Source organism: Streptomyces kurssanovii (assembly GCF_040677245.1).
Lineage (GTDB): Bacteria > Actinomycetota > Actinomycetes > Streptomycetales > Streptomycetaceae > Streptomyces > Streptomyces kurssanovii.
Genome location: NZ_JBFAQK010000026.1, coordinates 1 through 53,891, shown reverse-complemented (window position 1 = coordinate 53,891; position 53,891 = coordinate 1). Strand labels below are relative to the sequence as shown.

Below are 53,891 nucleotides of genomic sequence, written 5' to 3'. Positions count from 1 at the left end.
CCGCGGAGCAGCTCGTCGCCTGGACTGCTTCCGTGGAAAGGCGCACCGGCCGCCCCGTCGAGGAGTGGAGCGTCGAACCGAAGCTCGACGGCCTCGCCGTCGCCGCGCGCTACGAACGAGGAAATCTGACCAGGCTGATCACCCGGGGGGACGGCACGGCGGGCGAGGACGTGTCGCACGCCATCGGCACGATCGTCGGCCTGCCGCGCACGCTCACCGAGCCCGCCACCCTCGAGATCCGCGGCGAGGTCCTCATGACGGAGGAACAGTTCGAGCGGGCGAACACCGTGCGCGTCGAGCACGGTGGCGCTCCGTTCGCCAACCCGCGCAACGGCGCGGCGGGCACCCTGCGGGCCAAGGACCGCGCGTACACGGTGGAGATGACCTTCTTCGGGTACGGGGCACTGGCGGTGCCCGCGTCCGGAGCGGAGCTCACCGGCCGGCTCGGCGAGTGGGGGCACAGCCGCATCATGCGCTACGTCGTGGACCTCGGCGTGCACACCGCCGACAGCACCCCCGTCGCCCCTCGCACCCTGACCACGACCGAGGCGATCCGGGCCCGTATCGACGAGATCGCCGCCGCCCGCCCCGGCCTCCCGTTCGGGATAGACGGGATCGTCATCAAGGCGGACAGCGCGGCGGACCAGGCAGCGGCCGGCTGCGGCTCCCGGGCGCCCCGCTGGGCCGTCGCGTACAAGCTGCCCGCCGTGGAGAAGGTCACCACCCTGCTCGGCGTCGAGTGGAACGTGGGCCGCACCGGGATCATCGCCCCGCGCGCCGTGCTCGAGCCGGTGGAGATCGACGGCTCCACCGTCACCTACGCGACACTCCACAACCCCGCCGACATCACCCGCCGCGATCTGCGCACGGGCGACAAGGTGATGGTCTACAAGGCCGGGGACATCATCCCGCGGGTCGAGGCGCCGGTGGCCCATCTGCGGACCGGCGAGGAGCAGCCCGTCGTCTTCCCCGAGGTCTGCCCCCAGTGCGGCTCGGACATCGACACCTCCGAGCAGCGCTGGCGCTGTGTGCGAGGCCGCGACTGCCATGTCGTCGCCTCCGTCTCGTACGCGGCCGGGCGCGACCAGCTCGACATCGAAGGGCTCGGCGCCACCCGTGTCGTCCAGCTCGTCGACGCCGGACTGGTCCGCGACCTGGCCGACCTGTTCACCCTCACCCGTGAGCAGTTGCTCGCTCTGGAGCGCATGGGAGAGACGAGCACCGACAATCTTCTCGCCGCCATCGACACGGCGAGGACCCGTCCGCTCTCCAGGGTGTTCTGCGCCCTCGGTGTCCGGGGCACCGGCCGTTCCATGTCCCGCAGGATCGCCCGGCACTTCGCGGCCATGGAGCACATACGCGCCGCCGACGCGGAGGCCCTGCAGCAGGTCGACGGCATCGGCGGGGAGAAGGCGAGGACGGTCGTGGCCGAACTCGAGGAGCTGGCCCCGCTGATCGACCGGCTGGTGGCCGCGGGCGTCAACATGAGCGAACCCGGTGCGACGCCGCCCGTCGCGAGGGTGGTGGAGGGGACCGGAGCCGAAGACGGGGACACCGGGGCGGGGGCGGGGACCGCCGCGGGCGCCGGCCCTCTCTCCGGCATGACCGTCGTCGTCACCGGGGCGATGACCGGCGCGCTGGAGAAGCTGAGCCGCAACCAGACGAACGAGCTCATCGAGCGCGCCGGCGGCAAGTCGTCCTCCAGCGTGTCCAAGCGCACCTCGCTCCTCGTCGCCGGGGAGAACGCCGGATCCAAGAGGGACAAGGCCGAGCAGCTCGGCACCCGGATCGCCACGCCGGACGAGTTCGCCGCGATCGTCGCCGATTTCCTCGATACGGCGGTCTGACGCGGAGCGGCGGCCGGTCCCGGGGGAGCGGCCGCCGCTCGTGCCTCACCGGGCCGCGAGGCCCCGTTCGAAGGTCTCGCGCTCGAGGAAGGCCAGCCGGGCCCGCTTCTCCGGCTTGTCGATCTCGGGCCCGAGCACGAACCCGGACCGGACCATCCGGCTGATGGCCTTCTCGTTGCGCGCGTCCGGTTCGACCACGAGCCGCAGATGGGCCGGGTCGGTGAACGCGTAGGCCGTGAGGACGCCGACGAGCACGCCCGTGAAACCGGGACGCGCACCCTCGCGCGCGGGCGCGATCAGCAGATGCAGTCCGAAGTCCCCGGGCCGCACGTCGTAGCACTCGCCCACCGGGTCGGCGTCCGGGTCATACGTCTGGAACAGCGCGACCGGCTCCTCGTCCAGCACGGCGAGGAACGCGTGGTGCGTGGTGAGGGAGTCGACGAACTCGTAGGTCTCCCGGACCTGTTCACAGCTCTGCCCCAGCATGCCCCAGAACCGCGCGCGCTCCTCGCTGACCCACCCGTGGATCAGCGGGGCGTCGGCGGCGGGGTCCACCGGCACGAGCCGCACCGTCCCGAACCCGGCGGCGGTGTGCTCGTACACGGCCGCTCGGCGGTGCGCGGTGGTCTCAGTGGTCATCTCTCTCCTCGGTAAGGCTGTCCCAGTCGGTGATCACGGGGACGAGTTCGCCGGCCAGCCACAGCGGCAGCTGGTCGCGCTGGTGGGCGTGCCCGGGCACTCCGGAAGCGCCGAGCGGCACCACCCACAGGCTGTTCTCGCGCCGCGCCAGGTCCCACACGTAACGGGCGGCCGGGCCCCGGGCGCTGCGGTCGGTGATGCCGGGCACGCTCGCCGTCGACAGCACGCAGTCGTGGTCGCCCGACACCGCGGGCCACTCCTCGGGCGTCGATGCGGGCAGCGCCTGCCATGGGGCGAGCCGGTGCGTGTCCCCCCAGACGCCGGACGGCGCGCCCGCCGCCACCTCCTCAACGGCCTCCCGAACCGCCGCTTCCGCGTCGAGGCCGGGCAGCGCACCCGGCGACAGCAGCCGCTCGAGCGCGAACGCGACGCGGGGCACCAGGGCCAGCCAGGGAAGGAACACCTCGGGAAGGCGGGGGAGTTCGGCCAGGCCGGCCAGCGCGGGGCTCGCCGACAGCTTGAGCACCACCGCGGAACGCAGCGCCGCGTACACCGCCGCGTCCGTGCTGCCGGCGTCCATACGGCGGTCCCAGCGGGCCAGCCGGTCGCGCAGCGCGGCGGCTTCCGGGCCGAGTCCCTCCAGCCGGGCCAGCAGGCCCAGCAGCGGTGCGGCGGACGCCAGGTGGGTGTCCATGTGGATGCGCGGCATGTCCCCGGCGGACCAGGACGCCGCCTCGTCCAGCAACTGCCGGATGCGGTCGGCGCGGTGAGGGGGCGCGAACTCGATGCCGAGCGGAGCGGCCAGGCCCCGTGCGTTCGCCATCACGGCGAAGCCGTCGACCGCCGCGCGGGGAGTGGGCTCGTACGTGTCGTCCTGCCAGGCGTACCGGGACTCCCAGGCGGGCACCACGCGCAGCCGGTTGGCCCTCTCGCGCCGCGGTACCCGGCCCGCCACGCGGTGCAGCAGTCCGCCGTCGGTGTCCGCGGCCTGGACGACGTTGACCGGCTCCACCCACTGCTCGACGGCACGGTCGACGTCGTCGACGGTCCGGGCCCGCAGCAGCGCCGGCAGCGCGCCGAAGCCGATGCCTGCCCCCGCGCGTACGGGGCAGCGCAGGCTGACGCCCTCCGAACCGTCGCCGGTCGTGATGATCACCGGCCCGCGCTCCGTCTCGATCACCTCTACCTCGACGGGAGCGGCGCCCGCCACCGCGATCGACTCGGTGTGCCTGTGCGCGGGGCGCCAGCCGTCGGGGCCGAGCGCCTCGACGGTGTCCCCGTGTCTTCGGAGCCGCTCGCGGTAGAGGTCCTGGTAGTCGGCCATGGCGTTGGTGATGGCCCAGGCGACGGTGCCGGTGTGGCCGAAGTGGGCGATGCCGGGGACGCCGGGAACGGCGAGTCCGACCACGTCGAATTCGGGGCACGCCAGCCGGATCTGCTGGTATATGCCAGGGTCCTCGATGAACCGGTGCGGGTCACCGGCGATGAGCGCGGCGCCCGTGGTGGTGCGGTCGCCGCCGACGAGCCACCCGTTGCTTCCCGAGGTGCCCGGCCCGTCGGTCGCGAAGAGCTCGGCCGACTCGTCGCCGAGCGCCCTGGCGACCTCCTCCCGCCACAGCTTGGTGGGGAATCCGGCGAACAGGATGTGGGTCGCCAGCCAGATGCCGAGCGGCGTCCACGGCTGCCAGCGGCCGGGTGCGAGGGACACGGCCGTGAAACGGGGGTCCCGTGCGGCGCCGGCCTCCAGGCCGTCGTTGACGCCGTCCACGTAGCGGCCGATCCACGCGGCCGTCTCCTCGTCGAGCGCTTCGAAGCACCGCTGAGCGGTGTCGTCGAGGCGAGCCATGCGGGCGAACATGTCCCAGGCGAGGGACTCCTCGCCGAGGAAGGCGGCGGAGGTGCCCTGCGACCGGTGCCGGTCGACCTCGATCTGCCAGGCCCGGTCGACGGCGGCGTTGCGGCCCTGGGCGAAGGCGAGGTCGTGCGCGTCCCCCGCCCGCAGATGCGGGATTCCCCACGGGTCCCGGTAGATCGTCGTACTCACACTGATTCCCCTTTAGGTTAGGCTCGCCTAACTTAATCTACGGCCCCTTGTGAAACAATCCGGCCATGGCGGGAAGGGGTCCGGCCCCGGGTGAGCCACCGTCGCCGACCGCGCCCGTCATACTCGTCACATGACTTCGCCCCTGACATCCGCCGGCGCCGGCCGGCCCCGGACCACGGGCCCCGCGGCTCCCGGGATCCGCCGGGCGACCGCCCGGGACGCGAAGCGGCTCACCCGCCTCGTACGCGGCTCCGGCGCCTACCAGGGTCACTACGCCCCGATGGTCGCCGGATACCGGGTGGGACCGGACTACATCGAGACCCACGAGGTCTTCGCCGCCACCGGCGACGACGGCAGGGTTCTCGGCTTCTACGCCCTCGTGCTGTCGCCGCCAGGGCCGGACATCATGCCCGAACTGGACCTCATGTTCGTGGCCGACGACGCCCAGGGGCTGGGCATCGGACGGCTGCTGGTCGAGCACATGCGCGGACGCGCCCGCGCTGCGGGTCTCGACGCCGTCCGTGTCGTGGCGCATCCGCCCGCCGAGGGCTTCTATCTGAGCGTCGGCGCCCGGCGGACCGGCACCGTGCCCGCTCGCCCGCCGGCCGTCATGTGGGACCGCCCGGAACTGCTGCTCCCCGTCTAGGCCCTAGCCGTCGGCGAGGTACCGCCAGGGCTCCCGTCCGGGCTCCCCTCCGGGCGAAGGCGGCTCACGGCACATGGGTGGACCGCGCCCGGGACCCGCCCAAGTCCGGGAAGCCGTGCGGCGGTTCGAGCGTCACGTGGCAGGTCGCCCACTCCGTGATCCCGACGGTCGACGGCCGCGTTCTCATGCCGATTCCGGCGTACTGTGAAATGTGCGGGCCTCGACCCGCGGCCCGCCCCGCAGCCCGGCGGAAGGAGCGGCCATGTCGGATCTCGATACGCGGCGCACATCCCCCGACCTCGGCAAACAGGAGAGGTTCGCCGGAGAAGTGGTGGACGTGCTGAACAAGGGAGCGCTCGCGCTCCTCATCAGCGTCGGCCACCAGACCGGCCTGTTCGACACCCTCGCCGGCCTGCCGCCGTCGACCGGTGACGAGATCGCCACGTCGGCGGGGCTCGACCGGCGTTATGTGCGGGAGTGGCTGGGCGGGATGGTCGTCGGCGGCGTCGTCGAGTACGACCCGGAGCACGAGACGTACGTGCTGCCGCCCGAGCACGCCGCCTCCCTGGTCACCGCGGCAGGACCGGACAACCTGGCGGGCATGATGCAGTACATCGCGCTGATGGGCGAGGTCGAGCAGCAGGTCGTGCGCTGCTTCCGCGACGGCGGGGGAGTGCCGTACTCGGCATATCCGCGCTTCCAGGCCCTCCAGGCCGAGGAAACGGCCAGGGTCTACGACCAGGCGCTCGTCGACACCATCGTCCCCCTCGTGCCGGAGCTGCCCGAGCGGCTGCGCGCCGGGATCGACGCCCTCGACGTGGGCACCGGACAGGGCCACGCCCCCGTCGTGCTGGCGAAGGCCTTCCCCAGCAGCAGCTTCCACGGTCTCGACCTGTCGGAGGCAGGCGTGGATGCCGGCCGGGCGGAAGCGGCCCGGCTCGGGCTCGGCAACGTCCGCTACACGGTCGCTGATTCGACGGAGATCAGCGGCGAGTACGACCTGATCACGGCGTTCGACGTCATCCACGACCTCGCCAGGCCGGACGCCACGCTGGCGGCGATCGCACGGTCGCTGAAGGAGGGCGGCACCTTCCTCATGGGCGACATCGCCGCGTCCAGCAAGCTCGAGAAGAACGTGGGCCACCCCTTCGGGCCGGCTCTCTTCGGCTTCTCGGTCTTCTACTGCATGACGACGTCGCTCAGCACCGGCGGAGCCGGCCTCGGCACCGTCTGGGGCCAGGAGACGGCCGTCCGGATGCTCAAGGAGGCCGGCTTCACACGCGTCGACGTGCGGACCGTCGAAGGCGACCCGCTCAACGTCTACTACGTGGCACGCAAGGACTGACCGGAAGGCCTGCGCCCGGTGCGCGCCGCCGCGCGCACCGGGACACCGGGGGCCCGGCCCGGAACGCCGGCCGGTCAGGAGGCGGGCGGCGGCGCCGGCTGCCCCATGTGCAGCCGTACCGTGTTCCCGTCACCCGGGATGATCATGTTGATCAGCGGAGTGGCGAGCAGGCAGTGCTCGAACTTCGGGATGGTGTACGAGCCGGACAGCGTGCCGCCCTTGAGCGCGTTGAACCCTGGTTCCGACGTCAGATCGAGTACCGCCGGAACTTCCGTCCGGCACGAACTGCCCACCGGGGTCGGAATGCCCGCGACCCGAAGGTCCTTGAGCCGCAGGGTGAGTTTCGTGGTGCTGTTGACGGCACCTGTCTTGAGGTCGATCGTTCCGCTCGTCTGCTCGGTCTCTATGAACTCGGTCGTGACGCTCACGGGAATCGCGCCGATCATCTTGAACGAGCCCGGCGCGGGCGGGAGCACGGTGTCGGCCAGAAGTGTCCCCGCCTTGAGGTCCGCGGTGACCTTCAGGACCCCCGGCCCCAGCGCCAGGTCGGAGCCGGTGCCCTCGAGGTGAGTGCTGCCGGTCAGCGGATAGTCGAGACGGATCGGCACCGCATGGGCGGGTCCCGAGGTGGCCACGGCCAGCCCCAGCCCCGCGGTGAGGGCGACGGCCCCGCGGAGTGCGGCTCTTCGCCCTCGGGGCGCGGTTTTCGGACGCTTCATCACGGCTCCAGGATTCGGCGCTGCGGGCCAAGGCGCGCAGGCGCAGGGAATGAGGAAACTGGAATGGTGCGGCGATCAGTGCGGTGACTGTTACGGCGATCGGTGCGGTCGTCGTGCGTGAATCACGGCGCCGGGGAAGAGGCGCACGGAAATCGCTCGGAGAAAGTACGTGAGAGACGTGTCCGCGGCGTGTTCGCGGGAATTCCGGCCGACATCCCGCCCGGCCCCGGACCGTTGCGCGAGAGAGACGTTACGGACGGGTAACCCGGCAGGCAAGAGCGGCAATTCAAAATTCCCCGCCCCTGCCACCGACGGCCCGTTTCTTGTCGTCCGCTCAGCATCCCGCCCCGGATTCTTGTCCCCGGGTGAGCGCCCGGCGCCCCCGCCGGAGCCCCGGCCCGTCGCACGTCACATGCCGGACCGCCGGCAGGCGGTCAGAAGCCCGACCCGCCGGGAAGCTGCCCGCCGGGCAGCGGCTGTTCCGTCCAGATGACCTTGCCGTCGGCCGTGTAGCGCGTGCCCCAGCGCTCCGCGAACTGCGCGACCAGGAACAGGCCGCGGCCCCCCTCGTCCGTGATGGACGCCTGCCGCAGGTGCGGCGACGTGCTGCTGCGGTCGGACACCTCGCAGATCAGCGCGCGGTCCCGGATGAGCCGCACCTGGATCGGCCCGGCGGCGTAACGGATGGCGTTGGTGACGAGTTCGCTCAGGATCAGCTCGGTGGTGAAGGCGTCCTCCTCGAGACCCCACTCGGTGAGGCGCTCGGCCACCGCCGCCCGCACCCTGGCCACCGCCGCCGGGTCCGACGGAACCTCCCACTCCGCGACCTGGTCGGACGCCAGGACCCGCGTACGCCCTACGAGCAGGGCGATGTCGTCCCGCGGACGCTCCGGCACCAGCGCGCCCAGCACCGTCTCGCAGGTCTCCTCCGGCCCCTGGCCGGGGTGCTCGGCCAGCGTGCGGCGCAGCAGCTCGAGCCCCTCGTCGATCTCCCGTTCCCGGTCCTCGACGAGCCCGTCCGTGTAGAGGACCAGCCGGCTGTCCTTCGGCAGCCGCAGCTCCAGCGTCTCGAACGGCAGACCGCCGAGCCCCAGCGGCGGCCCTCCGGGGACGTCCGCGAACTCCGCCGTACCGTCCGGGTGGACGACGACCGGCTGGAGGTGCCCCGCCCGCGCCATGCTGCAGGTGCCCGACACCGCGTCGTAGATCGCGTAGATGCAGGTGGCGCCGGTGACCCCGGCGTCCGCGCCGTCGTCGGACTCGTCCTGGTCGATGCGGGCCACCAGCTCGTCCAGATGGAACATCAGCTCGTCGGGCGGCAGGTCGAGGCTGGAGAAGTTGTGGACGGCGGTACGCAGCCGCCCCATGGTCGCGGCGGCGTGCAGGCCGTGACCGACGACATCGCCGACGACGAGGGCGACCCGCGCACCGGGCAGCGGAATGATGTCGAACCAGTCACCTCCGACACCGCCGAGCCCGCCCAGCCCGGCCTGCGCGGGACGATAGCGATAGGCCACGTCCAGGGCGCTCTGCTCCGGCAGCACACGCGGGAGCAGGCTCCGCTGGAGCGTGACCGCCATCGTGTGCTCACGCGAATAGCGGCGGGCGTTGTCGACGCTGACGGCGGCACGCGCCACGAGCTCCTCCGCCAGGGAGAGGTCCTCCTCCTCGAACGGCTGCGGGTTGCTCCCGCGCCAGAAGATGGCCACACCGAGGATCACGCCCCGCGCCCGCAGCGGAACGGCGATCATCGAGTGGATCCCGTGCTCCAGCAGCATCCGCGCCCGGTCCGGGTCCTGTTCCTGCCATCCGGCGAGACGTGTCAGGTCCGCCTGGAGGACCGCTTCGCCCTTCCGTAGCCCGGCCCCCATCGGCGTGGTCGGCGAGAACCGGATCACATGCCCCAGCGGATACAGCGCCGTGTCCCCGGAACCGCTGAAAGCCGTGCGCCGCATGTTCGTGTCCGCGCCGGTGCCGGTCGGCTCCTCGCCGCGCAGCACGGTCTCCGCCAGGTCCACGGTCGCGAAGTCGGCGAACCGCGACGCGGCGAACTCCGCGAGCTCCTCGCACGTGCGGACGACGTCGAGCGTGGTGCCGATCTCGGTGCCCGCGTCGTAGAGCAGCTTGAGCCGCCCTCTGGCCACATCGGCGCGCCCGGTCAGGGTCTGGAGCTCCGTGGTGTCCCGCAGGGTCGCGACGCTGCCGGGCGGTCCGCCGTGCTGGTCCGTCGAACGCTGACTGACGGCCACGAGCCGGTCCCCGACCGGAATGACCTCGTCGGTCACGATCTTCCCGGACGACAGCAGTCGGGCCGCGAGCGGATCCAGTCCCAGTTCGGTCACCGAGGATCCGTCCAGGTCCATGGGCAGTCCGAGCAGCCGGCGCGCCTCGTCGTTGGCGAGCAGCAGCCGGCCGTCGCCGCCCACGATGATCACTCCCTCACGCACGGCGTGCAGCACCGCGTCGTGATGTTCGTACATCCGGGTCATCTCGGCGGGCCCGAGCCCGTGCGTCTGGCGGCGCAGACGCCTGCTCACCAGGGCCGTGCCGCCCGTGGTCAGCAGCAGCACGCCGCCCGCGGCACCGAACAGCAGCGGGAACTGCTCCTCGACGACGCCGCTCACCCGTTCGATGGTGATGCCGGCGGAGACCATGCCGATGACCTTGCCATCGCCTCCGAAGACCGGGACGACGGCCTGGACGAGCGGGCCGATGGTGCCGGTGATCTTCTCGGTGAACACCTCGCCGTTCCTGGCGTGGCTCAGATCGCCGACGAACTTCTTGCCGATGCGGTCCGGCAACGGATGCGTGTAGCGGATGCCGTCGGTGTTCAGCACGACGATGAAGTCGACACCGGAACGCTCGCGCGCCGCCTCCGCCTTGGGCTGGAGCACCGCGGTGGGATCGGGGCTCTCCAGCGCCTCTTCCATCCCGGGGGAGTTGGCGAACGTCTCCGCGACGGCGACCGACCGGTTGCGGGCCTCACGCTCGCTGCCCGCGCGGGACTGGAACACGAGCGCCGCCATGGCCGCGGCGACCAGGAGCACCACGATCGCCACCTGGAGGAGGAAGACCTGACCTGCGACAGTTCGCATCCGCAGAACCGAGCGCGGGCGGCCGGAGCGTGGTGCGGCCATAAGTCTTTCTACACCTCCGCCGTGAGCCGGGCGAACCGCGCGGAGCGGGGCGTGGACGGTCGTACGCCCCACCCTGCCGCGAGTTGCTCAAGCATGCCAACGCAGGTGGACTTACCCAAGGTCTTTGCGGAATCCGGGGAGATCCGAACGTCCTGGCGCCGCCGGAGCGATCCCGGGCAGCCCCGCGCAAGGCGCCTCCGCGCCGCACATACCTCCCGATGTCTGCCCGCGGGCTCTGCTCAACGGCTGTCGGCGTGCCCCCGCAGGATGGTGATCACCTCGTCGTCACCGACCTGGTCGAACTCCTCGTACCACTGGCCCACCGCGTAGAACGGCTGCGGCTGGTGCGGGCACAGCACCTCGTCCGCGTCGGCGGCGAGCGCGTGCGCCGCCTCCGGGGAGCCCACCGGCACAGCCAGCACGACCCGGCCCGGCTTCATCTCGCGGACGGCGCGCAGCGCGGCACGGGCGGTGACGCCGGTCGCCAGGCCGTCGTCCACGACGAGGACCGTTCTGCCCGTCACGTCGGGCGCGGGGCGACCGCCCCGGTAGAGATCTTCACGGCGCCGAAGCTCCGCACGCTCCGTGGCGACCTGCCGGCTCAGTTTGTCGGCCGTCAGGTCGAGCATGGCGAGCGTCCGCTCGTCGTAGAGCGGTGGCCCCTCGCCGGCCAGTGCGCCGACACCGACCTCCGGGTTGTACGGCGCGCCGATCTTCCGTGCCACGAGGACGTCGAGCGGGGCGCCCAGCGCCCGGGCGATCTCGTCGCCGACCGGTACCCCGCCGCGCGGCAGCGCCAGCACGAACGGGTCGGGCGGCACCCCCTCGCCGCGTTCGAGGAGCCGACGTGCGAGATCACGCCCGGCCTCCCTGCGATCGTGGAACAACATTCCTAGCTCGCTTCCGCCCTGCCGCCCGGAGCCGCACAGGGCTGCTCTTCGCGGATGCCGCCGGAGCCTGATCCGGCCGGACCGGCTCTAGCGCTCGCCCAGGTCCTCGTCGTCGGTGACATGCACCGCGGCCTCCTCCGCGGAGGCGGCACCGCCGTCGATGCCGACATCGCGGGCCACCGTGTCGCTCGGCCGCCGGGGAGCGGGGTCGTCGGCGGGCGTGAGCCGGCCGGCCCGCGGTCCGCCGGCCTCGTCGTCGACCGGCTCACCGGCGCCGTCCTCCAGGTCGCCGATGCCGTCGCCCCGTGGCGGCTCCACGTCGGGGCGCTCCTGCGCGAGACGCTGATCGAGGCTCTCGCCCTCCTGCTGCTCCTCGCCCGTGGTGCCGTACTTGCCGACGCCCAGCGGACGCTCCGGCGGCGAATAGCCCTCCGCCATCGTGTCGTCGAGACCGCGCTCGCCGATGACGTTCTGCGTGTCGAGGTCGTCGCTGGGGCGGTTCTGCACGTCCGAGTGCTCCGGCTGGTAGACGTTGTCGCCCCGGGCCTCTTCGTGCTGAGCTGCTTCGTCGGACATCGTGTCCCCTTTCTGCGACGTGGTCGAAGGCTTGCGCGGTCGCATGGTCACGGCGAGGCGTTCCGGCCGGCCGGCCGTCCCCTCAAAGGATCATGATCAGCGCGTACGCCAGGAAGAACGCTGCGAAGACCACGACCACGAGGCCGATGGCGATCATCGGGCCCTTCGCCCAGCCGCGTGACAGGTCGCCGTGCGGGCCGGTCTCGGAACCGGTGCTCCCCTCGCCGGGCGGCGTCTCGCCGGGCGGCACGGTGCCGCCGGGGCGGACGCCTGGAGTGTTTCGCGGGTCAGGATCTGGGGGCTGACTGTTCATACCGGGCGAGTGCCCGTAATCCACCGGATCAACAGTCCGGATTTCAGGTCTTCGCCACCGGCGGGACAGCCGGTCAGCCGGCCTTCAGCGGGTCGTGCCCGAGGCTCATCAGCCGGTGGCGCCGGCGGGTGTCGTCGGTGGTCCCGGCCGCCCCGTGTTCCTCCCGCTCGGACTCGACCGTGTCCACCACCTCGTACATGACCCGGACGTCCTCGTCGGTGAGGTCGGTGCGGCGCTTCTGGAGGATCGACAGGACGTGGCGGCCGGTGACGGGACCGGCCCGGTCGGGCAGCGGCTCCGTCTCCTCACCGGCGTCCTGGATCTGCAGCCAGGCGCTCAGCTCCTGCGAGGTCATGTTGACGACCCTGTGGAACTCCTCCCAGAGCGCGTCGAGTTCAAGGGCGTTCGTCATGTGCGGACCTCCCGGTACCCGGTCACGGGCTTGCATGCGTATACGCGAAGCGGCCGGCCGTCACGGGACGGCGTACCGCCGCGAGTACCGCCGGTCCGTACGGGTACCCGGCGTCCACCAGCGCGAACCTGCCGGAATGGGAGGCGAGGACGGTGTCCGTCGACGTCAACGGGGACAAGAAGGAAGCGGGACAGGGCTACGACGCCGGCCCCTTCCTTCCGCGGCGCGGCGGCCTGCCGGCGCTGCGCAAGGCCGCGGCCGGATGCGAGGGGTGCCCGCTGTTCCGCAACGCGAGCGGGACGGTGTTCGGCGCCGGCCCGTCCTCCGCGCGCATCGTCGTCGTGGGGGAGCAGCCGGGCGACCAGGAGGACCGGCAGGGGGCGCCCTTCGTCGGACCGGCGGGCAGGCTGCTGCGCGAGGCGCTCGAGGAAGTGGGCATCGAGGAGGAGTCGGCCTACTTCACCAATGCCGTCAAGCATTTCAAGTTCGAACCCGCGGCGCGGGGGAAGCGCCGCATCCACAAGGCGCCCAGTCTCCGGGAAATGTCGGCGTGCCGGCCGTGGCTGGCCGCCGAGCTGCGGGTGATCGAACCCGAACTCGTGCTGGCTCTGGGAGCCACCGCGGGCAAGGCGCTGCTCGGCGGGTCGTTCCGGATCAGCGAGCAGCGCGGCCTGCTGCTGCCGATGCCGCCCTGGGACGCCCTCGGCCGCACGGACGTGTCCGGGACCGACGGGATGCCGGCCGAGGAGGCCGCCGCGCACGGCTGCGTGGTCGGCACGATCCACCCGTCGGCGGTTCTGCGCGCGGACGACCGCCGCGCGGCCTACCGGGGCCTGGTCACCGACCTGCGGGTGGCGGCGGACGTGCTCGCCGCCTGAATGCCGGCCGGCGCGGCCCGCTCCGGTCCGTCCGGCCAGGTCCCCCGGCCTGGCCCGCTCCGGTCCCTTCGGCCTGGCCCGCTCCGGTCCGTCCGGCCAGGTCCCCCCGGCCTGGCTCGCTCCGGTCCGTCCGGCGGCTCCGGCCGCCAGGCCCCGGGACGGCTGGGCACGCTCCGGTTCGACTGCGACCCGGCAGGGCGCCTCCGGCCCGCCCTGCACGCCGGGCGGGCAGGGCGGCCAGGAGCAGATGCGGGTGACGGATACGATCATGGCCGCCGGCGCGGAAACGGTGTTGGCGGCCTCCCTCGTACCTGTGAAGGACCGACATGTCGGCCGGCGCCGCGCAGAAGACCACCGACCTTGCCCGCAAGGTCACCGACGTCCTCCAGCCCCGCAACGTCCTGCTGCTCGGAATGCTCGGGATCGGCCTCGCCGCCGCGGGCAACTGGACCGGCCTGCCCTGGGGGCTGCTCGGTGCTCTGTGCGCGGGCATCGTGCCCGCCGCGTACATCGAGCGGGAGCGCCGCCGTGGCACCTGGGGCGACAGGCATGTCGTCGACCGCCGGCAGCGCGCCCCGATCTTCTTCGTGATCCTCGGCTCCATAGGCGTGGGCGCCTTGGTCATGGTCGTCGGCGGCGCCCCCACCGGCATCCTGGTCGCGATGACCGCCCTGTGGGCGATGACCGTCGTCCTCCTCGCCGTGAACACCGTCTGGAAGATCAGCGTCGACTCGGCGGTCGCCTCCGCCGTCACCGCTCTGCTCGCCGCGGTCCACTCCCCGTGGTGGACCGCCGGGTACGTCCTCGCCGCGGCGGTGTGCTGGTCCCGCGTCGCGCTCGGCTACCACTCCGCGGCCCAGACCGCCGCAGGGGCGGGCCTGGGCGCGGCCACCGCCGCGGTGGCCGTGTTCGTGTGAGCTCGCGTCCACCTGGCCGGCGCCGTCCCGCCGGACAGGGGTGCACCCCGCGCGCTCACGTCGGAGCCCGGCGCCCCCGCGTCAGCGGGCTGCGGGAGCCTCGCGGCCGCGTTCCGCGTGCGCGAGGCCGTCCCGCCGGTAACGCTCGACGGCCCGACGGGTCTCCTGCGCGGTCAGATCCGCGTTGACGGCCGCTGCCGCGCGGACTCCCGCGGCGGCGGCGCCGATCACCTGCTCGGTCAGGTTGGTGACGTTCCCGGCCACCCACACGCCGGGGACCGCGGTCGCACCGGTCGGGTCGGCGACGACGCGCGTGCCGATCACCACGCCGTTGACCTCCTGCTCGCTCGCCTCGAGCCCCAGGCCGGCGAGGAACGCGGCCCGCGCGGTGAACCGCGGCGCGACCACGAGCGCCTGCCGGGCGATCACATGGCCGCTCTCCAGCACCACGCCGCTGAGCCGGTCGTCCGTGACCTGTACGGACGTCACCCGGCCGTCGACAACGGCGACGCCGCGGGCCGCCAGCTGTTCGTACTCCTCCTCCGACGGTTCGGGGCCGGTGTGCAGGAAGAGCGTCACGTCGTCGCTCCACTGCCGCCACATCAGGGCCTGGTGGACGGCCATGGGGCCGGTCGCCAGAATGCCGATGGCCTGGTCGCGAACCTCCCAGCCGTGGCAGTAGGGGCAGTGCAGGACCTCGCGGCCCCACCGTTCGGCCACTCCCGGCACCGGGGGAAGCTCGTCGACCAGCCCGGTGGTCACGAGCAGCCGGTCGGCCTCGACCGCCGCCCCGCCGTCGAGCACCAGACGGAACCGCCCGTCCGCGAGCCGCTCGGCGGTGGCGACGGTGCCCCGGACGAACTCGCCGCCGTAGCCGCTCACTTCGGCGCGGCCCGTGGCCAGCAGCTGCGCCGGCGCCACGCCCTCCTGCGTCAGGTACGCATGGACATGGCCGGCCGGGGCGTTGCGCGGCTGGCCCGAGTCGATGACGAGCACCGAGCGACGGGCCCGGGCCAGCGCCAGGGCTCCGCCGAGACCGGCGGCGCCGCCGCCGACGACCACGACGTCGTATCGGGGGCGGGCGGGTACATCGGCGGCGTGGCCGCCGGCAAAGGTCTGAGCTGTGGACATGTGGTGTACCTCCGTTCAAGGAGATACTGCGCCCGCCGCCCGCCATACCGCAAAGCTACTTGCCGAAACAGCAAGGAATTCGCTCCGGGATCCGGCCGGGCTCAGTCGCCGCGCGGCAGCAGGGGACCGAGCGGGCCGAGATCGATGTTCAGGTCGCCGGGCTCCAGACCGAACTTGTCCCGCAGGACGTCCATCCGGTCCTCGAGCAGCATCAGCGTCACGCCGATGCGCTCCTCCTGGTCCTCCGTGAGCTCGCCGGTGTCCACACGGCGCAGGGCCTGCCGCTCCATCAGCTGCCTGAGCAGCTCGACCACGGTCAGCACCAGCCTGGCGAGGTCACGCTCCACGGTGTCCGGATCGAGCTCCACCCGGCGGCGCGGGCTCTCGGTCCCGTTCCCTTGCGCGCTCATCGCTCCTCCTCCAGGTCCGGCCACGGCGAGGGAACCCGCGGGCCGACCGAACTGATCAGCGCCGACAGATCGATCCTCACCAGGTCCACGTCGGCGATCCGCAGGGTGAGGTCGCCGGTCAGGACCACGCCGCCGGCGAGAAGCCGGTCCAGCAGGTCCACCAGCGCCAGCTCCCGCCGGGCCGCCGGTGAGGTGTCGTCGATTTCGCCGGTCACCGTCATACCCCGGCCCGTCCCTCATGCGCCTCCTGCTCGTCCCGGCGGCCCGGCGGCGGCGCGTCCGGTTGATCGGAGAGGTCCGCGAACGAGTACGGAGCCCAAGGGCCGGTCAGTTCCACACGGACACCCGCGTCCCGCGGGGTCAGCCGCTCGACCTGCCCGACGAACGCGTCACTCTCCTCCCGGCGCACGAGAAAGGCGGCGTTGAGGACGTTCACACCGGACGCCCGCGCCAGTTGACCGCTCTGGGGCCTGTGCAGCCGCTGCCCGTCCGCGCAGCGCGAAAGCTCGGTGTGCAGCCGCCGGGCGAGCGCGTCGGCGTGCGCCCAGCTCTTCTCACGGGACTGTCGGCTGCGCAGCCGCCGGCGGAGGTAGTCGCGGCCGGGTGACGCGGCCTCTTCCCCGCCCTGCGTCTGCTGTCCCGGTGCCGGTGCCGGTGCCGTGGCGGGCGCCCTGTCCGGTTCCGGGTCGGGCTCGGCGTACAGCTTCACGCCCCACTCGACGCGTCCTTCGAGTCTGTCGAGGTTCGTCGTGAAGCGACGGTGCCCCTCGTCGAGGAGACGGCGCACCCCGCTCTCGCCGCGGCACACGGTAGCCAGCCGCAGCGGAACCACGCCCGTGACCGCGCTGACGGCGCGGACCACCGACTCGTGCGCACGGGCGGTCGCGGCCAGCCATTCGAGGTCCTCCAGGCGCTCACGCAGAGGTGCCTCCTCGAAGTCCTCGGCCCTCACGTCGCTCACCACGGCGACCAGGCCGTTGTGCTCGACCGGGCGGGCGGGCCGGCCCCCGACGCCCGTCGCGGCGGCGGGCACACCCACCTCGAAGGGCCGGGTGACGGCGTAGACGTAGAGCAGCTCGTTCATGATGCGTCCCGCTCCCGTCGATCGTGCTCGGCGGTCGCGGCCCGCCCGCCCGCCGGCTCCTGGCCGGACGGCGAAGTGAGGGCCTGCAATTCGGCCACGCGGCGCTCCAACTCGGCGTTCCTCTCCTCGAGTTCACGGCTGCGGGTGCCGGAGGAGAGCGCGGGGTCGTGCTCCCACCAGTCGATCCCCATTTCCTTGGCCTTGTCGACCGAGGCGACGATCAGCCGCAGCTTGATCGTGAGCAGCTCGATGTCCAGCAGGTTGATGCGGATGTCACCGGCGATGACGATGCCCTTGTCGAGGACCCGTTCCAGGATGTCCGCGAGGTCCGTCCCGCCGCCGGAGTCGTACGGGCTCGGATACCGGCCGGTCGCTGTCGTCACTGTGGGCCTCCCTTCGCCGCCAGCCGCTCCAGCAGCTCGTCCTCGCGCCGGTCGAACTCGGCCTCGTCCATCTCGCCCGCCTCGAACCGTTCGACGAGCTCGGCGAGTTCCCGCTGAACGGCGGCGGGGTCGTAGTACTGACGTTCCGCCTCGGCGACCACCTGCCGAAGCACCCACGACGTGCCGCGGACCGGGGCGAGGGGAAGCAGCAGCAGTTCTCCGAGCAGGCCCATCGCTCACTCCACGAAGCTGTACGGCGGCAGCGGACCGTTGACCTGGAGCCGCAACTGCGGGTTGGCCTGCTGGAACGCGGTGACCGCCGTCAGGAACTCCTCGGCGCGGTCCCGCTCCACCAGGTACGACACGTTCGCCACCCGGCCCGAACCCTCGGGCGCCGGCGCCGAGTCGACGGCAGCGCCCTCGAGTGCGCGCTGCACCTCCGCACGGTCGAGTTCCTCGCGCTGCCGCACCGCCTCCACGATCAGTTCACCCAGCCGCATCTTGTCCTGCTGGCTCCCACCACCGGCGGCCTGCTGGGCCAGTCCCATTGCGCGAAGTTCGGGATCGTCGGCGAGCACGCGGTGCAGCACCGCCTCCTCGTCGTGATCGGCCTTCACGTTGAACTCGTCCTTGCCGTCCACCGCTTGGAGCCGCTCCAGGTAGTGCTCCTCCCGCTCGGCCAGCGCGGCGGCGACCGCCTCGTCGTCGGGTGACATACCGCCGAACCGGAGGGGCAGCACGGCCCCGGCCGTGCCGGCCTCGCTGAGGACGTTCTGATGCGCGAGCAGATCGCGGCGCTTGGGCCTGAGTTCCTCGGTCACGTCACTGACCAGTGCGGCGATCCGCCCGTGGCTCAGCACACGCACCGGCCGCGGCGGGTCTCCCACACCGGGGGTGCGGGAGGCGCGTTCCAGGGCGGGGGAGTTGCGGGCGATCCCGTAGACGTACGTGCTCATTCCTGCTCCTCCTTACGGCGCGAGCTGCTCGTGCTGCGCCGTGCCCGAGGCCTGGACTCCTTCTCCTCCTCGTCGTCACGGCCGCCGCTGAAGACGTCCGAGATGCTCTGAGCGGCGCCGGCCAGGGCGCCCTTGGACTTGCCGCGGGCACCGGACTCGGTGATCTCACCGACGAGGTCGGGGAGTCCGGGATCCTTGCTGTTGCCCGATTCGAGATCGAGACGGTTGCACGCCTCCGCGAACCGCAGATAGGTGTCGACGCTCGCCACGACGACCCGCACATCGATCTTCAGGATCTCGATGCCGACCAGGGACACACGGACGAAGGCGTCGATCACGAGCCCTCGGTCGAGTATCAGTTCCAGGACGTCGTACAGGCCGGTGCTGCCACCGCGGCTGCCCGAGCTCTGCTGTGCCGGGACAACGGTCATTGCTGTTTGCCCTCCCTGTGTGAGGCCGTGCGGGAGCGCGAAGCCGTGCCCGGCGCCCGCCCGGTCGTTGGTGGGTGGAATGTCGGAGGCCGGGGCAGGTGCCCGGCCTCAGGAAGACGGACGATCGGCCCGTCCGCGCTCGTAACGCCGAGTCCGCCGGTAGGAGATCAGTTCGCCGTCACCGTCGACCTCGACCTCGTAGGAAGCGAGGAGACTCGCGGTGTCGGGGACGCGGGCGAGCTCGAGCACCTCGACGACGAGCCGCCAGCCGTCCTCCGTCCGCGAGAACGACGACACGGTCTCCGCGGTCATTCCTGTCAGCTCGGCCAGCTGGGCCCCCGCCGCGCGGAGCACCTCCACCGCCCGGAGGGGTCTGCCGCCCCGTTCCCGGTCCGAACTGCTCGTCTCCGACTTCTCCGCGCTTTCCGCGCTCTTCGTGTCCGATGTCTTCTCTGAATCCGCTGCGTTCTCTGAAGTTCGTCCCATAGTTGCCTCAGGACAGCGGGTATCCGGACCCGCCGCTCCCAAACCCCCATGGGGGTCGCCCTCCCCGGGATCGGCGGATGAGCGTCGAGCAGGGACCAGGGTCCGGCGGTCGGGGGCGGGCTCGCCAGGAGAGGCGTTTTCCATCTGCATGTGGGCGTCTGTCCGGCTTCGAGGCTTTCGCTGATTTTCATGGAGAAATATCCCAATGCAATGCCCGCGGAGGGGTACCCGCACGAACGCAAGATCCGCATCGTCTGACGCAGGAGGAGTCTTGACTGACATCGACGGCCCCGACCGCAGGGACCAGAACAAGGCCGCGGCAGCAGCGAGCGCAGTACAGGACAGGACGGCCCAGGGGGCCCAAGTGGTCAAGGAGAACGCTTCCGGCGTCGCAGGCACCGCCAAGCAGCAGGCGGCGGGGGTCGCGGGAGAGGCGCGTTCCCAGGCCAAGGACCTGGCGGGCCAGGTGCGTGGACAGCTCCGTGAGCAGGCGCAGTCCCGGACCCACAGCCTGGCCGCCGGTCTCCACCGGGTGTCCGACGACCTGATGGAGATGAGCAGGAACGCCCCCTCGGGTTCCGGCGTCGCCGGTGCGGTGCGCCAGATAGCCAAGGGCGGCGACCAGGTGGCGTCCCGGATCGAGAGCCGGGGCCCCGAGGGCCTGCTCGGCGACCTCCAGGACTTCGCCAGGCGGAAGCCCGGTGTGTTCCTCGCAGGTGCGGCGCTCGCGGGCTTCGCCGTCGCGCGCGCCGGCAAGGGGATCAGCGCCGCGGGCTCCGGCGACGGCGGCCCCGGCGGCCCGTACGGCGACGAAGGCATCAGGCCGGGCGGCGCGGACACCGACGCCCTGTCCGAGTCCTCCCGGGCCGGACTCGGCCAACCGGATCCCCTGGACACCTACGGCCAGTCACAGCCACCGCACTACACACCCGGCTACGGCTCCGGCGAGCCTCCTGGTCCGGTGGCGACCCCGCACACTCCGCCCGCGTACCCCCGCAGCCGGGACGAGGACGGGTATCCGCCGGCGCAAGGGAGTTGAGTCGTGGCCACCATCTACACGGATCAGGCGCCGCCCAAGCGCCGGACGGACACGGAACGCCGGACGGAAGGACGCCGGACGGACACGGGACGGATCGTCGAACCGGCGGCCGTCCAGCCGGGCGAGGAACCGTCGGTCGGTGAACTCGTCGGAGAGATCAGCAAGGACCTGTCACTCCTGGTCCGCGAGGAGATCGAACTCGCCAAGGCGGAGATCAAGGAGGAGACCACGAAGGCCGGCAAGGCCGCCGGCATGTTCGCCGGCGCCGGTTACGCCGGGCATCTCGTCCTCCTCCTCGGCAGTCTGACCGCGGTCTTCGCCCTCGCCAACCTCATGGACTGGGCATGGGCGGCGCTCATCGTGACCGCCGTCTGGGCCGTGGTGGGTGCGGTGCTCTTCGTCCGGGGCCGCAAGCAGATGCGGCACGTCAACCTCAAACCCGAACAGACGCTGGAAACCCTGAAGGAGGACGCCCGATGGGCACGCAACCCGACGAGCTGAGGAGCGAGGTGGAACACACGCGCGCCCACCTGGCGCGCAATGTGGACCTCCTTGCCGACAGGGTGGCACCCCGCAAGGTCGCCCGCCGGAAGGCGCATTCGGCTCAGAACCGACTCAGGGGGATCAAGGAGCACGTGATGGGCTCGGCCAAGGACACCAGGAGCAGCCTGTCCTCCACGGCGCACGACGTCGCGGGCAGCGCCGGACAGAGCGCGGGACAGGCCGGCGAGAAGGCGAAGGACACCGCCGGCAGGGCCAGGGACACGGCGGCCGGCAAGGCGAAGGACACCGCGGACCGCGCGAAGGAGAAGGCTGGCAAGGCGAAGGGCACGGCCGGTCAGCTCGGCAGCGCCGCTCAGCAGACGCCCGCCCGCATGAGGGCACAGACGCAGGGAAGCCCCCTCGCAGCCGGTGTCATCGCCTTCGGCGCGGGGATGCTGGCAGCGGCGTTCCTGCCGGCGTCCAAGGCGGAGGAACGTGTCGGCGAGCAACTGAAGGAGCACTCCGGAGAGCTCCTCGAACCGGTCAAGCAGACCGCCCACGACGTGCAGGAAGGGCTGCGAGGCCCGGCCAACGAAGCCGTCGAGGCGGTCAAGAGCGCCGCTCAGGGCGCCGCGCAGACCACAAAGGAGGACGCACGCGGCGCCGGACAGGACACGGCTCAGGGCCTCCGTGAAGCGGGTACGGAGGGAACCCAGCGACGCGAGCCGTAGTCGTACTCGTGAACCGTACCGCCGGCCAGGGCACTCGTACGGAACGGCCTGCCTCCGTCGTCGATCCGTACGGTGCCCGTCCGTCCGCCGCTGGACCACCGCAGCTGCAGGTACCACTCGCAGTCGCAGGTGACGGTCCGTCCGGTGACCAGCAGCACCTCCGGGTCCGAGGCCGAGACCCGGTACGGGAACGACACCGCGGGGATCGGCTCACCGGCGTCGTTGCCCGCCACGGAGCGCGCCACGGGCCGTGACATGTCGAGGTCGACGTCGAACATCCGGGGCGTGAGGGAACCACCGCAGCCCGAGTCCATCCGGTACACGTTGTACCGCTCCGGCGCCCGGCGCGCCGCCACACGGACCTGGAGCGACTCGAGCACCACCGCTTCGGGGCCCTTGCCCTGGACGGTGACACGAACCCCCGTCTCGCCCGCGTGCCCGGCTCCGAGCGCGCGCGACCACTGTTCGCCGTCCGCCTCGACGGGCGGCGGCGGGACGTCCGCCGGGGACCGGTCGACGAAGTACGCGTGGCCGCACCCGTGCCGCCAGACATGATCGTCCGTGACCCAGGTGAACGGTGTACCGGTGAACGGCGTGGGCGGCGACGGCGCGCCGGTACCGGTCGGCACGGCGCCAGGCCCGGACCCGTTCGACTTCCCCTGCGTGCCGGGAACCGGCGAGGCCGTTCCGGATGTCGTCGGTGACGCCGACGGGGACGGCCCGGACGGCGAGACGGGCGTGGGCCGCGAGTCCGCGGAGCGGAGGGCGACCGGCCCGCCGCCTTCGGCCCCCGCCGTGGCCGTGCGCTGCTTGCCGGGGCCGAAGGTGAATCCTCCGAACCCGAGGACGAGCGCGAGGACGACGACAGCCGCGCCGAAGGCAGCGGCGTACGCGTGGCGGCGGCTGCGTGACCGCGCGGACGGTGACGCCGTGACGACCTGCTCCTCTTCCGCTGCCGGTGACGTCCGTACCGCCGCCGGCTGTTCCTGTTCCCCTTCATGTCCTCCTTGCTCGGCGTGCTGAGGCTCGGCTTGCTGTTCCTCTTGCTCGGCGCGCTGTTCCTGGGGCGCGCCGCCCTCCGTGTCCGGTGCCGCTTTTGCCGTTCGTTCCTGACGTGTGCCGCGCGCGGCGTCGGCCAGGACCCACAGCCGGTGCAGCCCCACGAGCTCCTCGCCCTGGCACCCGCAGAGCCTCGCCAGCCGCTCGACAGGCGCGAACTCCATCGGAACCGTTCGCCCGGAGCAGTACCGGTGCAGCGTCGAAGCGCCGACTCCCACCCGGCGCGCCAGCGAACCGTAGGTCCGGCCGGAACGTTCCCGCAGTTCGCTCAGCTTCCGGGCGAACGCCTCGGTCGCCTCCGTCGCGTCGTCCATCGGGGCTTCCATCACACCCGCTCCTCCCCGTGCCCGCCGTTTCAGGAGGCGTTTCACCCCGCTCGACAAAGGCCACGTCGCCGGGGGTGGAATGGTTCCACCGTTCCCGAACGGGTCCCGGTCCTTGCAAGTGCCCTTCCCGGCGCCCAGTCTGGCGGTCGATCAGCCACAGAACGACTGGGGGAAGAACTTTCATGAACCGCATCCGCTCCGCCGCCGTCACGACGGTGGTCATGGCCATGGCCGCCGTCCCGCTCACCACGGCCGGCGCCGCGGCCGCCCCGCTGCCGGCTTTCCTCTCGGCCGCGCAACTGCCCGCGTCCAGCACTCCCTGGCAGGCCGACCCGGTCCGTAACGGACTGCCGGAGGTGAGCTCGATGTGCACGGCGGGCGTCACGCCGAAGTCCTCGACCCGGTACCGCGACTTCCGCACCGAGCTGGACACCACTGCCCGTCAGACGACCACCGTCGCGTCCACCACCGCCAAGGCCAAGGCGCTCGCCGAGAAGCTCCGCGCCTCGATCGAGACCTGCCTGGACCGGCTGAAGGCGCAAGACCCCGGTCTTGAGGGCGAGGCCTTCTACCACGGCGGCATCGACATCGAGGAAGGCGCACACGTCTACAGCATCGACACCTCCCACCCCGAGGTCGGCTCCACGGACATCGCCCTGTACTCGGTCGGCCGTGACGGGCGCGCCGTGACCGTCGTCGAGTGGAGCCAGCTGGGCGACCTCGACGGAGCGCCGCTGGCGGGCTTCAAGAAGACGACGGCCGCCGCTGTCGCCAAGCTCTACTGACCCGCACACAGGCTGCGGTCCGCCCGACCGCCCGACCCTGGGCCGGCCCCCGCACCACGGGGGCGGGGGCCGGCCCTGCGACGACGGCGACCGAGCGCGCCGGTCCTCCCTCACGGCAACCCGCAGCCCCGCGGCTGCGGGTTGCGCCGTCTGCAGCCGGGCGCCCCGCCCGGCAGCGGACGGCGAGTTCACAAGACGCCGCCCGGCCGGCCGGTCCGTGAAGGACCGGCGGCCGGGCGGCGTCGGGGCCGACCGCTGTGCCGGCTACTGGGGCGGGTAGATGTCGCCGCCGCCCATGCTGCTCTCCTGCTCGCTCTGCGACTGCAGCCGCTTGGCCTTCTCCTCCAGGCGCTGACGCTCCTGGGGATCCGACGCGCGCTCCGCGGCCTGCTTCAGCTCCTGCGCCTTCTCGCGCATCTGACGGGCACGGCCGCCGGACTCACCTGCAACGCTCATGATCATCGCTCCTTGCGGTAACTCGGAAGAGCGGGCCCGACCAGCGAACCAGCGCGGGCCGCCAATCGCATCCCGAAGCGTCACCCGCTGTGACCGGCGCAGTTCGAAGGCGCCCGGTGCGTCCCCCGATGTGCCCAACACAGGCGCGGGGGCCGGGCAGCCGGGCCCATGTGTGGAAACCTCGCTGCTGCGACGTTCCCCGTATCTCGTCCGTCGGCCGGCGTGCTCCGCGGTACTGCTACGGGTGTCTCCGGCCGTCCGCCCGTCCGCCCGTCCGCCCGTCCAGCCGTCCAGCCGTCCGTCCGGCCGTCGCGTCGACGTCATGCCATGCCGTGGAAGGAGAAGCTCCCATGGAATTCCGCCCGCGGGCAGGCCGACCACGCCTGCTCCGCGTCTTCCTCGTTCTGGCAACAGGCACTGCCCTGCTCGCCGCCGTGGCCGCGGCGGCGTTCATGGTGTCGGCCGGAACGGGAGGCACGGACACGGGCGGCGCCACGGCTCCCGGCGAAGTCGGCCGTGGCCCCAGCAACACCGCGACCCCTCTGCCACCCGCCGCCGGGCGGGCCCTCGGAAGCGGTGCCGCGAGGATCACCGCCCTGGTGAACGCGGAACGCGACAAGGCGGGTTGCCCCCGGCTGACCGTGGACCCGCACGTGGAGCGTGCCGCGCGTGCCCACGCCGATGACATGGCAGCCCGCGGCTACTACGACCATGTCGGCCCGGACGGCCGCGACGGCGGAGAGCGCATGAGCTCCGCCGGCTACAACTGGAGCCGATGGGCCGAGAACATCCACCGCGGCCCCGACGACCCCTCGACCGTGGTGGCCGACTGGCTGCGCAGCCCGGAGCACCGCGAAAGCATCCTGGACTGCCGCTTCGAGGACATGGGAGTGGGAGTCAACCTCGGGGCCGGCGGCCCCTGGTGGGTGCAGGATCTCGGGACCCGCCGAGGGGCTCGGTAGTGACCGGGCCCGCCTGGTCCGACGAGCGGGCGGTCCCGTCGGCAGGCGTGCGCCGCGGCTTCTTCGCCGCCGGCGCTCCGCCAGGCCGTCAGCGGACCCGCTGGGCCAGCACCTGGCCCGGCCAGGCCCCGGACAGGAAACGCTCGGTGGGGGTGAAGCCGTTGCGCTCGTAGAAGGCGACCAGTTCGCCCCCGCCGCCCGCCCAGCAGTCGACCCGGAGCAGTTCCACGCCTGCCCGCCGGGTCTCGTCGGCGGCATGGGCCAGCAGCGCCGCCCCGATGCCCAGACCGGCGCGCCGCCGGTCGGAGACCAGCAGCCGGACGTACCGCTCGGGTTCCTCGGCCGCCGGGATCGGCATCTGCGGGCTGGGCCCGGAGTCCAGCACCAGGGCGCCGACAGGGGTCCCGTCCAACTCCGCGATGTACGGGGCGTTCACGGTCGTGTACCGCTCGACCCGCGCCACCCCGTCGGGCGTCTGCGAATACGGAATCGTGCCCCACTGCTCGGTGTTGCCTCGATCGTTCATCCAGGCCACCGCGGAGTCGAGCATGTCCAGAATGGCCGGCGCGTCGGCCAGGCTGCCAGGCCTGATCCGTATGCCGTGTGTGGTGTCGTCGTTCACGGCGGAAGCTTACGACCCGCTCCGCCGACGAGGTCGAGGCCCAGTCGGCCGGTGGTAAGTCAGGTTGCTGCGTGCGGCGTTGTGCGCGCTCCCGGCGGGCGCACCATGAAGACGTCGATCGGGTCCTGGGCCTCGACGACGAATCCGTGGCGCTCGTAGAGCCGACGGGCGGCGCTGCCCTGCAAGACGTTCAAAGCCACGGTCATGCGTTGCGCGTCGGTCCCTTCCAGCAGCGTGCGCAGGACGGCGGAGCCCAGCCCTCGGCCCTGATGGCGCGGAGCAAGGTAGAAGTGCTCCAGCCACTGCCTGCCCTCGGCGGGCCGGACCGTGACGCATCCCGCGAGTTCGCCGTCGATCATGACGACCGACGTGTGCTGCGTGGAGAAGGAGTCCCGCAGCCGCTGCCGCACCCGGTGCTCGTCGTAGCGGCCGAGGCGTTCCAGGTCCGCCCGCATGACCGTGGCCCGCAACTCCGCGATCACCTCGACATCCGCGGCCACCGCAGGGCGCAGCATCCAGCCCGCGGCGTGCGCCGACGCCTTCCGTGCCGGTACCGGCACGTCCGCGCGTGTCCCGCTCCCCATCGCCCCGGAGTCCATGGCCGAAGTGTCTCAGCCGTGCGCTCTGAACAGGCACTTGGGTATCTCGCTCCCCAAGGTCCCGATTCCCGGTCGGCTTTCCCGTTTCCCGGTCGGCTGCGATCGCGGACGGGTCGTGCCGAAGAACGCGCGAATCGCGGCGCCTGCGTACCGGCCCGCCGACAAGGCCGCGCCGCCCGGTAGCGGCACGTCTGACGTGCGCGGACGGGGGTATGCGAGCGGGCGGACGACCACCCCACCCACCGACTCGAGGAGCCGATATGCCGTCAGGGACCACCGACGTCGTCGAGCTGATCCTGCGGGACCACCGCCGGATGGAGGAGCTCTTCCGTACCCTGCGCAGCGCCGAAGCCGATCGCGCCGCCGCGCTGCGTGAGTTCTCCGCCCTTCTCGTCGCCCACTCGGAGGCCGAGGAGGACGAGGTCTATCCCGCGCTGCGGCGCTACAAGAACGTGGACGGCGACGATGTCGAGCACGGCGTGCATGAGCACAAGGAGGCCAACGAGGCGCTGCTCGCGCTGCTCGAGGTGAAGGACACCATGTCCGAGGAGTGGGAGGAGAAGCTCGAAGCGCTCGTCACGGCGGTCAACCACCACGTGGACGAGGAGGAGCGGACGCTGCTCAACGACACACGCGAGAACGTGGGCGACGACCGCCGGGCCGAACTCGGCAGGGCGTTCCGCGACGCCCGTGCCAAGCACCTGGACGCCGACTGCGGCAGCGTCGACCACGTCCGCGAACTGGTCGCCTGACGCACCGGGCCGGCGGTTCGTACGGCCGGACCGGGCCGACTCGCGCTCGACGCCGGCCAACTCGGCCACGACCGCGGCCACAGCACCCTGCCGCTGCGGGTGAAGAGCGGCAATGTCCGGCCCAAGCCTGGTCGGCCGCTCGCCCTCGACGCCCCTGAGCGTCGCCACGTCAACGGCCGGACCGCTGTCCGCTGTTCGTCACAGCCTCGCCCAGGCCCTGGCCGATCAGTGGTTCATGCTCGTGGAACAGGGCAGGACTCCGGAGTCCCGTCAAAGATGGGCAGGAGGCGGTCCGGCAGTATCGGCGGCTGGTGGAACAGGCGGCGCGACCTGCCGCCCAGAATGCCGTCCGAAAGAACCTCGCAGTCGGTCTGGGCGCCGAGCGGCGGACCGAAGAGGCACTCGTCTGCGATCGGCGAAGCAATGGCCATCTTCAAAGCCGTCGTGAAGGGGACTGTTTCCACCGAACCGATCTCGACACGTGCCATCAGAGTCCGGCTCCGACCTTGGTCAGCATCTGGCCCAGGAGGTGGAGGGCTCGTGCCCGTGTCGGCACTCCGCGCGCGGTTCCCGTCCAGTAGGAGTCGGTGAGTTTCTCCGTCACCGAGAGGATTCGGTCATCGTCCTGAGCGGCCAGCACGAGGACGAATCGCACGTAGTCGCCGATGTCGGTGCCCTGGGGATGCTGGTGCGTGAAGGTCTGCAGGCGCGGTGTCAGGGCGGGCAGGGTGCGGTTCGTCGGGAAGACGACAGCGAGGCCGGCGAGGGCCAGCCGAACCGCAGGGCATTCGGCCGACCAGCGTGTGAGCAGATCTGGAGTGTGGTCCTGGACCGCGCTGCGGGCCCGCGCCTCGCTGTCGGAAGCGGCGTGCTGCGTGATGGGTGGCCAAGTCTCGGCGAGGTGGCGCTCGGCGGCGGTGGCAGCCCTGAACAGCAGGTCGACGGCTTGGAACCGATGTCGGGCGGGAATCCGTTCGTCGACGGCGAGGGCCGCGAGCAGGACGAGGCCGTCAGCGGTGGCGGGCTGGCAGGTGTCCTGGTGGAGGATCTCGTTGTAGAAGTCGCCGAGGAAGCTCTGATCGTCCCAGAAGGGGTCGATCTCGGCGTCGAACAGCATCGCCGCCAGGGGCGGCCTGCGGCCCGGCAGGCGGTCGGCGATGACGTCCCGGAAGAGCTGCCGGATCGGCGGACCGGAAGCTGTCGCGTCGTGCCGGGCCTGCTCGGGTTCGGCGTGCCTGTCCATGGGCAGCGCAGCCTACTGGAGCACCCCGCGCCGACGGGCGAGCTGCTCGAGCGTGACCTGATCGGCTGCAGCGTCATGGGTTTTCTCGTTGCTCCACAGCGCGGCCGACGAGTTTGTGGCTCCCGGCCGGTCCAAGCTCGTGACAGCCTAGGAAAGGACACCGCCATGTCGGAGCTTCTCGTCGACTTCATCACTTCCCTCGACGGCTACGCATCGGGAGAGGGATGGCCCGGGTTCTGGGGCCTCGAGGGCCCGGAGTACCTCGCATGGCTGGGGGAGCAGCCCAAGGCCACCTACCTGATGGGAGCGAACACCTACCGTCTGATGTCGGGCTTCGCCGCAGGCGAGGTCCCGAGTGGCCAAGACGAGTTCAGGCCCGAAGAAGAGGCGTCCGTGGACGAGCTCACGCAAGCGTCCAAGGTGGTGTTCTCCTCCTCACTCGAGGAGCCACTGACGTGGGCCAACTCCACGCTCGTCCGCGACGACGCCGTCGAGGCGGTCCGCGCCATGAAGTCGAGTTGCTCGGGGCTCCTCAGCACGATCGGCAGCCTCAGCCTCTGCCGGTCGCTGCTACGAGCCGGACTCGTCGACCGCTTCCGGGTCGTGATGTTCCCTGTGATCACCGGGGCCACGGGCGAAGAACGCATCTACGACGGCTATCCGGACGTTGCTCTCGAGATGATCGAGCACCGCACCTTCGACGGCCGCATCCAGCTGGTCGAGTACAAGCCCCGCGTGCTCGAGCACCCGCCGCTCGCCGTCCCCGCGTGACGTCGTCCGGACCGGCGGGCGCGGAGCCGTCCGGAACTGCCCGCACCGCGATCAGCCCGTCACCATCGTCGCCCTGCTGGCCACCCCGGAACCGGCCCGTCCCGCCATCGCCGGCAGAGTTCCCGAGATCACCTCCCTGCGGCTGACTCCGTGAGCCCCGCGGGCAACGACTTCGCCCCGCGGGCGACGACTTCGCCTGACCGTCACCGATCAACAGGGCCCGGCGACCTTCGGTCGCTGGGCCCTCACGCGCGCTCTTCACTCCCCACATTCCCCACCCGCTTCGGAGACGCCACGAAGTGGAGGGAAGAGCGTCCCCGGCCGACTTCAGAGATCCTCATCAGGCTCGCCGTTCACGGCCAACGCAGGTGGGCAACCAGCGCAGGATGCGCACATGCCGCTCGGTGAAGTCATTCCTGCCGTCCCGCCTTCCGGCCGTCGAGGCGCGCCTGGTGGCGCAGCTCCGCCCATCCGGTGCTGGGCCGGTTCGTGCCCAGATGCGGGTCGGTGAAGATCCGCGCCGACAGCAGCAGCAGGCGCCGGCGCAGCTCAGTGGTGCCGTACGGGCGCGGGGCAGCGAGCGCCCGATAGACGTGGTCCCACTCACGCTGGACCTGCATCAAGTCGTCGGGAAACGTCGATCTCGCCATACGCGCAGTAAAACACGTGTTCGATTTACTGCGCACGCCGTACATGTTCGCGCGTCCGTGCCCGTAGGGGCCGAACGCCACGGGATCGTCCGCGCTGTCGGGTGTGCGGCTTTCGCGGCACCGGATTATGACGGTCGTTATAGACGGGTGTAGCCTGCTCGTCTATAACGACTGTCATAGGAGGATGTCGTGACGATCATTACCGTGAACACCCCCACGGGCCGGCTGAGTCAGGAGCAACGCCGCAAGCTGGCCGAGACGCTGACGGACGCGGTCCTCGTGCCCGAGGTGGGGCAGTTCGCTCCGCCCGCGCGGGTCGGGTTCCAGGTGCACTTCGTCGAGCGTGAGCCCGACATGATGGCCATCGGTGGACGGCTCCTGGCGGACATCGGTCCGGACGCCGATGTGATGGTGATCGATGTGGCGGTGATGGACGGCGACTGGCGGCAGGAGGTCAGGACCGCTGTCATCGAGCGCGTCCTGTCGGCGCTGGCCGATGCCTGCGGCCTGCCGCAGGCATCGCCGACCTGGTGGGTCAACTTCCGCGTGATCGACGAGGGCAGCTGGGGTTCGAGCGGCGGCGTGCTGTCCGTCCTCTCCCTCCTTGAGAGCGGCGTGTTCGCAGAGGAGAAGGTCAAGGCGATCCGCGCCGCACTCGGCGCGTGACCCAGGGCGGCGCGGGTGCGATCGCTGCCGTCCGAAACCGTCCACGCCGCCCGTCGGCAGTCGCCGGATCTGAGTCACGCGACAGCGGGCCCGCCCGTGAGCGCCGGCCGACGCGTCATCCGGCATCCCGAAGGCCCGGCCGTCGCGTCATCCGGCATCCCCGAAGATCCGGTCGGTCATCCGTCGAGCGCGCCCCGTGGCTCGACCAGGGGCGGTGCCGCCGGAGGGTCGACCGGGCGGGCGCCCGGATCAGTTCTTGGTTGCTGCGGCGATGAGCGCCTGCAACTGTTCGGCGGTCTGGTCGAGAGGCTGTGCACTGCGCTTGGCGCGGCACATCGCGACCGTACCCTCGACGGCCGCGACGATGAGCGTCGAGAGCTGGGCGGCCTGTCCGGCTTCGGCGCCGTGCTCCCGCAGTGAGGCGGACAGCAGGTCCTCCCACTGCTCGAAGACTTCGGCCGCGGCCACCAGGGCGGGCGGGATCTCGTCGGCCGGGGGCTCCTCGATGGCCACTGCCAATACGGGGCAGCCGGCGTGGAAATCGCTTTCTACGACGATCCGCCGCCACAGGTCGAGGAATGCCCGCAGGCCGGCGGCCGGCCCTGCCTCCAGTTCCTTGCGCAGGCTCCGCGCGACCCACTCGCCCGTGTAGCGGACGGCCTCGGTGGCGAGCTGCTGCTTGCCTTCCGGGAAGTAGTGGTATGTCGAACCGAGCGGCGCCTCGGCGTGCTTGGCCATCTCCCGGATGCTCGTGGCGCTCAGCCCGCGCCGGCTGATCATGTCCGCGGCCCCGGCCACGATCCGCTCGCGCGACGGCGTGCTGCTCTTGGGCACCTGTGCACTTCCCCTCTGGATATAACGACCGTCATAGTCTACCGTGATCCGCGTCTATAACGACCGTCATAGGAGCTGCCGTGCCCATGATCCGACTGACCACTCCGGCCGGTGCCCTCACCGACCAGGGACGCGCGACGATCCAGCGCGATCTCGCCGCCGTACTGCTGCGCTGGGAGGGTGCGCCCGAGACCAAGTTCTTCCGGGCACAGGCATGGAGCTACCTCGTCGAACTGCCCGAGGGGGCGCAGGCCACCGCCGAGGACGAGGCGCCCCGCTTTCTCGTGGAGGTGACGGTGCCCCAGGGCGCACTGTCCGAGCGGCGCAAGGCCGGCCTTGTCGAGGAAGCGACGAAGACCGTTCTCTCGGCCACCGGACTCGCCCAGGAAGACGCCCTGCGGGTGTGGGTACTGGTGCACGAGCAGCCCGACGGCACCTGGGGCGCCGGCGGCTCCGTCGTCCGGTACGCCGACCTGGTGGCACTGGCTCAGCAGGGTCAGGAGCCGGCCGATGCGTGAGTTGACCTACATCGCGCGCCGCGCTGTTGAGTGGCGCGAGGTTCCCGACCCCAAGGTCCGGTCCGCCCAGGAGGCCATCGTCGCGCCGGTGGCCGCGACCTCCTGCGACGTGGACTCCTCGATCCTCGCCGGGCACGGCTTCATAGAGCCGCCGTTCGCCCTCGGCCATGAATGCGTGGCCCGCGTGACCGACGTCGGTGACGCGGTGACCACCGTTACGCCCGGCGACCTGGTCGTCGTGCCGTGGGCGATCAACTGCGGCACCTGCGACAACTGCCGCGGCGGACTCACCGCCCACTGCTCGGCGGTGCCGCACATGGCGATGTACGGGGCGCCGATCGGCGGCGACTGGGGCGGGCTCTTCTCCGACCTCGTCCGCGTCCCGTACGCGGACGCGATGCTGGTCCCGCTTCCTGTCGGCCTCGACCCGGTCGCCATGTCCTCGGCCAGCGACAACTGGTCCCTGTCCTGGCGTTTGGTCGCACCCCACCTCGAGGCACGGCCGGGTGCTCGCGTCCTGGTCGTCGCCCGGGGCAGCATCGGCTTGTACGTGTGCGACATCGCCCGCGCCCTGGGCGCCTCCGACGTCCTGTACGTCGACCCCGACCCCGAACACCGCAAGCTCGCCGAGAGCTACGGCGCGCGCACCGCCGAGGCGATCGACCCGATCCCGCACGGCTTCGACCTGGCCGTCGAGGCCACAGGCCGTGTCGACCAGCTCGCCCTCGCCGTCAAGTCCCTCGCTCCCGAGGGCGTCTGCGAGTCCGCCGGCAACCACTTCCGCCCCGGGGAACTGCCACTGCTCGACATGTACCTCACCGGGGTCAACCTGCGCATCGCCCGCGACAACGTCCGCGCCCACATCCCTGACGCCCTCGACCTCGCCCTCTCGGGCACGGTCGCACCCGAACGCGTCGTCTCCCACGTCATCGACTGGGAACAACTCCCCGACGCCCTGCCCGAGAGGCATCTCAAGCCTGTCTTCGTCCGCGACACCCTCTCGCCCCAGGTCGCACGCTGACGACCGCAGCGCACCGCACCGCACCGCAGGCCGTGGGACGCGATTCATGCTCGCGCTGCCGGCCGACTGGCAGCCGCATGCGAGGCAGCCGACGACCTCGCCCAAGCCGCCACCGTGGAAGCCTTCCTCCGGCACGAGGACGCGCAGATCATCCTCAGCCCCCGGACCCGGCCCCGGCTCGGCGCCCGCGTGTTCGCCGAACCCGGCGATGACTGGGGCCGATTCACCGGCGCCCGCGGCCTCAGGTCGTACGCCGTCTCAGCGGCCGCCGGCCGGCTCTGCTCCGTATCGATCACGACTGCCGCTCCGCAACAGTCGTGATCGGTCGTCGGTGCGGCGGAACGGTGATCGCCATCAAGCCGGGCGAGACGGCGGGGGAGGGCGGTGCGGAGCGCCGACGAGGTCCATCTGCTCGGTCCGGCGCAGGCGCCGGCGCCTGACCCGGAGCGGCTCGTGGGGCGGGCAGCAGCACAAGGTTCGCCGGCCACCGCCCGGCCGCGTCCGAGCCGAGGCCGGTTTCCCTGGGAGGCCGCAGGAGCCTCCGCGAGGGAGGCTGTAACTATGCGGTGGCTCTTCCGCTCGCTCCCTCCGCCGAGGACGGGCAACCCTGGCAGGCTCCGGTTCACCCTGGCGCAGTGCGTGCCCTTCGCGCTCGGGCTGGCGGTGCTGGTCATCGAGCTGACGCCGGCGCATTTCATCTATACCGGTCCGCTGCTCACCGCGATACCGGCGCTGGCGGCGGTGACTCTGGGCCCCAAGGGCACCCTCTCGGCGGCGGCTCTCGCGCTGGCGATCAGCACGACCACCGCGACCTACAACCAGGCGTGGGGCACCTTGCAGGTCTACACCAATTTTTTCGCTCTTGCCCTGGTGACCGTGGCCGGCTTCATCATGAGCCGCGCAGTGCAGGCGCGTAAGAAGGACGAGCTGGACCAGGTGCGCCGGATCGCGGTGGCGGCACAGGACGTCATACTGCGGCCCGTCCCCGCCCGGCTGGGTCCGGTGCGTGCGGCCAGCATGTGCCTCGCGGCCGGGACCGGCGCGCAGGTCGGGGGAGACCTCTACGAAGCCGTGCAGACTCCGTACGGCGTCCGGATGATCGTGGGCGACGTCCGCGGCAAGGGACTGACCGCCATCCGCGCAGTCGCAGTGGCGCTGGGCTCCTTCCGGCAGGTCGCGCACTACGAGGACGACCTGGTGGAAGTGATGGATCTCTGTTCGGCGGCGCTGCGCCGGGAGGCCGCCGTGCCGGGTGCCTACGATCAGGAAGTACGGATGGAGGGATTCACCACTGCCCTGATCGCCCAGGTGTCGGACGAAGCGGTCGTGCACCTGGTCAACCGAGGACACCCCCCGCCGCTGTTGCTGCACCAAGGCAGGGCACAGGCACTGATGCCCGCCTCGCCGCTGCCGCCGCTCGGCCTGGAAGACCTCATCGACGGCCCTCCCGAGAAACCCGAGAGCCACCCGTTCGTACCCGGCGACCGTCTGCTGCTGTACACCGACGGCGTGATCGAGGCCCGCAACCGGGACAACGACTTCTTCCCCCTGGCCGAGGCCATGGAAGCAGCCCCCGCCCTCGCCCCGCCCGAGTTCCTGGACCAACTGCACCAGCAACTGCTCCGTCACACCGAAGGCCCCCTGGCGGACGATGTGGCGATGATCCTCGTCGAACGACTTGAATGAAGACCGGTTCGCGGCTCAGCAGTCGCGGTGTGCTCGATCCGGAAGCCGGCGGCGTGTACGGCGGCGCGGGAACCTCAGGGTCGGAGTCGTGTGACGCGGCTGATCATTTGTCGGAGTTCGCCCAGGCTGAGGGACGAGCGGCCGGGCGGGCGCCCATCACGGCGGCCCAGCGCGCCCGCGTCGGCCGGTCGGCAGTGGTTCCGTCACGTCATCGTGACGACGACCTTTCCGGCCTTGGCGCGCCCCTGCTCGACGTACTCCAGGGCTTCTCGGGTTGATTCGAACGGGAAGACGCGGTCGATGACGGGCCGGATCGTGCCTGTGTCGACGAGTGCGGTGAGCTCGCGCAGTTGGTCGCCGTCGGCCCGCATGAACAGGAACTCGTACGTCACACGACGGCGTCGTGCGCGGCGCCGGGTTCGGAAGCTCAGTACGGCCATGGCCGTCCGGAGGACCGGGTTCGCTCCCAGCTCCCTGGCGAAGGCGGCATCGGGAGGGCCGGCGATGCTGATGACCTTCCCGCCGGGCTTGAGCACGCGCAGGGACTTCTCGAGGTTCTCACCGCCGAGGGGGTCGAGGACGACGTCGTAGTCGTGCAGGACCGTCTCGAACGCCTGCTTCTTGTAGTCGACGACGACGTCCGCGCCCAAGCTCTTCACCAGGTCGACGTTGGCTGTGCTGGTGGTCGTGGCCACGTGCGCACCCAGGTGTTTCGCCAGTTGGACGGCGATGGTGCCCACGCCGCCGGAGCCCGCGTGGATGAGGACCTTCTGGCCCGGCCGCACGTGTGCCCGCTCGACCAAGGCCTGCCAGGCGGTGAGGGCTACCAGGGGGAGGGACGCGGCCTCCGTCATGGTCAGCGTGGTGGGTTTGGGTGCCACGTCGTCCTGACGCACGGCGATGAGCTCGGCGAACGTGCCGATCCGGTCCTTGCCGGGCCGCGAGTACACCTCGTCGCCCACCGAGAACCGTGTCACGGCCGCACCCACCTCGACCACCGTGCCGGCCAGGTCGTTGCCCAGGACGAACGGGACCCGGTACGGCAGGATCAGCTTGAAGTCCCCGTCCCTGATCTTCAGGTCGAGCGGGTTGACGCTCGCGGCGTGGATCCGGACCAGGACGTCGTCCGCGCCCACTTCCGGCTGCGGCACCTCAGCGGCACGCACGCCGGCCTCGGCGCCGTAGCGCTCGACCATGAAGGCCCTCATCGTCGTCTCCCTCTCGTGGGTCGCGCGCTCACGCCGCGCTCGGCGCCAGGGCCAGGCTCTGCTTGACGAGGCGGGTGACGTCGTCGGCGAGGATCTCGGGCAGGCCCCGCTCCATGCCGTCAAGGGCCTGGGCGGCGACCTCGGCGGGGTCGGCCTTCTGATCGGCCGGAACGACACGGGCCATGTCGGTGTCCATGTATCCGACGTGCAGCGCCGAGACGGCGATGCCGCGGGGCGTCAGCTCCTCGCGGGAGGCATCCGTCAGCGCCCAGGCGGCGGCCTTGGCTGCCGCGTAGGCCCCGAGGTCGGCGGGGTGCAGCCAGGACAGCACGGACAGGACGTTGAGGACAGCGCCGCCGCCGTTGCCCTCGATGACCGGGGCGAAGGTCCGGGTCACGGCGAGCGGTCCGAAGAAGTTTGTCTCCATCTCCAGGCGCACCGCGTTCTGGTCGCCGGCGAGCAACGGGGTGCCGGTGGAGATCCCCGCGTTGTTCACCAGCAGCGTCGCGTCGGAGGCGATGCGCGCTGCGGCCCGGATCGACTCTTCGTCGGTCACATCCAGGCGAAGCGGGGTGACACCGGTCAGGTCGATGCTCTCGGGGCGGCGCGCCGCCGCGTAGACCTTGGCTCCGCGCGCCAGGAGCTGGGTGGCCAGGTGCCGTCCCAGCCCCCGGTTCGCCCCGGTGACCACGGCGACCGCGTTCTTGAGTTCCATGTCTGCTCCCTGCACTGGCGTCACCCGGGAACCGGGCGCCGACGTTTAGATTATGACTGCAATCTAATCTCGAGTCTAGGATAGATGGCAACTGACATCCAACCGGGGAGGTGGCCGATGGGTCGCGTATCACAGACGCAGGCGCAGGAGAACCGGCAGCGGGTCGTGGAGACCGCCTCCCGGCTGTTCCGCGAGCAGGGGACCCAGGTCAGCGTCGCCGACCTCATGCAGGCCGCCGGCCTGACCCACGGCGGCTTCTACAAGCACTTTGCCTCGAAGGACGCACTCGTCGACGAGGCCACCGGGCACGCCTTCGCCGAACTCGGCCGGCTGCACACGGCCGGTCTCGAGCGGCACGCCGGGCAACGCGAGGCCGCCCAGCGGGAGCTGATCGACACGTATCTCTCCGTCGAGCACCGCGACAACGCGGCCGACGGCTGCCCCGTCGCCGGGCTCGCCGCCGACATGGCGCGCGCAAGCGGTCATCACGAGGCCCACCGCGTCTACGCCGAGGGCGTGCGCGCCTTCGCCGACGCGCTCGCCACCGAGGACCAGGACGGCATCACCCGCCTGTGCACCATGCTCGGGGCCCTCGTCCTCGCCCGCGCCACCAAGGACTCCCCGCTCGCCGAGGAGATCCTCACCACCGTGCGGGCAGCACTGACGGAAGGCGGCACGGATTCCCTGGGGTGATGGGCGACCGGCCGGCAGTGGGTGACGGAGGCAGTGCACGCCCACGGCAGCCGCAACGTCGTGCGGATCATGCACGCCGGCCGACGGGAGACGCGGGACGACGGGTGGTCTCGGCAGGCAGGGCGCATGAGAGCAGGCCTCCTGAGCAGCTCGGGGCTGTCGAAGCCAAGAGCGGTCCGGGAGGCCCTGTTGGCGCAGTGGTACGTGGTGTCGCCCGGCGCGTTCAACTCGACGCTCTGGGCGTGCGATTGCCTCGCTGTCGGTTCGGGAACGCGGCTGACCGGCGGGGCCGCCGGTGGAGCCGCAGCCGGAGGAGATCGACTGGGGGCCCTCAGGCGGCCTGTGGGCCCTCAGGCGGCTGCCGGCCGCTCGCGCAGCAGCAGTCCCGCCGTAAGGGCGACCGCGGCCGCGGTCAGCCCGTGGACGCCGTAAGCGCAGACGCACCTCCATCGCCGCGCTGACCTTCCCGGCGGGTCAGGGGTCCTCGACTCCCTCCTCGGCAGGCTGTTCACCGCCTGCCGGCACGGCGGACGGCTTCAGTACTTTGCCGGTGGTGGCGTCCACGATGGCTGCGAACAGGGTGTTCTCTTGACGGGCGGCAAGGCGCCAGTGGACGCGCCACTCATCGCCTTCCCGTTCAACCAGATAGACGGGCTCTGCCCGCTCCGCCTGGCCCGGTTTGATCTTGTGGTGGGACTCGAACGCTTGCCATGCCTCGTCCTTGTTGATCTCGATACGCGGCAGTTTCGGGTCGTCGACGTCGCGTGCGATGAGGCCTGTGAGGCGACCTGAGGGTTCGATGACGATGTCCAGCCGCATGGGCATCAGGAGTTTGCCCTGCCAGCGGCGCCATTCGACCACCCAGCCGAGGCTGTCATCGTTTGCGTCGATCGGCCACGTCCGGACATTCGAGTCACGCAGTGCCCAGGGCATACGACGTTGAGCGAAGAGGGTGGCGACCTCCTGAGCCTCCTCTGCTGTGCGTACAGGCTTGCTGGTCCCGGGGATCCGATAGGCGTGGGTTCCCTCACCGTGGTTGGTCGGGGTGAAGTGGATCGTGAGCTTTTCGCGGTCCGGCCAGGTGAGTTCGGCAAAGCCTCCGGGAAGCGGCGTGTTGATCGTGTCGGGGCCCTCTACGTTGTGATGGAAGTTCGCCTCCTTGACGACATATGCATCGTCAAAGGCTGCTTCCAGTGCGGTGTCGAGTGCCTGAACCTGCTGAACGCTCGCGATGGGCACCTCGGTCGGCAGGACTGCGCGGACGGGCTCAATGGCCGTGGCCCAGACCGCCACGATGATCAGCGAGGTGGCGGTGCCGGCGATGACGGCGCGTCGGACGACGAATGGAGCGAGAGGCGTGCCGCCGGGGGCTATGCGGCACGTGAGAGTGCCGACGATCACCCCGATGAGAACGCCGGCGGCGTTGGTGGCCAGATCATCGGTGTCGCAGAGGCGGGCGACGTAAGGCATGGCGGCCTGGGCGGTCTCCACCGACGCGGTAAACAGGATCCCGAGCCCGGCGCTGAAGACGGGGCGCCGGGTGGCCAGGGCGGCGAAAAGGCCGAATGGCGTGAACAGCAGAATGTTGAGCTGTCCCTGCGTGGTGGTGAACGCCTCAGTCACGGCGGGATCGACTGTGCAGGCAAGGGTCCGGGTTCCACTGCCGCCCCAGGTGGTCAGGATGATGGGCCCGATGGTCGAGGAGGCCCATAGCCCGTAGAGCACAGCGCGGACACGGTCGACGCGTCGAGCGGCTATGAGACAGACGACGACGCCGGTGGCCAGAGTTGCTGCGACGGCAAGCGCGAGAAAGGTGAGGTGGTCCTGGAAGACGGCTTCGATCACGTGGATACCTGTTCAGAGGAAGGGCCCGCGCGCCACCCAAGGGGCTACGAGCAACGCGGGCCGTATAGCCCGCAGCTGTGTCCGCAGGCCCCAAGGCCTGCACACACCGGCCCGGGGGCAGCAGCAATCGGCTCCAGGTAAGGGCGGATCATCACTGACGCCGACCGAAACGCCCCCCAGGGGAGCGAGCCGCCCGCCGGCCCACGGGCGAGTCGTACTTTCTCAACGCTTGACGGCCTCTGCGATCCGCAGGGCGGCCTGGTCGGGCGTGAGGTGGGTGGTGTCGATGACCTCGGCCTCGGCGTGCAGCCACGTGCGGGCCGCTTCGGCGTAGGGCTCGAGGTATTGGAGGCGGAATGGGGACGGGCCAAGAAGAGTGTCCCCCTCGATGCGCCTGCGAAGGGTGTCCTGGTCAGCGTGGAGCACGAAGTGCCGTACCGAAATGGCATGTTCGGCGAGGCCCGCGCTGATCTCCCGCCAGTACTCCTCGACCAGGACAGTCATGGGCATCACCAGAGTGCCGCCGGTGTAGTCGAGTACACGGCGGGCGGTCTCGACCACGAGCGGCCGCCACGGCGGCCAGTGCTGGAAGTTGCCCGTCCAGGGCAGCCCCGGTGTGATGTCCATGAGTGTCTCGCCGACCTTCTCGGCGTCGAACACCCGTGAATCCGGGATCAACTGCTGCACGAGCGCACTGGTCGTCGTCTTGCCTGCGCCATGGGTGCCGTTGAGCCATACGATCATGAGATCCGACGCTAGCTCCAAGTGGGCCGGGGGAACAGGCGCGGCAGAAATCCGGTACGGCTTGGGCGTGTCTCATGCAGGTCGGCAGACCACCGTCGTCGGAGACGTTGACCTGGCGGCGGTAGTCGTAGGCGTGCGCCGGGACGGAGACGGTGCCTCATGCGAGGTCGTCGTGCACGGGATCGGCGCTGCCGGCGCGCGCCGCCTCGAGCTGGGCGGCGAACGCGAGACCGAGGAACAGGGCGACACCGGTGAGATTCGCCCACAGGAGCAGTGCCATGAACGCCGTGAGCGGCCCGTACACGGCGCCGAACGAGCCGCTGCGTTCGACGTAGAGGGCCAGCAGCCAGGTCGCGGCGACCCACAGGGCCAGATGGACGGCGGAGCCGAACGCCAGCCAAGTATAGCCGGGTTGGACACGGCGGGGTGACCAGCGGAAGATCACGGCCGATGCCACCCACGCCATGGTGACCCCGAGCGGAATCTGCAGCCAGTGCCACCACCCCGGCAGGGTGCCGCCGCCGAACGCGTCCACCGCGGCCCGGGCGATGGTGTCACCGGCGACCAGCACGAGGAAGCCGAACGCCATGGGCACACCAGCCGCGACCGACAGGAACAGGCTCCTGCCGTACTTGGCGGTGAAGGGCCGGTCCCGCTCCACGCCGTAGATACGGTTCGCGCCACGCTCCACCTGCGCCATCGCCGACACCAGGCTGACGACGGCGAACCCGAGCCCCAGCCACATCGCCACCGCGCCCGCGGTGTTCGCTCCGGCGCTTCGCCGCCCCTCGGCCAGAGCGTCCTCGATCAGTCGCGAGCTCGCGCCGGGCGCGATCCGGGTGAGCACGAGTTCGACGGCACGGCCGACGCTCTCCGTATGGAGGGTCGCCGCCAGGCCGACCAAGGCGATCGTCAACGGCACGACTGCTAGGGCCACTTGGAAGGCGACGGCGCGTGAGTGGCTGAAGCCGTCGGCGTACCGGAAGCGGACGAAGGCGTCGACGAGCAGTTCGCGCCCGCCGTACTGTCTCAGCGCCGCCCACGCCTCGTCGCCGGAGAGTTCGTCGCCGGTCATGTCCCGTGTCTGCGGGACACGCTTCGCACTGCCCATTCGTCTCCGCCCTCGGCTCCGCTCGGCTGCATCCCGGCCAGGTCCGGTCCTCTCGGACCACCCTGCCCGACAAGCGGTCGATTATCAGGGCGCCGACGTGGCACCTGGTACCAGGGAGTCGGCACGCGCGAGCAACCGTGATGGCATGCCGAGTCCCAAGGACGAGCGCATGAGGGGCTGTCATGACGGCGTGCCGGCGTTGTCGTACACGAGGAGGCCGTCACCGCGAAGACGTACGCCCGGAGTGGGGCTGTGCACGGTGAGGCGTCCATCGTGCATGAGGTGGTGCACGAGCACGCCGCGGGTCATGACGGCGAAGTCGGCGATCAGGCGCCGGTGGCATCGCCACCACACCGCTTCGCTGCACATCACCGCGGTGCGTGTCCGTTCCGCCTGGCTCAGGAGGGCGTCCATGGCCGTGACGAACTCCGGGCTGCGGGTATGAGCGGCGTAGCCGCGGAAGTGGGCGTTGCGCCAGACTGTGTCGGGCGAGTCGGGAGGTGGTCTGCGGAAGCCCCCCAGCCGCGGTTCCCATCGGTAGTCGATGCCCTCTTCGGGCATCCACCCGGTCAGCCGCTCCCGTGACAGGTCCGGGTCACGGCGGCTGCCGGGAGCGGTCCGGACGTCCACGACGGCGGTGACCCCTGCTTCCCGGAGCAGTTGCGCCAGTGTTCCCCGGTCCGCGGTGCTGTGGCCGAAGGTGATCAGTTCGAGCCGGGGCATCGGAAACTCGTCTGCGGAGTCGGTGCGATCATGGTCCATCTATCGAGTGCAACAGCTCCTGCGCCACGTGGCATCGCCCGACAGGGCGCGCCTTCTGCTCCGTCCGGTGGAAGCAGGAGGATGTAGCGGGGGTTCGGGTGCACCGCTCACAGTGCGGGTAGGAGGACGAAGCCGGCGGTCACAGACAGCAGGCCGACCGCGATCGGGGTGCCTTCGGGTACGGCTCCCATCCGTGCCAACCCGTAGCTGGCGAGAGGCAGTAGAAGGACGGTCAACGCCAGGACCGCTCTCATCCGCTCACGCGCCACGGCGCGGGTCGTGTTTCCTTCCACTGCACCCCCGTCGTTGGCCTTGCTGTATCGGCAGACATCAGCATGCGTGGGCGTCAGCGCCCGCCGCATTGCCGGTGTCCGGCAATCCTCGACGCACCATCCGTCGGGGGCAGGACGTGGTCCACGACGTCGTGTTGGCGATGGTGGCGTGGCCGTCGGTGTGGCTTTGCGCTGTCCGGCCCTGCCCGGCTCTGCCTGCCTGTGCCGGCGCTGCCCGGGTCTGCCCGGCCTTGCCTGTGCGGCGCCGTCTTCGTCTCTCCGCTCCAGCTCCCTTCGGAGCCTCACCGTCGGTGTGGATGCGCTTGAGGCGCTTGCCACTTCGTTGGTTTGTTGGTTGGTCTGCGGCCTGGCTCTGCCCGGCCTGGCTCTGCCCGGCCTGGCTCTGCCCGGCCCGGCCCTGCCCTGCCGGGCCTGGCCCTGCCCTGCCGGGCCTGCCTGGCCCTGCCCGCCCGGCTCTGCCGGGCCCTGCCCTGCCCGACCGGGCCCTGCCGTGCGGCCGGGCTCTGCCCTGCTGGCCCTGCCGGGCCTGGCTCTGCCCGCTCTGCCGGCCCGGCGGGCCTGCCCTGCCCGGCTCGGCCGGGGGGCTGGGGTGCTGGGGTGTCGCTGTGCCTGCTGCTGCTGGTGGTGTGTGGTGGTGGTTAGTGGTGTGGGGGTGGGGTGGGGGTGTGTTGGTGGGGGTGGTTGAGGGCGTTGGTGAGGGTGGTGAGGTGGGGGTGGAGGGTGTGGTGGAGGTGGTTGATGGTGGTGTGGATGTGGTTGTGGTGGTGGGGGGTGAGGTGGTGGTGGGTGATGAGGTCGGCGGTGTGGGGGGTGAGTTGGTTGAGGAGGTAGAGGTTGGTGAGGTTTTTGAGGTGGGTGTGGGTGGTGGGGTGGGTGGTGTGGTTGAGGGTGGTGAGGAGGGCGTTGGTGGTGTGGAGGGTGGTGTGGAGGTGGGTCATGGTGAGGGCGGGTTGGGTGGCGTTGTTCCAGCGGGTGTGGGGGGTGTGGGGGGTGGTGGGGGTGTGGAGGGCTTGTTTGGTGCGGGTGTGCCAGATGTGTTGGGCGTGGTGGAGGAGGTTTTTGAGGTGGGTGAGGTTGGTGAGGGGGTTGGGGGGTGTGGGGGTGGTGGGGGGTGGGGGTGGGGGGTTGAGGAGGAGGTGGGTGGCGGCTTTGAGGGTGATGGGGAGGTTGTCGCCTTCGGCGGTGATGGTGCCTTCGAGGTGTTGGGTGTAGTGGGCGAGGGGGTTGTGGGGGTGGAGGGCCCAGGCGCCGCAGCGTTCGCGGCAGGTGGTGGTGATGGTGCGGGCGTGGTGGGTGGTGAAGGCTTTGGTGAGGGCGGTGAGGTGGTGGGTCTGTTCTTTGGTGGGGGGTGGGTCGGTGGGGTAGCGGGGGTGGGTGGGGGTGGGGGGTGGGGGGGTTCCGTGGTGGTGGTGGGTGTGGTGGGCGAGGGTGTGGCGGTGCAGGAGGGTGAGGGCGTAGGTGGTGGCGAGGTGGTCGATGAGGGGGGCGTGGTGGGCGCGGTGGGTGGTGAGGGGGGTGGGGGTGTTGTGGTGGGTGGTGTGGCGGTGGTTGGCGTAGTGGACGGCGATGGTGAGGGCGGCGCGGGCGGTGCCGGTGGCGGCGGCGCTCATGCAGAGTTTGCCGAGGGTGACGCGGTCGATGGTGGTGAGGAAGCGTTTTTGGGGGTTGCCGTGGGTGGTGTGGTGGGTGCCGTCCGCCTCGAGGCGGGTGTGGGGGGCTTGGAGGAGGGCGGTGGGGGGGAGCCGGACGTGGGTGAAGGTGGTGATGGCGTGGTCGACGGGGTGGGGGAGGTGGCGGGGTGGGAGGGGGGTGATGTGGATGCCGGGGTGGGGGCCGTTTTCGTCGTGGAGGGGGGTGAGGAAGAGGTGGATGCCGCGGTCGGTGCCGTCGTGGGTGATGAGGCGGGCGGCGACGAGGGCGGTTTTGGGGCCTCCGGTGGTGGTGGTGTTGGGCATGAATTTGGCGGCGCCGGGGGTGGGGGTGTGGAGGGTGAACTCGCCGGTGTCGGGGTGGTGGTGGGCGGTGGTTTTGAGGTGGGCGGCGTCGTTGCCGTGGGCGAGTTCGGTGACGAGGAAGGTGCCGGTGTGCTGCAGGGTGGTGTAGGGGGTGAGGTCGCGGTGTTCGGGGTGGTCGTGGTCGAGGAGGGTGCCGAGGAAGAGGTTGTAGTGGATGCCGGCGAGGGTGCCCAGGGCGCTGTCGGCGATGCCGGTCCATTCGTGGAGGGCGGCGAGGCGGCGGGGGTCGCGGGCGAGGGCGAGGGGGTCGCCGGCGGCGGTGGCGTTGAGCAGGCGCAGGCGCTGGTAGGAGCGGGCGGTGCGCTGGGTGGGGGTGAGGTCGTCGTCGTGGGTGAGGAACGCGTCGTGGGTGATCAGGGTGCGCCAGGGGGTGTGGATGGTGTCCTGTTCGTCGCCGTCGAACAGCAGGTGGCGCAGTTCGCGGGTGACGGCGTCGGTGGTGGCTTCCTCGGTGCCGTCGTCGCCGCTGTCGGGGCGGGCGGGCGTGCGGCGCGTGGCGGCGGCCGGCGGCGGGGGGAAGCGGGTGGTGGGGGCGGGGGCGGTGACGGGCGATATCGGCGCCGTTCTGCCCCCCAGCCCCATCCCTATCCCTGCCCCGGTCTCTCTCCCCGCCCCGGTCTCTCTTCCTGCCCCTGTCCCGCTCGCCGTCCCGGCTCCGGCGCCCGTGCCCGCCTTCGTGGCCGTGACGGTGGTCGCGCCCGCGCCCGCGCCTGTGCCTGTGCCCGCGTTCGTGGCCGTGACGGTGCTGATGGCGGTGGCGGTGGCGGTGGCCGTGGTGGTGGTGCCTGTGGCCGTGAGGGTGACCGTGCCCGTGGTGCCGGCTGCCGTCCCCGTGCCCGCGTTCGCGCCCGCACCTGCATTCGTGCCCGCGTTCGTGCCTGTGCCCGTGCCTGTGCCCGTGTCCGTGGTCGTGCGGGGGGCGGTGGTGGCCGGGGCGGCGTCGGTGGTGGCGGGGTGTGCGGTGGGGGTGTCCTGCCCGGTGGCCGGGGTGGGGGGGTGGATGGGCTGGGTCAGCAGGGTCATGGCCTCTCCCGTGGGATAGGGGTCGTCCGGTGGTCTAGGGAAGCGCAGGGCCCCAAAGATACGTACCCACCGGTTTTGTTTTCAAGGCGTTGAGCGGGTTTCGGGGTGACGTGCGTCACAGCAGGCAGCCGTGGTGACGGCATATGCCGGGTTCCGTTGCTGGTCGGACGCGATCATTCCGCTTGAAAGGGACCTTTGGGTCCTGGAAGCGAAACCGGCATGGTGGTTTGGTTACCTGGTGTTTACGGGCCGGTGCACGGTGACGGGCTCGAGGTGTGGTCGCGGGCTGTCCGTGGGACGCTGGGCTGCTAAGATACGAACCCGCCGGTTTCTTTTCGTTGGTGCGGGGATGTCGGAGGTGGTGGTGATGGCGCGGCAGGAGCGGGCCGTGAGGACGCGGCGGGCGATTTTGATGGCGGCGGCCGAGGTGTTCGACGAGGTCGGTTACGAGGCGGCGACCATTTCCGAGATCCTGAAGCGGTCGGGTCTGACGAAGGGGGCGCTGTATTTCCATTTCGCCTCCAAGGAGGAGCTGGCGCAGGGGGTGCTGGCGGAGCAGGTGCATGCGCTGCCGGACCTGCCGGAGGGCGAGTTGATGCTGCAGACGGCGGTGGACCGGGCGCTGCTGCTGGCGCATCTGCTGCGCCGGGACACCGGGGACCCGATCGTGCGGGGCAGTGTGCGGCTGACGGTGGAGCAGGGTGCGCTGCGTGACGGGCTGGACCGGCGGGTGCCGATGCAGGCGTGGATGGAGCAGACGCAGGTTCTGTTCGAGCAGGCGCAGGCGGCCGGGGAGATCCTGCCGCACGTGGACCTGGTGGGGGCGGCCAAGACGTTCGTGGGCGCGTTCACCGGGGTGCAGGTGCTGTCGAACATCATGACCGGCCGGCAGGACATGACCGAGCGGGTCGCCGATCTGTACCGGTTCCTGATGACGGCGATCGCCGTGCCCGGGGTGCTGGTACGCCTGGACTTCTCTCCCGGCCGCGGGGTGCGCGTCTACGAGGATGCCGTGCGCCGCCGCGACGCCGCGCCCGAGCCCGCCGCCCACTGACACCCCGCCGCGCCGTCCGGCCGCCGCGGCCGCCCACCGGCGGCCCCGGCCCACACCACACCTCGCCCCGCCCTGTCGGCCACGACCCGGCCGGGCGTGCGGACACCCTCCCACCCCCCCAGGCCTCCACCCCCCGGCCTCGCGGGCCTTCCGGCCCCGCGACCCTGGCCGTCGCACGCCCCGCGGCCTCCCCCTCTCGGCCGCCCCACCCCCTTCCGGCCTCGCGGCCCCGGCCGTCGCCTGCCCCCGGGCCGCCCGGCGGTCGCCCGCCGCAGTCGCGCTCGAGCCGCTGTGCCCGGCCCCGGGGCTTCCGGCTGCCTGGGCCGTGGCCGGCTTTTCGCCTCCGCCGTGCGCGGCCTGCCCGCCGTGGCCCGGCCCGGGGGTCGTCCGGGGTTGGTTCCGGGCCTGCTGGTGCGGGGCCCGTGCCCCGGTGGCGCATGCCGGTCTCCTGTCCGGCTGCGCCACCGTTTCCCCGACCCCCCGACCCCCCCCGGCCCCCGGCCGTCCCCGTCTGGCCGGGTTCTGGCTCGGCTCTCTCGGGGCCCGGGCCTGTCCTGCCGGGTGGTGCCGGTGCGGTGTGCTGCGTCCGGCGGGCCGAGAGGCGGCCCGATGTCCCGTGCCCGGCCACCGGGCCGGGGCGGCTGCGCCGGGTCTTCGGTGGGCCGGTGTGCGGCGGTGTCGGCGGGCCGGCCTCGGCGGGCTGTGCGCGGTGTGGGGCGCCGGCGGTGGCGGGCCGGCGGGCCGGGGTGCCCTTGTACCGGGCCTGGAGATGGGGGAGTTGAGCCCGCCTCTGGCGCGGTGGGCAGGCTGCGCGCCGTCCGCCGGTACCTCGCGAGCCGGCCTGCCCCCGCAGGTGTGCCCGGGACCCGCGGCCGTGGTCGGCGCTGCCGGGCGGGTTCTGCCGCGTACGCGCCGACGAGCGTGGGGGAGGAGACCGAGGTGTTGGGCGCCGTGGTGCGGGACGGGAAGCCGCACCGTGGACCGGCACGTGCGCCGCCCGCCCTCCTGCCCCGGCCCGAACCGGCTGCCCCCGGCGGCCCGCTGTCCGCACCCGGCTGCCCCTGCCCGCGCCCCGGCGCCCGCGCGCCTGTCGGCCCCCCGGCCCGAACCGGCTGCCCTTGGCGGCCCGCTGTCCGCACCCGGCTGCCCCTGCCCGCGCCCCGGCGCCCGCGCGCCTGTCGGCCCCCCGGCCCGAACCGGCTGCCCCCGGCGGCCCGCTGTCCGCACTCGGCTGCCCCTGCCCCTGCCCCTGCCCGCGCCCCGCGCCTGTCGGCCTGTCGGCCCGGCTGCCCAGTGGACCTGTCAGCCCGGTGCCTGTCAGCCCGGTGCCTGTCGCCCGTCGCCCGGCGCCCGGTGGCCTGTCGGCCTGTCGGGCTCGTGGGGCCGGGGTGTGGGGGTCCGGGGCGGGGTGTGGGGGTGCGGGGGTGTGGGGGTGGGCAGGGTGGCGGTGCGTGCCACGGGGCGCGGTGTGAAGAAGCCTGGACGAAACGAGGGGAGTTCGGCATGGACCTGGACGTGGATGTGGATGTGGAGAGGGACGGGGAGCGGGGCGTGGACGGGGTGGGGTGCCCGTATGTGCTCGATGTGACGGGGCGTGATCTGGCGGGGGAGGCGGCGTTGCTGCGGGAGCGGGGGCCGGCGGCGCGGGTGGTGCTGCCGGGCGGGGTCCGGGCGTGGGCGGTGACGGGACACGAGCCGCTCAAGCGGCTGTTGACGGACAGACGGGTCTCCAAGGACGCCGGCCGGCACTGGCCGGCGTTCGTCCAGGGGCGGATCACGCCGCAGTGGCCGCTGTACCACTGGGTGTCGGCCCCCACGATGCTGTTCGCCTACGGGGAGGAACACACCCGGCTGCGGCGGCTGGTGGCCGGGGCGTTCACCGCGCGCCGCAGCCGTGAACTGGCGCCGCGGATCGAGCGGATCACGGCCGCCCTGCTCGACGGGATGACCCCCACCGGCCCCCGAAGCGGCGGGGGCGGCGTGGGGGAGGGGGTGGTGGATCTGCGGACGGCGTTCGCGAAGCTGCTGCCGATGCGGGTCATCTGCGAACTGTTCGGCGTCGAAGGGCCCGACCGGCAGGCCCTGTGCGCGGCGATCGACACCACCCTGGGCACCTCCGTCCCGGCCGACGAGATGGCCAGGGCCCAGGACAGGGTGACCGAACTGCTGGCCGCCCTGGTCGCCGCCCGGCGCGCCGCGCCCGGCCCGGACCTGACCTCCGCGCTGATCGCCGCCCGGGACGGCGGGGAACGGCTGAGCGAACAGGAACTGATCTCGACCCTGAACCTCATGATCGGCGCCGGACAGGAGACGACCAGCAACCTGATCAGCAACGCGGTCGCCGCCCTGCTCTCCCTGCCCGGCCAGCTGGAGCACCTGCGGGAGGGCCGCGCCGACTGGCCGGACGTGATCGCCGAGACCCTGCGCACCCACAACCCCGCCGCCTACATCCCCCTGCGCTACGCCGTCGAGGACATCGACCTGGACGGCGTCCTGATCCGCAAGGGCGACGTGATCATCGTGTCCTTCGCCGCCGCGGGCCTGGACCCCGCCCGGCACGGCAAGGACGCCGACACCTTCGACCTGCTGCGCCCGCGCGGCGAGAGCGTCGCCTTCGGCCACGGCGTCCACTACTGCCTGGGCGCCCCGCTGGCCCGCCTGGAGGCCACCATCGCCCTGTCCGCGCTCTTCACCCGCTTCCCCGGCATACGCCTGGCCCGCCCGGTCGGCGAACTGCAGCCGCTGGAGTCGTTCATCATCAGCGGCTACCGCGCCCTGCCCGTCCACCTCGGACCCCCCGCCCCGCCCGCCCCCTGACCTGACCGGCCGGCCGGTCAGCCGGCCCCGAGCCCCCCGCACCCCCGGGACCTTCGGACCGGACCCCCGGACCCGCGGCGGGTCCCGCACCCCCGGGCCCGGTGACCATTGGGCCCGCCCGCCGGCTCCCGTGACCGTCGGCCCGCGCACCCCCGGGGCCCGGGGGGTGTACGGGGGCCCGAGCACCCCCGTACACCCCGGGCCGCACCTCCCGGGCCCAGTACACCCCCGGGGCGCCGCGCAACCGGGGGTGTACATCCCGGGCCCGCACCCCGGACCCGCCCCCGGGACGCCTCGCACCCCCGGGCCCCGTACGCCCGGGCTTGTGGCCGGCCGGTCCCGCGCATGCTGCTCACCGGCGCCGGTCCGGTGTCCGCGCCCCGCCGCGCCCTGCCGGGTCTCGTCCCCGTGGGGCGGGGAGCCGGGGGCCCGGGGGCCGTTCTGCGCCCGGGTCCGGGGCCGGACCCGGGGGAGTGGGGGCCGTGCCCGTGGCGGGGAGGGGCGGCGGGGGAGGGGTGGGGTGCACGGGGTGCGGCGGAATCCCCTCACCCACTTACAAACCGCGTAAGCGGTTTGTTAATCTTGGGTGTCGTCCCGCGGCCGGTGGGGGAGCGGGGCATGGCGTGTGCCGCCCGGTGCCCGGTGATCCGCCGTGCGGGGTGGGCACAGGGGCGGGGCGTGTGTGCGGCCCGCCGTCCGTCAGTGAGGGGATCGCTGCGATGGTCAAGCAGGAGCGTGCGGCCCGCACGCGGCAGGCGCTGGTGCGTGCCGCGGCCGAAGTGTTCGCGCGGGAGGGGTTCGCGCCCGCTTCGCTGGCCGTGATCAGTGCCCGGGCCGGGGTCAGCAACGGGGCGCTGCACTTCCATTTCGAGAACAAGAACGCGCTGGCGCGGGCGGTGGAGCTGGAGGCGGCCGAGCGGCTGGCGCGGATCACCTCGCCGCGTCCGGCACTGCCGGGCGGCGCGCTGCAGGCGCTGGTGGACGCCACCCACGCGCTGATGGGGGCGCTGGCCGACGACGTGGTGGTGCGGGCCGGGTTCGACCTGAGCGCGGACCTGTCGCGGACCGGCGGCCCGGACCTGCGCGGGGTGTGGCGGGGCTGGGTCGAGCGGATGCTGCACGACGCCGAGCGGGAGGGCCACCTGGCCGAGGGCCTGTCCTCCCGCGGCGCCGCCCCCGCCGTCGTCGCGGCCACCGTCGGCTTCGAGGTGCTGGGCGCGGCCGACCGCGAATGGCTGTCCGCCACCAAGATCACCGGCTTCTGGGAACTGATGCTGCCCCGCCTCGCCCCCGGCCGGCCCGTCGTCCCCGCCGGCCCGCACGACACCACCCCCCAATAGCAGACCACCCGCCCTGTTTCCCCTTCGTCCAGTTCGGCGCCACCCCCATCCCGCCGCCCGCATTGCCCCACTTTCACCCGGAACCCACCGGACCGTTCGCGCGGGGACACCGTCCCGCCCACCGACAGAAACAGCATGAGCGGTCTCGTATTGACAAACCGTCCGCCCTGTTTTTTACTCGGTGGTGTCCGGCTGCCACGCGAACGGGCCGGGTGTGCTGCGGCCGGCGTGCTGCGTGAAGGCGTGCGCGATTTCGACACAGGGGAGACGGCGTGGACATCGATGTGCTGGGGGAGCTGGCCGTCAGGGAGAACGGGGTCTCGGTGACCCCGACGGCGCCCAAACCGCGCCAGGTGCTGGCTCTGCTGGCGCTGCATGCCGACCGGGTGGTGCCGGTGGCGCAGCTCACCGAGGAGCTGTGGGGGCAGCGGCCGCCGCGCAGCGCGCGCACCACGCTGCAGACCTACGTCCTGCAGCTGCGGGAGCTGATCTCGGCGGCGCTGGTCCACGACACCCCGCCCCGCACCCCCCACCCCGCGCCGCCCCCCGCACTGCCCCGCACCTCGCGGGGGAGCGGGCAGGACGCGCCGGCGGACGGGCGGCGCAGCGCCAAGGACGTGCTGGTGACCTCGCCGGGCGGCTATCTGCTGAACACCTCGGGCGGCACCAGCGATGTGCGCGAGTTCGAGCTGCTGGCCGGGCAGGGCTACCGGGCGATGGACGCCGGGGACTTCGCCGGCGCCGCCCGCCAGCTGCGGGAGGCCCTGGCGCTGTGGACCGGTTCCGCGCTGGCCGGCGTGCAGACCGGGGTGCTGCTGGAGATGCACGCGCGGCGGCTGGAGGAGACCCGGCTGTGCGCGCTGGACCAGCGCATCGAGGCCGACCTGCGCCTGGGCCGCCACCGCGAGCTGCTGGGCGAACTGACCGTCCTGGTCAGCCGCTACCGCACCCACGAGAACCTGCACGGCCAGTTCATGCTCGCCCTGCACCGCTCCGGCCGCCGCAGCGAGGCACTGGAGGTCTACCAGCGGCTGCGCGGCGCCCTCGTACGCGAACTGGGCCTGGAACCCTCCGCGGCCCTGCGCCGCCTGCAGCGCTCGATCCTGATGGCCCACCCCGAACCGCAGCTCGAGCCCGTCTCCCGCAGCGGCGAGCGGCTCAGCCGGGCCGGCTGACGACAACCCGGACCGCGGCCCGGCACCCGGACCGGCCGGGCACCGGACTCCGGCAGGGCCCGCGGCCGGCCGGGCAGCCGGTACGGCAGGCCCGGCGCGCAGTCCGGCACCGGGCCCGGCCACGGCCGGCGCGGAGTGCGCGGCGCGGGCCGCGGCACGCGGGCAGGACAGGCAGCACACGAGAGCCCGGGCAGACACGGACACCGGCGCCGCCGGCGGCAGTGCCGGGGCCGGGTCACGAGGCACGAAAAAGGGGCCGGCCGAAAAAAGGGGGCCGGGCAGGTGAAGGTGGAGAGAGGGGAACCGGGATGCAGGCCAGATCGGAACGCACCCGCCGCAGGCTGGTCCTCGCGGGTGCCCAGATGTTCGACCGGTACGGCTACGCCAGTGCCACACTCGGCCAGATCGCCGGCGCCGCCGGCATGACCAAAGGCGCGCTGTACTTCCACTTCGCCTCCAAGGAAGGCCTGGCCGACGCCGTCCAGGAACGCGGCCGGCAACTGCTGTGCGACTTCCTCCAGCAGCAGTGGGAGGCCGGCGCCGCCCCCCTGCAGGCCCTGATCGACCTCACCCACTGGCTCGCCGACGCCCTCTACCAGGACCCCGTCGTACGCGCCGGACTGCGCATCACCAACGAACGCGCCGGCCGCCACCCCGCCGCCACCGACTTCCACCAGACATGGATCACCGAGGTCCTGCGGCTGCTCGGCCAGGCCGGCGCCGCCGGCGACCTGCGCGAGGACGCCGCCGGCGAAGGCGGCCAGAGCCTGCTGACCGCCGCCGTCTGCGGCATCGGCGTCCTGGCCGGCACCGGCCTGACCCCCGCCGAACTCGCCCACCGCGTCCACGCCCTGTGGCAGCCCCTGCTGCCCGCCCTCGTCCCACCCGGCCACACCCCCCGCTACCGCACCCACCCTCCCGCCACCCACACCCGCCCCGCCCACGCCGCCTGACCCCCGAACCACCCCCGAACCACCCCTGTTCCGCCCTGCCCGTCCCGCTCCGGTGCGCATCCCGCCCCGGTACGGAGGCGGGCCGGCCGCGTTTCCCGCGCCGCCGCCGGGAGCGGGCGCAAGCCGGGCCGCCCGGAGCTGCACCCGGAGAAAGAAGGGACGGGGGTGAGGGGGCGAGCCGGGCCGCGGGTGGGGTGGTTCCCGGCGGGGTCGCGAGTGGACGTCGACCGGTTCTCGAGCGGGGCGCGGTGGGCTGGGCGCACCGGCCGCCCGGCCGGGCGGGAGGCGTTTCCCCCTCCCCGCCCGCCCCCGGAGCGGGCCGCTCGCGCCGCCGTCGACCAGCCCAGGAGGCATCCATGACCGATACACCCGAGCGCAACGAGGCCGCCCAGGAGGCCAAGCGCCGGTTCCGGCAGGCGCTGGAGCGCAAGGAGCACAACGCGCTGGCCAAGGCGGCCCAGGAAGAGAGCCGCGTCAAGGCCCGCCACGCCGGCGGCCCGGCCGGCCGCCGCACCTTCCACCGCCGCAAGACCGGCTGACGCCACCCGGCCCACCGCACGGGCCCGCGCCCCGGCGCGGCGGAGCCGGCGCCACTGACGCCGCCGGCCCCGTCCGCACCCGCCGGCCAGCGCCTGAGCCCTACCGGCCCGGCCCCCGGCCGATCCGGGCCGGACCCGGCCGCACCGGCCCGGCCCTCCGGCCGTTCCGGGGCCGGACCGGGCCGGAAACCGGACCCGGCCGCCCCACCCGCCGGCCCGGCCGGACCCGAGCCACCACCCGGCCCGCGCGGACCCGGTCCACCCGATCTGGCCCGGACCTGGCCCACCCGCACCACCGGGCCCGGTCCTGGCCCGGACCGCGCGGGCCCGGTCCACCCGCACCGCCGGGCCCGGTCCACCCGGCCCGGTCCCGACCCGCACCGCGCGGGCCCGGTCCACCCGGCCCGGTCCACCCGGGACCCGTACCGCACGTACCGCCCGGTCCGCCCGTGCCCGTACCGCCCGGGTCGAATCGGCGGGAGACCGGAGCCGGCCGCATCCAGCGGCCGGATCCGACCGCTTCTGGCCCCAGGCCCCACCCGGGCCGTACCGGGGCTCCGGCGGGGCCCTACCCGGGCCCCGCCCCGCCCGGACCCCCGCCCGTGCCCCGCCCGCACCCGGGCGGGGCACGGGCGGGGCACGGGCCGTCATCGCAGCCGCACCGCCGAAGGAATGGGGACGACATGACACCGGCCGACGACACCGCAGCCCTCCTGCGCGTCGAGCGCGGAGTGGCCAGCACCGAAGAACTCGCCGCCGTCACCGCGACGCTGTTCTCCCTGCTCGCCACCCGCCGCCCAGCGCGGGAACCGGACACGACGCACACCCGCGCGTACTGGCGCCGGCAGCCCGCCGGCGCCTTCCGCGCCCCGCACAGCTGGCGATGACCACCCGCCCGCACACAGGTTCACGGGCGAGGACCGGCCACTCCCACCCCCACACGCCAAAAACCGCACAAGCGGTTTGTTACTGTGTGGGGGTGGCCCGCCGGCCGCCCCGGTCGAAGAGAAGGGACGAGGAGTCGTGGTGATGCTGAAGGACATCCCCGCCGACGCGGGGCCCACCGATGCCCGGGGCCGGGTGGCCGAGCTGCACGGGATCCGTGAGCAGGCGCTGCGCGGGCCGAGTGAGAAGGCGACCGAGGCGCAGCATGCGAA

The 53,891-nt window shown here is 72.1% G+C and carries 56 protein-coding genes (1 of these 56 running past the window's edge); 24 read left to right on the top strand and 32 right to left on the bottom strand.

Going from position 1 to position 53,891, the window contains the following annotated elements:
- Nucleotides 1-1,847, top strand: partial view of an NAD-dependent DNA ligase LigA gene (ligA, locus tag AB0K36_RS19715; protein WP_364595832.1) — the 3' portion only. The gene continues 295 nt to the left of window position 1, outside the view; the window shows 1,847 of its 2,142 coding nt (coding positions 296-2,142); the start codon falls outside the window, past its left edge; its stop codon occupies nt 1,845-1,847.
- 45 nt (nt 1,848-1,892) lie between these two features.
- On the opposite strand, the gene AB0K36_RS19710 is transcribed toward ligA, so the two are convergent.
- Nucleotides 1,893-2,486 (bottom strand): GNAT family N-acetyltransferase, encoded by a 594-nt coding sequence (locus tag AB0K36_RS19710; protein ID WP_364595829.1) that lies wholly within the window; start codon nt 2,484-2,486, stop codon nt 1,893-1,895.
- Complete coding sequence (locus tag AB0K36_RS19705; RefSeq protein ID WP_364595826.1) at nt 2,476-4,530, bottom strand: penicillin acylase family protein; 2,055 nt, start codon at nt 4,528-4,530, stop codon at nt 2,476-2,478. Before AB0K36_RS19705 ends, AB0K36_RS19710 begins: the two co-directional genes overlap by 11 nt.
- Nucleotides 4,531-4,660: 130 nt before the next feature.
- Here AB0K36_RS19705 and AB0K36_RS19700 point away from each other — a divergent pair, with 130 nt between their 5' ends.
- Complete coding sequence (locus AB0K36_RS19700; RefSeq protein ID WP_364595823.1) at nt 4,661-5,176, top strand: GNAT family N-acetyltransferase; 516 nt, start codon at nt 4,661-4,663, stop codon at nt 5,174-5,176.
- A 262-nt stretch (nt 5,177-5,438) separates the two neighbouring features.
- Nucleotides 5,439-6,521: a class I SAM-dependent methyltransferase gene (locus AB0K36_RS19695; RefSeq protein ID WP_364595820.1), complete on the top strand. Its 1,083-nt coding sequence runs from the start codon at nt 5,439-5,441 to the stop codon at nt 6,519-6,521.
- Between the two features lie 74 nt (nt 6,522-6,595).
- Here the strand turns inward: AB0K36_RS19695 and AB0K36_RS19690 are convergent, their stop codons facing one another.
- The 6 genes from AB0K36_RS19690 to AB0K36_RS19665 all read right to left on the bottom strand — a co-directional run bounded on the left by AB0K36_RS19690 (nt 6,596) and on the right by AB0K36_RS19665 (nt 12,568).
- Nucleotides 6,596-7,240, bottom strand: coding sequence for a hypothetical protein (locus tag AB0K36_RS19690; protein ID WP_364595817.1), 645 nt, complete (start codon nt 7,238-7,240; stop codon nt 6,596-6,598).
- A gap of 434 nt (nt 7,241-7,674) precedes the next feature.
- Entirely contained in the window at nt 7,675-10,335 is a 2,661-nt protein-coding gene (locus AB0K36_RS19685) for a SpoIIE family protein phosphatase (RefSeq protein WP_364595814.1), read from the bottom strand.
- Between the two features lie 281 nt (nt 10,336-10,616).
- On the bottom strand, nt 10,617-11,267 hold the full coding sequence (locus AB0K36_RS19680) for a phosphoribosyltransferase (protein ID WP_364595811.1): 651 nt from the start codon (nt 11,265-11,267) through the stop codon (nt 10,617-10,619).
- A gap of 87 nt (nt 11,268-11,354) precedes the next feature.
- Complete coding sequence (locus tag AB0K36_RS19675) at nt 11,355-11,843, bottom strand: DUF5709 domain-containing protein (RefSeq protein WP_364595808.1); 489 nt, start codon at nt 11,841-11,843, stop codon at nt 11,355-11,357.
- Between the two features lie 82 nt (nt 11,844-11,925).
- Nucleotides 11,926-12,156 carry a DUF6480 family protein gene (locus AB0K36_RS19670; RefSeq protein WP_364595805.1) on the bottom strand — a complete coding sequence of 77 codons (231 nt, stop codon included), beginning with the start codon at nt 12,154-12,156 and terminating at the stop codon, nt 11,926-11,928.
- Between the two features lie 73 nt (nt 12,157-12,229).
- Nucleotides 12,230-12,568: a DUF3140 domain-containing protein gene (locus tag AB0K36_RS19665; protein WP_364595802.1), complete on the bottom strand. Its 339-nt coding sequence runs from the start codon at nt 12,566-12,568 to the stop codon at nt 12,230-12,232.
- A 152-nt stretch (nt 12,569-12,720) separates the two neighbouring features.
- On the opposite strand from AB0K36_RS19665, the gene AB0K36_RS19660 reads away from it, so the two are divergent.
- Both AB0K36_RS19660 and AB0K36_RS19655 read left to right on the top strand, forming a co-directional pair.
- A complete protein-coding gene (locus AB0K36_RS19660; protein WP_364595799.1) occupies nt 12,721-13,446 on the top strand; it encodes a UdgX family uracil-DNA binding protein in 726 nt (241 codons plus the stop codon).
- 326 nt (nt 13,447-13,772) lie between these two features.
- Nucleotides 13,773-14,363, top strand: coding sequence for a hypothetical protein (locus tag AB0K36_RS19655; protein WP_364595796.1), 591 nt, complete (start codon nt 13,773-13,775; stop codon nt 14,361-14,363).
- Between the two features lie 81 nt (nt 14,364-14,444).
- Here AB0K36_RS19655 and AB0K36_RS19650 read toward each other — a convergent pair whose 3' ends face one another.
- The 9 genes from AB0K36_RS19650 to AB0K36_RS19610 all read right to left on the bottom strand — a co-directional run bounded on the left by AB0K36_RS19650 (nt 14,445) and on the right by AB0K36_RS19610 (nt 19,244).
- The gene (locus tag AB0K36_RS19650; RefSeq protein WP_364595793.1) at nt 14,445-15,494 is read right to left on the bottom strand and encodes an NAD(P)/FAD-dependent oxidoreductase; all 1,050 of its coding nucleotides are present in this window, start codon (nt 15,492-15,494) and stop codon (nt 14,445-14,447) included.
- A gap of 101 nt (nt 15,495-15,595) precedes the next feature.
- Complete coding sequence (locus AB0K36_RS19645; protein ID WP_189472766.1) at nt 15,596-15,904, bottom strand: gas vesicle protein K; 309 nt, start codon at nt 15,902-15,904, stop codon at nt 15,596-15,598.
- Entirely contained in the window at nt 15,901-16,125 is a 225-nt protein-coding gene (locus AB0K36_RS19640; RefSeq protein ID WP_364595790.1) for a gas vesicle protein, read from the bottom strand. Before AB0K36_RS19640 ends, AB0K36_RS19645 begins: the two co-directional genes overlap by 4 nt.
- Nucleotides 16,122-16,988 carry a GvpL/GvpF family gas vesicle protein gene (locus AB0K36_RS19635; protein ID WP_364595788.1) on the bottom strand — a complete coding sequence of 289 codons (867 nt, stop codon included), beginning with the start codon at nt 16,986-16,988 and terminating at the stop codon, nt 16,122-16,124. The genes AB0K36_RS19640 and AB0K36_RS19635 overlap by 4 nt, the downstream gene beginning before the upstream one ends.
- Nucleotides 16,985-17,371, bottom strand: a complete 387-nt coding sequence (locus AB0K36_RS19630; RefSeq protein ID WP_364595785.1) for a gas vesicle protein — start codon at nt 17,369-17,371, stop codon at nt 16,985-16,987. The genes AB0K36_RS19635 and AB0K36_RS19630 overlap by 4 nt, the downstream gene beginning before the upstream one ends.
- Nucleotides 17,368-17,604 (bottom strand): gas vesicle protein GvpG, encoded by a 237-nt coding sequence (locus AB0K36_RS19625; RefSeq protein WP_159694737.1) that lies wholly within the window; start codon nt 17,602-17,604, stop codon nt 17,368-17,370. Before AB0K36_RS19625 ends, AB0K36_RS19630 begins: the two co-directional genes overlap by 4 nt.
- Nucleotides 17,605-17,607: 3 nt before the next feature.
- The gene (locus tag AB0K36_RS19620) at nt 17,608-18,327 is read right to left on the bottom strand and encodes a GvpL/GvpF family gas vesicle protein (RefSeq protein ID WP_364595782.1); all 720 of its coding nucleotides are present in this window, start codon (nt 18,325-18,327) and stop codon (nt 17,608-17,610) included.
- Nucleotides 18,324-18,758 carry a gas vesicle structural protein GvpA gene (locus AB0K36_RS19615; RefSeq protein ID WP_364595779.1) on the bottom strand — a complete coding sequence of 145 codons (435 nt, stop codon included), beginning with the start codon at nt 18,756-18,758 and terminating at the stop codon, nt 18,324-18,326. Before AB0K36_RS19615 ends, AB0K36_RS19620 begins: the two co-directional genes overlap by 4 nt.
- A gap of 108 nt (nt 18,759-18,866) precedes the next feature.
- Nucleotides 18,867-19,244: a gas vesicle protein GvpO gene (locus AB0K36_RS19610; protein ID WP_364595776.1), complete on the bottom strand. Its 378-nt coding sequence runs from the start codon at nt 19,242-19,244 to the stop codon at nt 18,867-18,869.
- 271 nt (nt 19,245-19,515) lie between these two features.
- On the opposite strand from AB0K36_RS19610, the gene AB0K36_RS19605 reads away from it, so the two are divergent.
- Genes AB0K36_RS19605 through AB0K36_RS19595 form a run of 3 tightly spaced genes read left to right on the top strand, consistent with a single transcriptional unit; the run spans nt 19,516 to nt 21,497 of the window.
- A complete protein-coding gene (locus tag AB0K36_RS19605; protein WP_364595773.1) occupies nt 19,516-20,283 on the top strand; it encodes a hypothetical protein in 768 nt (255 codons plus the stop codon).
- 3 nt (nt 20,284-20,286) lie between these two features.
- Nucleotides 20,287-20,784, top strand: coding sequence for a phage holin family protein (locus tag AB0K36_RS19600; protein ID WP_364595770.1), 498 nt, complete (start codon nt 20,287-20,289; stop codon nt 20,782-20,784).
- A complete protein-coding gene (locus AB0K36_RS19595) occupies nt 20,760-21,497 on the top strand; it encodes a DUF3618 domain-containing protein (RefSeq protein ID WP_364595767.1) in 738 nt (245 codons plus the stop codon). The genes AB0K36_RS19600 and AB0K36_RS19595 overlap by 25 nt, the downstream gene beginning before the upstream one ends.
- Here AB0K36_RS19595 and AB0K36_RS19590 read toward each other — a convergent pair.
- On the bottom strand, nt 21,446-22,882 hold the full coding sequence (locus AB0K36_RS19590) for a helix-turn-helix domain-containing protein (RefSeq protein ID WP_364595764.1): 1,437 nt from the start codon (nt 22,880-22,882) through the stop codon (nt 21,446-21,448). The two genes, AB0K36_RS19595 and AB0K36_RS19590, sit on opposite strands and share 52 nt — an antisense overlap.
- 182 nt (nt 22,883-23,064) lie before the next feature.
- Here AB0K36_RS19590 and AB0K36_RS19585 point away from each other — a divergent pair, with 182 nt between their 5' ends.
- On the top strand, nt 23,065-23,667 hold the full coding sequence (locus tag AB0K36_RS19585) for a hypothetical protein (protein WP_364595761.1): 603 nt from the start codon (nt 23,065-23,067) through the stop codon (nt 23,665-23,667).
- Between the two features lie 264 nt (nt 23,668-23,931).
- On the opposite strand, the gene AB0K36_RS19580 is transcribed toward AB0K36_RS19585, so the two are convergent.
- On the bottom strand, nt 23,932-24,123 hold the full coding sequence (locus AB0K36_RS19580; protein WP_364595758.1) for a DUF6381 family protein: 192 nt from the start codon (nt 24,121-24,123) through the stop codon (nt 23,932-23,934).
- A 350-nt stretch (nt 24,124-24,473) separates the two neighbouring features.
- On the opposite strand from AB0K36_RS19580, the gene AB0K36_RS19575 reads away from it, so the two are divergent.
- Nucleotides 24,474-25,085: a CAP domain-containing protein gene (locus AB0K36_RS19575; RefSeq protein WP_364595755.1), complete on the top strand. Its 612-nt coding sequence runs from the start codon at nt 24,474-24,476 to the stop codon at nt 25,083-25,085.
- An 88-nt stretch (nt 25,086-25,173) separates the two neighbouring features.
- On the opposite strand, the gene AB0K36_RS19570 is transcribed toward AB0K36_RS19575, so the two are convergent.
- Both AB0K36_RS19570 and AB0K36_RS19565 read right to left on the bottom strand, forming a co-directional pair.
- Nucleotides 25,174-25,707, bottom strand: a complete 534-nt coding sequence (locus tag AB0K36_RS19570) for a GNAT family N-acetyltransferase (RefSeq protein WP_364595753.1) — start codon at nt 25,705-25,707, stop codon at nt 25,174-25,176.
- 59 nt (nt 25,708-25,766) lie between these two features.
- Nucleotides 25,767-26,306: a GNAT family N-acetyltransferase gene (locus AB0K36_RS19565; RefSeq protein WP_364595750.1), complete on the bottom strand. Its 540-nt coding sequence runs from the start codon at nt 26,304-26,306 to the stop codon at nt 25,767-25,769.
- A 260-nt stretch (nt 26,307-26,566) separates the two neighbouring features.
- On the opposite strand from AB0K36_RS19565, the gene AB0K36_RS19560 reads away from it, so the two are divergent.
- Nucleotides 26,567-27,058, top strand: a complete 492-nt coding sequence (locus tag AB0K36_RS19560; RefSeq protein ID WP_364595747.1) for a hemerythrin domain-containing protein — start codon at nt 26,567-26,569, stop codon at nt 27,056-27,058.
- Nucleotides 27,059-27,291: 233 nt separating this feature from the next.
- On the opposite strand, the gene AB0K36_RS19555 is transcribed toward AB0K36_RS19560, so the two are convergent.
- Both AB0K36_RS19555 and AB0K36_RS19550 read right to left on the bottom strand, forming a co-directional pair.
- A complete protein-coding gene (locus AB0K36_RS19555) occupies nt 27,292-27,546 on the bottom strand; it encodes a hypothetical protein (RefSeq protein ID WP_364595745.1) in 255 nt (84 codons plus the stop codon).
- Nucleotides 27,546-28,301, bottom strand: a complete 756-nt coding sequence (locus tag AB0K36_RS19550) for a hypothetical protein (RefSeq protein ID WP_364595742.1) — start codon at nt 28,299-28,301, stop codon at nt 27,546-27,548. The genes AB0K36_RS19555 and AB0K36_RS19550 overlap by 1 nt, the downstream gene beginning before the upstream one ends.
- 165 nt (nt 28,302-28,466) lie before the next feature.
- Between AB0K36_RS19550 and AB0K36_RS19545 the strand changes: the two genes are divergently transcribed.
- Nucleotides 28,467-29,072: a dihydrofolate reductase family protein gene (locus AB0K36_RS19545; RefSeq protein WP_364595739.1), complete on the top strand. Its 606-nt coding sequence runs from the start codon at nt 28,467-28,469 to the stop codon at nt 29,070-29,072.
- A 410-nt stretch (nt 29,073-29,482) separates the two neighbouring features.
- Here the strand turns inward: AB0K36_RS19545 and AB0K36_RS19540 are convergent, their stop codons facing one another.
- Nucleotides 29,483-29,722: a DUF8825 domain-containing protein gene (locus AB0K36_RS19540; RefSeq protein WP_364595736.1), complete on the bottom strand. Its 240-nt coding sequence runs from the start codon at nt 29,720-29,722 to the stop codon at nt 29,483-29,485.
- Nucleotides 29,723-29,911: 189 nt separating this feature from the next.
- Here AB0K36_RS19540 and AB0K36_RS19535 point away from each other — a divergent pair, with 189 nt between their 5' ends.
- Nucleotides 29,912-30,388: a tautomerase family protein gene (locus AB0K36_RS19535; protein ID WP_364595733.1), complete on the top strand. Its 477-nt coding sequence runs from the start codon at nt 29,912-29,914 to the stop codon at nt 30,386-30,388.
- A gap of 249 nt (nt 30,389-30,637) precedes the next feature.
- On the opposite strand, the gene AB0K36_RS19530 is transcribed toward AB0K36_RS19535, so the two are convergent.
- On the bottom strand, nt 30,638-31,222 hold the full coding sequence (locus tag AB0K36_RS19530; RefSeq protein ID WP_364595730.1) for a TetR/AcrR family transcriptional regulator: 585 nt from the start codon (nt 31,220-31,222) through the stop codon (nt 30,638-30,640).
- 80 nt (nt 31,223-31,302) lie between these two features.
- Here AB0K36_RS19530 and AB0K36_RS19525 point away from each other — a divergent pair, with 80 nt between their 5' ends.
- The 3 genes from AB0K36_RS19525 (at nt 31,303) to AB0K36_RS19515 (ending at nt 34,447) form a co-directional block, all read left to right on the top strand.
- Nucleotides 31,303-31,740: a tautomerase family protein gene (locus AB0K36_RS19525; protein WP_364595727.1), complete on the top strand. Its 438-nt coding sequence runs from the start codon at nt 31,303-31,305 to the stop codon at nt 31,738-31,740.
- Nucleotides 31,733-32,761: a zinc-dependent alcohol dehydrogenase gene (locus AB0K36_RS19520; protein WP_364595724.1), complete on the top strand. Its 1,029-nt coding sequence runs from the start codon at nt 31,733-31,735 to the stop codon at nt 32,759-32,761. The genes AB0K36_RS19525 and AB0K36_RS19520 overlap by 8 nt, the downstream gene beginning before the upstream one ends.
- A gap of 561 nt (nt 32,762-33,322) precedes the next feature.
- On the top strand, nt 33,323-34,447 hold the full coding sequence (locus AB0K36_RS19515; protein ID WP_364595721.1) for a PP2C family protein-serine/threonine phosphatase: 1,125 nt from the start codon (nt 33,323-33,325) through the stop codon (nt 34,445-34,447).
- 203 nt (nt 34,448-34,650) lie between these two features.
- On the opposite strand, the gene AB0K36_RS19510 is transcribed toward AB0K36_RS19515, so the two are convergent.
- Both AB0K36_RS19510 and AB0K36_RS19505 read right to left on the bottom strand, forming a co-directional pair.
- The gene (locus AB0K36_RS19510) at nt 34,651-35,655 is read right to left on the bottom strand and encodes an NADP-dependent oxidoreductase (protein ID WP_364595718.1); all 1,005 of its coding nucleotides are present in this window, start codon (nt 35,653-35,655) and stop codon (nt 34,651-34,653) included.
- A 28-nt stretch (nt 35,656-35,683) separates the two neighbouring features.
- Nucleotides 35,684-36,370: an SDR family oxidoreductase gene (locus AB0K36_RS19505; RefSeq protein ID WP_364595715.1), complete on the bottom strand. Its 687-nt coding sequence runs from the start codon at nt 36,368-36,370 to the stop codon at nt 35,684-35,686.
- Nucleotides 36,371-36,487: 117 nt separating this feature from the next.
- On the opposite strand from AB0K36_RS19505, the gene AB0K36_RS19500 reads away from it, so the two are divergent.
- Nucleotides 36,488-37,063 (top strand): TetR/AcrR family transcriptional regulator, encoded by a 576-nt coding sequence (locus AB0K36_RS19500; protein ID WP_364595712.1) that lies wholly within the window; start codon nt 36,488-36,490, stop codon nt 37,061-37,063.
- A gap of 474 nt (nt 37,064-37,537) precedes the next feature.
- On the opposite strand, the gene AB0K36_RS19495 is transcribed toward AB0K36_RS19500, so the two are convergent.
- The 5 genes from AB0K36_RS19495 to AB0K36_RS19475 form a co-directional block, all read right to left on the bottom strand.
- Nucleotides 37,538-38,908 (bottom strand): VanZ family protein, encoded by a 1,371-nt coding sequence (locus AB0K36_RS19495; protein ID WP_364595709.1) that lies wholly within the window; start codon nt 38,906-38,908, stop codon nt 37,538-37,540.
- Nucleotides 38,909-39,130: 222 nt separating this feature from the next.
- Nucleotides 39,131-39,652: a P-loop nucleotide/nucleoside kinase family protein gene (locus AB0K36_RS19490; protein WP_364595706.1), complete on the bottom strand. Its 522-nt coding sequence runs from the start codon at nt 39,650-39,652 to the stop codon at nt 39,131-39,133.
- Nucleotides 39,653-39,809: 157 nt separating this feature from the next.
- Nucleotides 39,810-40,763: a YihY/virulence factor BrkB family protein gene (locus AB0K36_RS19485; RefSeq protein ID WP_364595703.1), complete on the bottom strand. Its 954-nt coding sequence runs from the start codon at nt 40,761-40,763 to the stop codon at nt 39,810-39,812.
- 180 nt (nt 40,764-40,943) lie between these two features.
- Complete coding sequence (locus AB0K36_RS19480) at nt 40,944-41,525, bottom strand: DUF488 domain-containing protein (RefSeq protein WP_364595700.1); 582 nt, start codon at nt 41,523-41,525, stop codon at nt 40,944-40,946.
- Nucleotides 41,526-42,456: 931 nt separating this feature from the next.
- Nucleotides 42,457-44,856 carry an acyl-CoA dehydrogenase family protein gene (locus tag AB0K36_RS19475; protein ID WP_364595697.1) on the bottom strand — a complete coding sequence of 800 codons (2,400 nt, stop codon included), beginning with the start codon at nt 44,854-44,856 and terminating at the stop codon, nt 42,457-42,459.
- Between the two features lie 367 nt (nt 44,857-45,223).
- Between AB0K36_RS19475 and AB0K36_RS19470 the strand changes: the two genes are divergently transcribed.
- The 7 genes from AB0K36_RS19470 (at nt 45,224) to AB0K36_RS19440 (ending at nt 53,621) form a co-directional block, all read left to right on the top strand.
- Nucleotides 45,224-45,910 carry a ScbR family autoregulator-binding transcription factor gene (locus AB0K36_RS19470; protein WP_189472352.1) on the top strand — a complete coding sequence of 229 codons (687 nt, stop codon included), beginning with the start codon at nt 45,224-45,226 and terminating at the stop codon, nt 45,908-45,910.
- Between the two features lie 1,503 nt (nt 45,911-47,413).
- On the top strand, nt 47,414-48,727 hold the full coding sequence (locus tag AB0K36_RS19465; protein ID WP_364595693.1) for a cytochrome P450 family protein: 1,314 nt from the start codon (nt 47,414-47,416) through the stop codon (nt 48,725-48,727).
- A gap of 719 nt (nt 48,728-49,446) precedes the next feature.
- A complete protein-coding gene (locus AB0K36_RS19460) occupies nt 49,447-50,067 on the top strand; it encodes a ScbR family autoregulator-binding transcription factor (RefSeq protein ID WP_364595691.1) in 621 nt (206 codons plus the stop codon).
- A gap of 272 nt (nt 50,068-50,339) precedes the next feature.
- Nucleotides 50,340-51,242, top strand: a complete 903-nt coding sequence (locus AB0K36_RS19455; RefSeq protein WP_364595688.1) for an AfsR/SARP family transcriptional regulator — start codon at nt 50,340-50,342, stop codon at nt 51,240-51,242.
- 308 nt (nt 51,243-51,550) lie between these two features.
- Nucleotides 51,551-52,195: a ScbR family autoregulator-binding transcription factor gene (locus AB0K36_RS19450; protein ID WP_364595685.1), complete on the top strand. Its 645-nt coding sequence runs from the start codon at nt 51,551-51,553 to the stop codon at nt 52,193-52,195.
- Between the two features lie 356 nt (nt 52,196-52,551).
- Nucleotides 52,552-52,734: a DUF5302 domain-containing protein gene (locus tag AB0K36_RS19445; RefSeq protein WP_189472315.1), complete on the top strand. Its 183-nt coding sequence runs from the start codon at nt 52,552-52,554 to the stop codon at nt 52,732-52,734.
- Nucleotides 52,735-53,417: 683 nt separating this feature from the next.
- Nucleotides 53,418-53,621, top strand: coding sequence for an acyl-CoA carboxylase subunit epsilon (locus AB0K36_RS19440; RefSeq protein WP_364595681.1), 204 nt, complete (start codon nt 53,418-53,420; stop codon nt 53,619-53,621).
- The last annotated feature ends 270 nt before the right edge of the window (nt 53,622-53,891 follow it).

Excerpts from the sequence above, each read along its gene's own strand:
- AB0K36_RS19710 (WP_364595829.1), bottom strand. The coding sequence starts at position 2,486 with ATGACCACTGAGACCACCGCGCACCGCCGAGCGGCCGTGTACGAGCAC.
- AB0K36_RS19700 (WP_364595823.1), top strand. The coding sequence starts at position 4,661 with ATGACTTCGCCCCTGACATCCGCCGGCGCCGGCCGGCCCCGGACCACG.
- AB0K36_RS19695 (WP_364595820.1), top strand. The coding sequence starts at position 5,439 with ATGTCGGATCTCGATACGCGGCGCACATCCCCCGACCTCGGCAAACAG.
- AB0K36_RS19690 (WP_364595817.1), bottom strand. The coding sequence starts at position 7,240 with ATGAAGCGTCCGAAAACCGCGCCCCGAGGGCGAAGAGCCGCACTCCGC.
- AB0K36_RS19685 (WP_364595814.1), bottom strand. The coding sequence starts at position 10,335 with ATGCGAACTGTCGCAGGTCAGGTCTTCCTCCTCCAGGTGGCGATCGTG.
- AB0K36_RS19680 (WP_364595811.1), bottom strand. The coding sequence starts at position 11,267 with ATGTTGTTCCACGATCGCAGGGAGGCCGGGCGTGATCTCGCACGTCGG.
- AB0K36_RS19675 (WP_364595808.1), bottom strand. The coding sequence starts at position 11,843 with ATGTCCGACGAAGCAGCTCAGCACGAAGAGGCCCGGGGCGACAACGTC.
- AB0K36_RS19670 (WP_364595805.1), bottom strand. The coding sequence starts at position 12,156 with ATGAACAGTCAGCCCCCAGATCCTGACCCGCGAAACACTCCAGGCGTC.
- AB0K36_RS19665 (WP_364595802.1), bottom strand. The coding sequence starts at position 12,568 with ATGACGAACGCCCTTGAACTCGACGCGCTCTGGGAGGAGTTCCACAGG.
- AB0K36_RS19655 (WP_364595796.1), top strand. The coding sequence starts at position 13,773 with ATGTCGGCCGGCGCCGCGCAGAAGACCACCGACCTTGCCCGCAAGGTC.
- AB0K36_RS19650 (WP_364595793.1), bottom strand. The coding sequence starts at position 15,494 with ATGTCCACAGCTCAGACCTTTGCCGGCGGCCACGCCGCCGATGTACCC.
- AB0K36_RS19645 (WP_189472766.1), bottom strand. The coding sequence starts at position 15,904 with ATGAGCGCGCAAGGGAACGGGACCGAGAGCCCGCGCCGCCGGGTGGAG.
- AB0K36_RS19640 (WP_364595790.1), bottom strand. The coding sequence starts at position 16,125 with ATGACGGTGACCGGCGAAATCGACGACACCTCACCGGCGGCCCGGCGG.
- AB0K36_RS19635 (WP_364595788.1), bottom strand. The coding sequence starts at position 16,988 with ATGAACGAGCTGCTCTACGTCTACGCCGTCACCCGGCCCTTCGAGGTG.
- AB0K36_RS19625 (WP_159694737.1), bottom strand. The coding sequence starts at position 17,604 with ATGGGCCTGCTCGGAGAACTGCTGCTGCTTCCCCTCGCCCCGGTCCGC.
- AB0K36_RS19620 (WP_364595782.1), bottom strand. The coding sequence starts at position 18,327 with ATGAGCACGTACGTCTACGGGATCGCCCGCAACTCCCCCGCCCTGGAA.
- AB0K36_RS19615 (WP_364595779.1), bottom strand. The coding sequence starts at position 18,758 with ATGACCGTTGTCCCGGCACAGCAGAGCTCGGGCAGCCGCGGTGGCAGC.
- AB0K36_RS19610 (WP_364595776.1), bottom strand. The coding sequence starts at position 19,244 with ATGGGACGAACTTCAGAGAACGCAGCGGATTCAGAGAAGACATCGGAC.
- AB0K36_RS19595 (WP_364595767.1), top strand. The coding sequence starts at position 20,760 with ATGGGCACGCAACCCGACGAGCTGAGGAGCGAGGTGGAACACACGCGC.
- AB0K36_RS19590 (WP_364595764.1), bottom strand. The coding sequence starts at position 22,882 with ATGGAAGCCCCGATGGACGACGCGACGGAGGCGACCGAGGCGTTCGCC.
- AB0K36_RS19585 (WP_364595761.1), top strand. The coding sequence starts at position 23,065 with ATGAACCGCATCCGCTCCGCCGCCGTCACGACGGTGGTCATGGCCATG.
- AB0K36_RS19580 (WP_364595758.1), bottom strand. The coding sequence starts at position 24,123 with ATGAGCGTTGCAGGTGAGTCCGGCGGCCGTGCCCGTCAGATGCGCGAG.
- AB0K36_RS19575 (WP_364595755.1), top strand. The coding sequence starts at position 24,474 with ATGGAATTCCGCCCGCGGGCAGGCCGACCACGCCTGCTCCGCGTCTTC.
- AB0K36_RS19565 (WP_364595750.1), bottom strand. The coding sequence starts at position 26,306 with ATGGACTCCGGGGCGATGGGGAGCGGGACACGCGCGGACGTGCCGGTA.
- AB0K36_RS19560 (WP_364595747.1), top strand. The coding sequence starts at position 26,567 with ATGCCGTCAGGGACCACCGACGTCGTCGAGCTGATCCTGCGGGACCAC.
- AB0K36_RS19555 (WP_364595745.1), bottom strand. The coding sequence starts at position 27,546 with ATGGCACGTGTCGAGATCGGTTCGGTGGAAACAGTCCCCTTCACGACG.
- AB0K36_RS19550 (WP_364595742.1), bottom strand. The coding sequence starts at position 28,301 with ATGGACAGGCACGCCGAACCCGAGCAGGCCCGGCACGACGCGACAGCT.
- AB0K36_RS19545 (WP_364595739.1), top strand. The coding sequence starts at position 28,467 with ATGTCGGAGCTTCTCGTCGACTTCATCACTTCCCTCGACGGCTACGCA.
- AB0K36_RS19540 (WP_364595736.1), bottom strand. The coding sequence starts at position 29,722 with ATGGCGAGATCGACGTTTCCCGACGACTTGATGCAGGTCCAGCGTGAG.
- AB0K36_RS19520 (WP_364595724.1), top strand. The coding sequence starts at position 31,733 with ATGCGTGAGTTGACCTACATCGCGCGCCGCGCTGTTGAGTGGCGCGAG.
- AB0K36_RS19515 (WP_364595721.1), top strand. The coding sequence starts at position 33,323 with ATGCGGTGGCTCTTCCGCTCGCTCCCTCCGCCGAGGACGGGCAACCCT.
- AB0K36_RS19510 (WP_364595718.1), bottom strand. The coding sequence starts at position 35,655 with ATGAGGGCCTTCATGGTCGAGCGCTACGGCGCCGAGGCCGGCGTGCGT.
- AB0K36_RS19505 (WP_364595715.1), bottom strand. The coding sequence starts at position 36,370 with ATGGAACTCAAGAACGCGGTCGCCGTGGTCACCGGGGCGAACCGGGGG.
- AB0K36_RS19500 (WP_364595712.1), top strand. The coding sequence starts at position 36,488 with ATGGGTCGCGTATCACAGACGCAGGCGCAGGAGAACCGGCAGCGGGTC.
- AB0K36_RS19490 (WP_364595706.1), bottom strand. The coding sequence starts at position 39,652 with ATGATCGTATGGCTCAACGGCACCCATGGCGCAGGCAAGACGACGACC.
- AB0K36_RS19485 (WP_364595703.1), bottom strand. The coding sequence starts at position 40,763 with ATGGGCAGTGCGAAGCGTGTCCCGCAGACACGGGACATGACCGGCGAC.
- AB0K36_RS19480 (WP_364595700.1), bottom strand. The coding sequence starts at position 41,525 with ATGGACCATGATCGCACCGACTCCGCAGACGAGTTTCCGATGCCCCGG.
- AB0K36_RS19475 (WP_364595697.1), bottom strand. The coding sequence starts at position 44,856 with ATGACCCTGCTGACCCAGCCCATCCACCCCCCCACCCCGGCCACCGGG.
- AB0K36_RS19470 (WP_189472352.1), top strand. The coding sequence starts at position 45,224 with ATGGCGCGGCAGGAGCGGGCCGTGAGGACGCGGCGGGCGATTTTGATG.
- AB0K36_RS19465 (WP_364595693.1), top strand. The coding sequence starts at position 47,414 with ATGGACCTGGACGTGGATGTGGATGTGGAGAGGGACGGGGAGCGGGGC.
- AB0K36_RS19460 (WP_364595691.1), top strand. The coding sequence starts at position 49,447 with ATGGTCAAGCAGGAGCGTGCGGCCCGCACGCGGCAGGCGCTGGTGCGT.
- AB0K36_RS19450 (WP_364595685.1), top strand. The coding sequence starts at position 51,551 with ATGCAGGCCAGATCGGAACGCACCCGCCGCAGGCTGGTCCTCGCGGGT.
- AB0K36_RS19445 (WP_189472315.1), top strand. The coding sequence starts at position 52,552 with ATGACCGATACACCCGAGCGCAACGAGGCCGCCCAGGAGGCCAAGCGC.
- AB0K36_RS19440 (WP_364595681.1), top strand. The coding sequence starts at position 53,418 with ATGACACCGGCCGACGACACCGCAGCCCTCCTGCGCGTCGAGCGCGGA.